The organism is Methylobacter sp., from assembly GCF_030680395.1.
In the GTDB taxonomy this organism is placed as follows: Bacteria; Pseudomonadota; Gammaproteobacteria; order Methylococcales; family Methylomonadaceae; genus Methylobacter_A.
The window spans coordinates 1-57671 of record NZ_JAUXVR010000034.1; the positions used below are offsets into that span (position 1 = coordinate 1).

General features: G+C 48.2%; 43 protein-coding genes (1 of these 43 running past the window's edge). 15 read left to right on the forward strand and 28 right to left on the reverse strand.

Features of this window, described 5'->3' with window-relative positions; genetic code table 11:
* Together Q8L79_RS14065 and Q8L79_RS14070 are read right to left on the reverse strand one after the other, a co-directional pair.
* Positions 1 to 2950: PAS domain S-box protein (locus tag Q8L79_RS14065; protein WP_305272320.1), on the reverse strand; the 2950-nt coding region annotated here is incomplete at its 3' end.
* A 240-nt stretch (positions 2951 to 3190) separates the two neighbouring features.
* Entirely contained in the window at positions 3191 to 3466 is a 276-nt protein-coding gene (locus Q8L79_RS14070) for a hypothetical protein (RefSeq protein ID WP_305272321.1), read from the reverse strand.
* A 241-nt stretch (positions 3467 to 3707) separates the two neighbouring features.
* Between Q8L79_RS14070 and Q8L79_RS14075 the strand changes: the two genes are divergently transcribed.
* Complete coding sequence (locus tag Q8L79_RS14075; RefSeq protein ID WP_305272323.1) at positions 3708 to 5330, forward strand: MFS transporter; 1623 nt, start codon at positions 3708 to 3710, stop codon at positions 5328 to 5330.
* 101 nt (positions 5331 to 5431) lie between these two features.
* Here the strand turns inward: Q8L79_RS14075 and lplT are convergent, their stop codons facing one another.
* Positions 5432 to 6601 carry a lysophospholipid transporter LplT gene (lplT, locus tag Q8L79_RS14080; protein ID WP_305272325.1) on the reverse strand — a complete coding sequence of 390 codons (1170 nt, stop codon included), beginning with the start codon at positions 6599 to 6601 and terminating at the stop codon, positions 5432 to 5434.
* Positions 6602 to 6690: 89 nt separating this feature from the next.
* Complete coding sequence (locus Q8L79_RS14085; RefSeq protein ID WP_305272327.1) at positions 6691 to 8832, reverse strand: AMP-binding protein; 2142 nt, start codon at positions 8830 to 8832, stop codon at positions 6691 to 6693.
* A gap of 317 nt (positions 8833 to 9149) precedes the next feature.
* Between Q8L79_RS14085 and Q8L79_RS14090 the strand changes: the two genes are divergently transcribed.
* Positions 9150 to 12593: an SbcC/MukB-like Walker B domain-containing protein gene (locus Q8L79_RS14090; RefSeq protein ID WP_305272329.1), complete on the forward strand. Its 3444-nt coding sequence runs from the start codon at positions 9150 to 9152 to the stop codon at positions 12591 to 12593.
* Between the two features lie 106 nt (positions 12594 to 12699).
* Here Q8L79_RS14090 and Q8L79_RS14095 read toward each other — a convergent pair whose 3' ends face one another.
* The 7 genes from Q8L79_RS14095 to rluC all read right to left on the reverse strand — a co-directional run bounded on the left by Q8L79_RS14095 (position 12700) and on the right by rluC (position 18680).
* Positions 12700 to 13347, reverse strand: coding sequence for a hypothetical protein (locus tag Q8L79_RS14095; RefSeq protein WP_305272331.1), 648 nt, complete (start codon positions 13345 to 13347; stop codon positions 12700 to 12702).
* Positions 13348 to 13518: 171 nt separating this feature from the next.
* Positions 13519 to 14862, reverse strand: coding sequence for an ATP-binding protein (locus tag Q8L79_RS14100; protein ID WP_305272333.1), 1344 nt, complete (start codon positions 14860 to 14862; stop codon positions 13519 to 13521).
* Between the two features lie 101 nt (positions 14863 to 14963).
* Positions 14964 to 15641: a response regulator transcription factor gene (locus Q8L79_RS14105; RefSeq protein WP_305272335.1), complete on the reverse strand. Its 678-nt coding sequence runs from the start codon at positions 15639 to 15641 to the stop codon at positions 14964 to 14966.
* A gap of 25 nt (positions 15642 to 15666) precedes the next feature.
* Positions 15667 to 15921, reverse strand: a complete 255-nt coding sequence (locus Q8L79_RS14110; protein ID WP_305272337.1) for a PepSY domain-containing protein — start codon at positions 15919 to 15921, stop codon at positions 15667 to 15669.
* 190 nt (positions 15922 to 16111) lie between these two features.
* On the reverse strand, positions 16112 to 17077 hold the full coding sequence (locus tag Q8L79_RS14115; RefSeq protein WP_305272339.1) for a S49 family peptidase: 966 nt from the start codon (positions 17075 to 17077) through the stop codon (positions 16112 to 16114).
* 6 nt (positions 17078 to 17083) lie between these two features.
* Entirely contained in the window at positions 17084 to 17737 is a 654-nt protein-coding gene (locus Q8L79_RS14120) for an HAD family hydrolase (RefSeq protein ID WP_305272342.1), read from the reverse strand.
* Positions 17721 to 18680 carry a 23S rRNA pseudouridine(955/2504/2580) synthase RluC gene (rluC, locus tag Q8L79_RS14125; protein WP_305272344.1) on the reverse strand — a complete coding sequence of 320 codons (960 nt, stop codon included), beginning with the start codon at positions 18678 to 18680 and terminating at the stop codon, positions 17721 to 17723. Before rluC ends, Q8L79_RS14120 begins: the two co-directional genes overlap by 17 nt.
* Positions 18681 to 19183: 503 nt before the next feature.
* On the opposite strand from rluC, the gene Q8L79_RS14130 reads away from it, so the two are divergent.
* A complete protein-coding gene (locus Q8L79_RS14130) occupies positions 19184 to 21640 on the forward strand; it encodes an Rne/Rng family ribonuclease (RefSeq protein ID WP_305272346.1) in 2457 nt (818 codons plus the stop codon).
* 46 nt (positions 21641 to 21686) lie between these two features.
* Here the strand turns inward: Q8L79_RS14130 and dnaE are convergent, their stop codons facing one another.
* Positions 21687 to 25169, reverse strand: coding sequence for a DNA polymerase III subunit alpha (dnaE, locus tag Q8L79_RS14135; RefSeq protein WP_305272480.1), 3483 nt, complete (start codon positions 25167 to 25169; stop codon positions 21687 to 21689).
* 265 nt (positions 25170 to 25434) lie between these two features.
* Here dnaE and Q8L79_RS14140 point away from each other — a divergent pair, with 265 nt between their 5' ends.
* Together Q8L79_RS14140 and Q8L79_RS14145 are read left to right on the forward strand one after the other, a co-directional pair.
* Entirely contained in the window at positions 25435 to 25878 is a 444-nt protein-coding gene (locus Q8L79_RS14140; RefSeq protein WP_305272348.1) for a host attachment protein, read from the forward strand.
* A gap of 116 nt (positions 25879 to 25994) precedes the next feature.
* Positions 25995 to 28604 (forward strand): PAS domain S-box protein, encoded by a 2610-nt coding sequence (locus Q8L79_RS14145; protein WP_305272350.1) that lies wholly within the window; start codon positions 25995 to 25997, stop codon positions 28602 to 28604.
* Between the two features lie 395 nt (positions 28605 to 28999).
* On the opposite strand, the gene Q8L79_RS14150 is transcribed toward Q8L79_RS14145, so the two are convergent.
* Positions 29000 to 29818 (reverse strand): Crp/Fnr family transcriptional regulator, encoded by an 819-nt coding sequence (locus Q8L79_RS14150; protein ID WP_305272352.1) that lies wholly within the window; start codon positions 29816 to 29818, stop codon positions 29000 to 29002.
* A gap of 916 nt (positions 29819 to 30734) precedes the next feature.
* Here Q8L79_RS14150 and shc point away from each other — a divergent pair.
* The 4 genes from shc (at position 30735) to Q8L79_RS14170 (ending at position 33946) form a co-directional block, all read left to right on the forward strand.
* A complete protein-coding gene (gene shc / locus Q8L79_RS14155) occupies positions 30735 to 32699 on the forward strand; it encodes a squalene--hopene cyclase (protein WP_305272354.1) in 1965 nt (654 codons plus the stop codon).
* A 426-nt stretch (positions 32700 to 33125) separates the two neighbouring features.
* Positions 33126 to 33302: a CsbD family protein gene (locus Q8L79_RS14160; protein ID WP_305272356.1), complete on the forward strand. Its 177-nt coding sequence runs from the start codon at positions 33126 to 33128 to the stop codon at positions 33300 to 33302.
* A 207-nt stretch (positions 33303 to 33509) separates the two neighbouring features.
* Positions 33510 to 33656, forward strand: a complete 147-nt coding sequence (locus Q8L79_RS14165) for a lmo0937 family membrane protein (RefSeq protein WP_305272358.1) — start codon at positions 33510 to 33512, stop codon at positions 33654 to 33656.
* Positions 33657 to 33724: 68 nt separating this feature from the next.
* On the forward strand, positions 33725 to 33946 hold the full coding sequence (locus Q8L79_RS14170) for a hypothetical protein (protein ID WP_305272360.1): 222 nt from the start codon (positions 33725 to 33727) through the stop codon (positions 33944 to 33946).
* A 379-nt stretch (positions 33947 to 34325) separates the two neighbouring features.
* Here Q8L79_RS14170 and Q8L79_RS14175 read toward each other — a convergent pair whose 3' ends face one another.
* Positions 34326 to 34481: a thiamine pyrophosphate-dependent enzyme gene (locus Q8L79_RS14175; RefSeq protein ID WP_305272362.1), complete on the reverse strand. Its 156-nt coding sequence runs from the start codon at positions 34479 to 34481 to the stop codon at positions 34326 to 34328.
* The gene (locus Q8L79_RS14180; protein ID WP_305272364.1) at positions 34482 to 34667 is read right to left on the reverse strand and encodes a hypothetical protein; all 186 of its coding nucleotides are present in this window, start codon (positions 34665 to 34667) and stop codon (positions 34482 to 34484) included.
* Between the two features lie 793 nt (positions 34668 to 35460).
* Here Q8L79_RS14180 and Q8L79_RS14185 point away from each other — a divergent pair.
* Both Q8L79_RS14185 and Q8L79_RS14190 read left to right on the forward strand, forming a co-directional pair.
* Positions 35461 to 36126, forward strand: a complete 666-nt coding sequence (locus Q8L79_RS14185) for a J domain-containing protein (protein WP_305272365.1) — start codon at positions 35461 to 35463, stop codon at positions 36124 to 36126.
* 434 nt (positions 36127 to 36560) lie between these two features.
* Entirely contained in the window at positions 36561 to 37865 is a 1305-nt protein-coding gene (locus tag Q8L79_RS14190) for a DUF3422 family protein (RefSeq protein ID WP_305272366.1), read from the forward strand.
* Positions 37866 to 37909: 44 nt separating this feature from the next.
* Here the strand turns inward: Q8L79_RS14190 and Q8L79_RS14195 are convergent, their stop codons facing one another.
* Positions 37910 to 38635, reverse strand: a complete 726-nt coding sequence (locus tag Q8L79_RS14195) for a transposase (RefSeq protein ID WP_305272368.1) — start codon at positions 38633 to 38635, stop codon at positions 37910 to 37912.
* Positions 38636 to 39153: 518 nt separating this feature from the next.
* Between Q8L79_RS14195 and Q8L79_RS14200 the strand changes: the two genes are divergently transcribed.
* Together Q8L79_RS14200 and Q8L79_RS14205 are read left to right on the forward strand one after the other, a co-directional pair.
* The gene (locus Q8L79_RS14200; RefSeq protein ID WP_305272370.1) at positions 39154 to 40482 is read left to right on the forward strand and encodes a hypothetical protein; all 1329 of its coding nucleotides are present in this window, start codon (positions 39154 to 39156) and stop codon (positions 40480 to 40482) included.
* Entirely contained in the window at positions 40367 to 41899 is a 1533-nt protein-coding gene (locus Q8L79_RS14205; protein WP_305272372.1) for a tol-pal system YbgF family protein, read from the forward strand. The genes Q8L79_RS14200 and Q8L79_RS14205 overlap by 116 nt, the downstream gene beginning before the upstream one ends.
* A gap of 2 nt (positions 41900 to 41901) precedes the next feature.
* Here the strand turns inward: Q8L79_RS14205 and Q8L79_RS14210 are convergent, their stop codons facing one another.
* The 11 genes from Q8L79_RS14210 to Q8L79_RS14260 all read right to left on the reverse strand — a co-directional run bounded on the left by Q8L79_RS14210 (position 41902) and on the right by Q8L79_RS14260 (position 53682).
* Positions 41902 to 42369: a hypothetical protein gene (locus tag Q8L79_RS14210; RefSeq protein WP_305272374.1), complete on the reverse strand. Its 468-nt coding sequence runs from the start codon at positions 42367 to 42369 to the stop codon at positions 41902 to 41904.
* Positions 42370 to 42675, reverse strand: coding sequence for a hypothetical protein (locus Q8L79_RS14215; RefSeq protein WP_305272376.1), 306 nt, complete (start codon positions 42673 to 42675; stop codon positions 42370 to 42372).
* 798 nt (positions 42676 to 43473) lie between these two features.
* Positions 43474 to 43932, reverse strand: coding sequence for a DUF3368 domain-containing protein (locus tag Q8L79_RS14220; RefSeq protein ID WP_305272378.1), 459 nt, complete (start codon positions 43930 to 43932; stop codon positions 43474 to 43476).
* Entirely contained in the window at positions 43925 to 44152 is a 228-nt protein-coding gene (locus tag Q8L79_RS14225) for a UPF0175 family protein (protein WP_305272380.1), read from the reverse strand. The genes Q8L79_RS14220 and Q8L79_RS14225 overlap by 8 nt, the downstream gene beginning before the upstream one ends.
* A 468-nt stretch (positions 44153 to 44620) precedes the next feature.
* Entirely contained in the window at positions 44621 to 44809 is a 189-nt protein-coding gene (locus Q8L79_RS14230; protein WP_305272382.1) for a hypothetical protein, read from the reverse strand.
* A 180-nt stretch (positions 44810 to 44989) separates the two neighbouring features.
* A complete protein-coding gene (locus Q8L79_RS14235) occupies positions 44990 to 46111 on the reverse strand; it encodes a restriction endonuclease subunit S (RefSeq protein WP_305272384.1) in 1122 nt (373 codons plus the stop codon).
* The gene (locus tag Q8L79_RS14240) at positions 46108 to 47718 is read right to left on the reverse strand and encodes a type I restriction-modification system subunit M (protein WP_305272387.1); all 1611 of its coding nucleotides are present in this window, start codon (positions 47716 to 47718) and stop codon (positions 46108 to 46110) included. Before Q8L79_RS14240 ends, Q8L79_RS14235 begins: the two co-directional genes overlap by 4 nt.
* Before the next feature lie 28 nt (positions 47719 to 47746).
* Entirely contained in the window at positions 47747 to 51115 is a 3369-nt protein-coding gene (locus tag Q8L79_RS14245) for a DEAD/DEAH box helicase family protein (protein ID WP_305272389.1), read from the reverse strand.
* Positions 51116 to 51164: 49 nt separating this feature from the next.
* The gene (locus tag Q8L79_RS14250; RefSeq protein WP_305272391.1) at positions 51165 to 52679 is read right to left on the reverse strand and encodes a sigma-54-dependent Fis family transcriptional regulator; all 1515 of its coding nucleotides are present in this window, start codon (positions 52677 to 52679) and stop codon (positions 51165 to 51167) included.
* A gap of 167 nt (positions 52680 to 52846) precedes the next feature.
* The gene (locus Q8L79_RS14255) at positions 52847 to 53083 is read right to left on the reverse strand and encodes a TIGR02450 family Trp-rich protein (protein ID WP_305272393.1); all 237 of its coding nucleotides are present in this window, start codon (positions 53081 to 53083) and stop codon (positions 52847 to 52849) included.
* Between the two features lie 92 nt (positions 53084 to 53175).
* The gene (locus Q8L79_RS14260) at positions 53176 to 53682 is read right to left on the reverse strand and encodes a DUF1993 family protein (protein WP_305272395.1); all 507 of its coding nucleotides are present in this window, start codon (positions 53680 to 53682) and stop codon (positions 53176 to 53178) included.
* 578 nt (positions 53683 to 54260) lie between these two features.
* Here Q8L79_RS14260 and Q8L79_RS14265 point away from each other — a divergent pair.
* Both Q8L79_RS14265 and Q8L79_RS14270 read left to right on the forward strand, forming a co-directional pair.
* Positions 54261 to 55385 (forward strand): fatty acid desaturase, encoded by a 1125-nt coding sequence (locus tag Q8L79_RS14265; protein WP_305272396.1) that lies wholly within the window; start codon positions 54261 to 54263, stop codon positions 55383 to 55385.
* A 409-nt stretch (positions 55386 to 55794) separates the two neighbouring features.
* Positions 55795 to 56187, forward strand: a complete 393-nt coding sequence (locus Q8L79_RS14270; RefSeq protein WP_305272398.1) for a hypothetical protein — start codon at positions 55795 to 55797, stop codon at positions 56185 to 56187.
* A 285-nt stretch (positions 56188 to 56472) separates the two neighbouring features.
* On the opposite strand, the gene Q8L79_RS14275 is transcribed toward Q8L79_RS14270, so the two are convergent.
* Positions 56473 to 57671 carry the 3' portion of a hypothetical protein gene (locus Q8L79_RS14275; protein WP_305272399.1) on the reverse strand. The gene runs 334 nt beyond the window's last position, so 1199 of the gene's 1533 nt are visible here — the last part of the coding sequence; its start codon lies off the right edge, out of view; the stop codon is at positions 56473 to 56475.

Sequence of the window (57671 nt, forward strand, 5' to 3'; positions counted from 1 at the left end):
GCAGCACCCATTCGCCGATCTCCACAATCAGTCCGGTTTCTTCGGCAATCGGGAGAAAGCGGATCGGCGGAATCAGCCCCTCAACCGGGTCTTGCCAGCGCACCAATGCCTCGGCGCCGACGATCCGGCCGCTGGCAATATCCACCTGCGGCTGGTAAAAAACACGCAGATCCTGTTGCTCAATCGCCCGCCGCAGACGCGATTCCAAGGCAATGCGCTCACGCGCCGCAATCGTCAAATCTTCCGAAAAATAGGCAAAGCAGCCGCGCCCCGCATCTTTAGCCTGATACAGCGCGGCATCGGCGTGATCCATCAGTAGTTCGGGAGTGTCGCCGTGTTGCGGATACAGGCTAATGCCAATGCTAACGCCAATCTGGACATTGTCGCTCTGAGTCAAGCAAAAGGGTTTAGTTAAATCGACGATGATTTCTTTAGCCACCCGTGCCGCATCTTCCGGCTGTGCAATATCTTCCAGCAGCACGATGAACTCATCGCCCCCTAAACGGGCTACCATGTCGACATCGCGTAATCTTGCTGTGATGCGTTCAGCGACTTGTTGCAACAAGTCGTCGCCCGCCAAATGCCCCAGGCTGTCGTTAATCGCTTTAAAGCGATCCAGATCAAGCATCAACAGCCCCAGTTGCTTACCGTCACGTCGCTCCATATTAATGCCGTGTTTCAGTCGCTCCTGCAACAGCCGTCGATTAGGCAGCTGGGTGAGCGGATCAAAAAAAGCCAGTTGCTTGATTTGCTCCTCGGCAGCCTTGCGTTCGGTGATGTCGGTATGGGTGCCGACATAATGACTGACGACGCCGTCACTCCCTTTTACCGCAGTAATGGACAGCCACTTGGGATAAATTTCGCCATTCTTGCGTCGATCCCAAATTTCTCCCTGCCAGGCGCCGACGCTTGAAATACTCTTCCACATCGCCGCATAAAAAGCCGCGCCATGTCGCCCAGATTTAAGTATGCTTATTTTCCGACCTACGGCCTCCTTCTCGGTGTAACCGGTGGATTCGGTAAAGGCTTTATTGATCCGCAGAATGACGTTTGCCATATCAGTGATGACCATTGCTTCCTGAGATTCGAACGCAGCGGCGGCAATGCGTAGATCTAACTCTATGCGTTTGCGCTCGGTGATGTCGCGCGAAAAAGCACAAAACTGCTGAAATTCAGGGAGAAAAGCGACAGAGACTTCAATATCGATAGTATGCCCGTCTTTATGGCGGTGACGGGTTTCAAACAAGTCATAACCCTGCGCAACAATTTTTACAATATGTGCCTTTACTTGCTCCGGTCCTTCTATGGCTTCCAATTGGCTGACATGCATCTTTACTAGCTCATCACTCGAATAACCCACTATTTTTGCGTAAGCCTCATTAACTTGCAGCAAATTCCCCATCAAATCAACTACCCAAAATCCGTCCAATGATATATCAATCATCGCTTTGATTTGATTTAACACCAACTCCGCCTGCTTACGCTCGGTGATGTTCTGCGCACTGCCTACCATGCGTAGCGGTCTTTTCATTTCATCGTATTGTAACCCGCCGCTGCCACGGATGAACCGAGTTGTACCGTCCGATAGCACAATACGAAAATCCAGTTCCGGCATTCCTTTTCCAGCCCGACAATCACTGAGCCACATTTTCATCGTGGCGCGATCATCAGGATGGATCAGATCGAGGTACCTTCTTGTTGAGGGATCAAAGGTCTTTTGTGTAACCCCATAAATTTGATACATTTCGTCCGACCAGCTAACGCAGCTGGTCGCCAGTTCCACAGACCAACTGCCGACATGAGCGATGCGTTGCGATTCGGACAACATCTGCTCTTTGTCCTGTAATAATTCCTGTACTTGTTTACGTTCGGTAATATCGATCGCCGAACCGATGTAGCCGGTAAATGTACCCCTTTCATCATAAAGCGGCATACCTTTATCTAAAACCCAGCGCCAGTCGCCCTTCGCGCTACGTAAGCGATATTCCGTGGTAATAGCTTCGTGAACCTCGGTATTTTGATAATACGCCAGGAAAGCGGTTTCTCTGTCATCGGGATGAATAGTACTGATCCAGCCCCCATGGGTCATAGTCTGTACAGATTGAAGACCGGCGAAATCAAGCCAGGATTGATTGACAAACGTGGGTTCGCCCTCGGCATCAGTAATCCAAATCATAATGGGCGAGCTGTTGGCCATCAGGCGAAAACGCTCCTCACTTGCCCGCAGCGTAGCCTCGGCTATTTTCCGTTCGGTGATGTCCCGTAAGGCGCTGGCGAAAAACAAGCCTTGCTCTGTTTGAATCGGGCTTAAGCTGATTTCCACATCCAATTCACTGCCGTCTTTTCGTAGCGCCTTTACCGCCCGCCCCGCTCCCATCGGACGAGCCGCTGCCACGGCAGCAAATTGTGTCCGCAATCCCGGATGCGCCGCACGAAAACGTTCCGGCACCAGGATTTCAATCGATAGCCCGATCAATTCGTTAATCGGATAACCCAGCAAACGTTCGGCCTGTTGATTGACCATGGTAATAGTACCGTGCTCATCGCTGATTAGCATGGCGTCCGGCGTGGCATCGAAGATAGCGCGCAGATAGGTTTCGCTTGTTTGCAGCGCTTGAGGGCTAGGCAGTTGTAACAGTTTTGGAATTAACGGCCAAATCAGCAAGGCAGTGACTATCGAAACAAGCGCTGTGGCCAATTTTATCAAGCCGTCCAACCAATAATCGGGATGCCAGATTGTCCAGATACTGATTAAGTGGGTGGTACCGCATAAGCAAATAAAAATACCGAACAGCACAAACACCCAGCGATAAGCCAAATCGGTGCGTTTTTTGACAAAATACAATAATGCAAACGGAATGGAGAAATAGGCAAGTGCGATAATGCTATCGCTAATAATATGTAGCCATAAGATTGACGGTAGCCATAAATAACAAGCACCGTGAGGCATAAAGTTGCTAGTGCCCACTAGTAAATCATTAAACCAAGCAAACATTCAGTCCTGTACTCCATTGATACGCTTTCTTGCCAAACCAAAACACAGATTAAACGGTGCTACCCATCAAAATGGATAATACTTTCACAGCCTCTGAGGACAGGGACTCTGGTGATGGAAAATAAACAAAGCTTCCGCTCCTTGGCAATAGCTCCTGCATTACCCTAACCTTTCTGCGTCCATGCCGATAACCCGTTAAAAATCTTCCTCTGTTAATAACGTTGTTACCTTTCTGTCAGGGTCTGTGATAACCCACAGTTTTTCGGTTTCAATGGTATAGACTGACATTATTCTTTCCACCGATTCAGGTAGCAACGCAAGCGTATTTTCGCGCCAATCCACCTCTGACACGTCCCCGTAATCACCTTTTTCATGCCTGTCCAGCAGGTCTCCAATGGGTATCTTAAAGCTGGCTATAATCGAAATGGCCGATGGAGTCATGGTGATTTTTCCAAGTTCAAACAGCTTCATTTTATACATCCTTCATTATTATTGTAGTCTAAAGCTTACTTATAGTCGTTAACCGATTTTTATTTTTGGTGCTTATCCTGCAGATACAAAAATACGGGGAAAACGACTCCCGGTACCGGCAAGCTCAGCTTAAGTATCGCAAGAACAAGGTCTACTTTTTCACGATAGTCAAAGTGTACAAAGTATAGCTGCCAACGGCCAATAACATAACAAGATTTTGAAAAAACCTTACAGAGAGTCGATGCCTTTTTGTCCAGGTTCCTGCAAGCCGCCATTGACGGAAAACGATAGACGTAGCGTTCATCACCGCGATAAAAACAGAGTATTTATACGGAATCCAGAAACTGAGGATGCCTCCTGTAGGTCGAGCTTTAGCCTGTTCGACGCTCCAGTCAATGTCGAGGTAAAGCTCGACTTACCCATCAGCGGCGCTAAACTGATACACTTTAAATTAAAAATAATATTCATCCTCACTATTGAGGTGATGGCAACTATAGCGATTGTGGCGGACCTCCCGGATATGAATAGCGATCAGAATAAATCGTCTACTGACAAAGATAGCCGACTCATTGGTAATGCAAGCCGTAAGGAATTACTGGCATGGGCTTTATATGACTTTGCCAACTCCGGCTATACCACAGTGGTGCAGACCACCATATTCAGCGCCTATTTTGTTGGTGTGGTTGCCGGTACAGCACAAGGCGTTGCACCCGGTTTATCGACTCTGCTTTGGTCTCTGGCTATCGGCATCGCTAATTTTGTAGTCATGATCAGCGGACCGCTCCTGGGTGCAATTGCCGATCATCGGGCTTGCAAGAAACTTTTTCTACTGATTTCCTCAGTGGGTTGCATAGTATCGACAGCCTCGCTGGCAATGGTCGGCCCCGGCGATATAGGGCTGGGAATGGTGCTGGTTACCCTTTCAGCCATCATGTTTGCCGGCGGCGAAAACCTGATTGCCGCATTTCTGCCGGAGATTGTACTTAAGGAAAATATGGGCAAAATGTCCGGTTATGGCTGGAGTCTGGGCTATTTTGGCGGCCTTCTGACACTGGCGATTTGTCTGGCCTACATTACCTGGGCCAAGCAGCACGGATTGCCAGAAACTCATTTTGTTCCTGTTACGTTACTGATCACCGCCGCAATCTTTGCATTAACGGCCACCCCTACCTTTCTTTGGCTACAGGAGCGGGCAATACCCGCTACGCTAGACCGGGGCCGGTCGAATCTCCAGATAAGTTATGCCCGGTTGGCACATACATTTAAAGAAGCGGCCCGTTTTCGCGACCTGCTCTGGTTTTTGATAACATTGGGCGTATACCAGTCAGGTGTCAGCACCGTAGTGGTTCTGGCCGCTGTTTATGCGCAGGAAGTCATGGGCTTTGATACCCAGTCATTGATTATGCTCATTATGGTCGTTAATGTGACTGCCGCTGTCGGTGCTTTTATTTGCGGACACTTACAAGACCGGATAGGGTCGATTCCCACGCTGGCAATTACATTGCTCGTCTGGATTGTTGCGGTGACGGTCGCTTTGTTGGCCGACAAACCCGCACTTATGTGGGTAGCCGGAAATATTATTGGTTTGGCTATGGGCGCAAGCCAGTCTGTCGGGCGCGCTTTAGTCAGTAAATTTTCACCCGCCGAGCGGGCGGGCGAATTTTTAGGTTTATGGGGATTGGTCAATCGCTTATCGGCCATAGTAGGGCCATTGAGTTACGGACTGATCAATTACTGGAGCAATGGAAACCACCGGATGTCATTGCTGTCGACTTTATCGTTTTTTATCGTCGGCTTGATTTTATTGTTAAAAGTCAATGAGAGCAGAGGTAAGGCCGCTGCAATAATAGATAATGCGGGTTAATGACTTGCTGTTCAAACACAACTTACCGATGTTAGCGAACGGAATCTGCATGAGATTCACGTCGCTCCTCATATATCCGGGTGAACGATATTGCTGGTTACTTAACTGAGCTTTTCAGGATGGTTGTCCGGCAGGTGCAGCGATACCAGAAAAGTAGCCATAAAAACCAGCATACCCAAACTCAGCATGGCTATACCGGGATCAGCATGTTGTGAAGCCGCATAGGTATAGCTGCCCACTGCTGCCAGCATAGTGAGATTCTGAAAAAAGCCCTGTAAAGCGACTGCACTGCCGCTGCCGATACTCTGCTGCCCCAGTTCCTGCAATGCGGCGTTGACGGGAACGATAAACATCCCGCCCATTACGCCGATGAAAAACAGCATAAACCGGGCCGGCCAGATGCTATCGGTCAGACTCAGCCCAAAAATAAACAACGCCATTAAATAAGCGGGTAATCTGGCGCGGCGTAAATGTTCAAGCGGAATGAGTCCCGGCACCAGAGCTGATCCGGCGATGATGCCGATAGCGATGAATAAGGTAAGTTCCGCAATTTCGGACGCATTTTTTGACAATAAAATCAGCGGCGCCCAGGCCACAATAATCACTCTTAACGTTGCCGCCGCGGCCCAGAATAAAGAGCCGCCAAGAATGGCAAAGCGTGATCGCGGCGTAGTAAAGAACAGGCTTATTTCCCGCCAAAACATCGGCAAAGCCGAACCGGGAGCGGTTTTTTTGGCAATGCTCGCCGGTAAAAACAGCGTAGTCAATGCGGAGATTATAAAAATGACGATGGTTCCGATTAACGCCCACGTTATCGAATAATCCGCGACCTTGGCGCCTATCATCATGCCCAGTAAAATAGCCAGGATGGTGGAACCTTCAATCCAGCTGTTCGCTTTAACCAGAAATTCATGCCCTGCCAGCTCAGGCAGGATGCCGTATTTAGCCGGACTGTAAATGGCCGCGCCGACACCGACCACGCAATAAGCAATCAACGGTTCCACGTTGCACAGCAATAATCCTGCTCCCGCCGCTTTAATCAAATTACCGATAATCAACACCCGGGATTTGGGATGATTATCGGCAAATCCGCCCACCCACGGCGCGAGTAATACGAAAGCGATCAAAAACGCACTCTGTAAAGCAGGAACGTACCAGCTTGCCAGCTGTGTAGACTGCATCACCATGGCAATCACTGTGAACAAAATGGCATTATCGGCAAATGCGGATAAGAACTGGGCGATCAGCAAGGGATAGATTTGTTTGTTCATAATTATTTAAGGCAAAAGGCGAAAGACGAAGGACAAAAAACATGCATTGCGGTTTAAGAACTTTTTCAATTTTTAGCCTTTAGCCTCTTTTATGCCTTGCCGGCCGCCAGCTCCGTCACCGCTATGTAATTGGTTTTACCGGTCGCCATCACCGGAATCGCATCAACGATCAAAATCTTCTTGGGTAGAAGGACATGAGCCACGCCTTTAGAGGCCGCCGCCAAGCCATTAACAGTCGCCTGCTTTTGGGTAGTAACCAAAATAACCTGCTCGCCTTTTTTTGCATCGGGCAAGCTGATTGCGGCGTGATGCGCATCCGGCCATGCATTAGTGGCCATCTGTTCAACGGCGGTTAATGAGACCATTTCACCGCTGACTTTGGCAAAACGTTTGCTGCGACCGCGTATGCTGATGAAACCCTCAGTATCGACATTTACAATATCACCGGTGTCATACCAGCCTTCGCCGTAGATTGATTTAGGCGGAACCAGTTTGCCCGGGTTGTCGGCCAGCAGATAACCCAGCATGATATTGGGCCCTCTGACATGAAGTCTCCCGGCATCTTCAATCCCTTCGACCGGCTCCAGCTTATAGTCCATAGACGGCATAAACCGCCCCACAGTACCGGATTTAAAGTCTATCGGCGTATTGACAGAGGCAATAGGCGTCGTTTCGGTTGCGCCATAACCTTCCAGTATGCGTATGCCGAATTTATCCGCCCACAGCTGGCGAGTGGTTTCCTGCAACTTTTCAGCACCGGCAACCACATAACGCATATTGAAAAAATCATAGGCGTGGGCTTTTTTGGCATAACCGGCCAAAAAGGTATTGGTGCCGAACATGATGGTGGCGCTGATTTCATAAGCGATTTCAGGAATCACCGCGTAATGCAAAGGAGTCGGATAAAAGAAAGTAGTCATGCCATGCAGTATCGGCAGCATAGTACCGACGGTAAATCCAAAGGAATGAAACATCGGCAGAAAGTTGAGCACCACATCCCGCGCATTAAAATTGATCCGGGCTTCCAATTGTTTAAGGTTGGACAGGACATTGGCGTGAGACAACACCACGCCTTTTGGCGTACCCTCAGAACCGGAGGTAAATAAAACCACCGCCGGACTGTCAGGGCTGTATTGGGTGTGCTTGTACCAGATATTAGCGGTTTTGCATTGTACCAAGGCCTGAAACTTGTCTAATGCCGACAGGCGTCCGGCCAAGTCTTCCAGATAAACAAGTTTAACCTGTTCGGCCAAGTGCTCGGCTTCCCCGGTTAACTTGCCCAGCTCTATAAAGCGACGGGACGTCAAAACCGTTTTGACCTGCGCCGTGTTACAAGCAGAAACCATACCGGTGGAACCTGTTGAATAATTCAACATGGCCGGTACCCGCCCATAAAGTTGCAAGCCCAGAATAACCGACAGGGTTTTGGTCGAATTGGGTAAAAAAACCCCGACATTTTCCCCCTCGACCGTCATTTGTTTTAAGGCATTGCCGATAACGATAGTCCGGGTAATTAAATTGTCATAGGATAACGGAATGCGCTCCAGATCGTTGGCAACCGTATGTTTGCCGCCGTGTATTTTGCGCGCTTCAAGCAGACTGGCGAAAATGGTTTGCCGGTAATGACTGGTCGCGAACATCATTTCAGTCATAATATCGGTCAAGATATGTCCGCTGTATTTACGCCGGTTTTTGCCTCTTAGCTCAGCAGGGGGCGAAACGAAAGTATGGGGCAATATCTGAATAGTAATTTTGGGAAATAAACGCAAACGGACGATATTGCGCAATCTGGAAAAATGCGTGTATTCGGCACCCTCAATCCGTACAGGCAATATGGCCGCTTCGGACCTATCGGCGACCATACCGGTGCCGTCGTAGATTTTCATCAATGAGCCGGTTACGGTAATGCGGCCTTCAGGGAAAATAACGGTGCGGGTGTCAGTCTGCAAATGATGAATCAAATCCTTCAGCGATAAAGGATGGGTCGGATCCATTGGAAATACGCGGGACAATCTCAGAAAAGGCTTCAACCACCAACGCTCGGAAATCTGGGTATTGATTGCAAAAGTGATGTCATCGGGTAAAAATACACCCAGTAGTAACGGATCCAGAAAGGACGTGTGATTGGATATAATCAGTACACGTTTCCCGGCCTTTTTATAGTTGTCCAGCCCTTTGACTTCAACCTTATAAATTAAGGTCAACAGCCAGCGTAAAGTTTTTTTCAGCATTAAATTTCCTCCTTGCATCATTTTAGCAGATGTTTTATTTAATTCAGGATAATCATAATTGCACACACTGAAGCCCCAAGCCGTGTTTTTTGACTCGTGTGCTTGCCCCCGGCTAACAATAAATATTTCAATTTCCGGACTTCAACAAACTTGGCTTTCATCCATTTCTTCAAAAATTTCAGGTTATACCTCTTCGTTTCAGTCATTGTATTTCCCGGTTATTACAGCATGTCGCATAGGTTGGGAAAAAATCGCCAGACAGCGTTATAATGTTTTATTTGAAAACCCCAGCTGTTGCAAAACAAAGTCGTCAGCCAATGAAAATACTTAATATTCAGTTTAAAAATATCAACTCATTGGAAGGCGAGAACCGGATTGATTTTGAACAATCGCCTTTTTCAGATACCGGGGTTTTTGCCATTACCGGCCCTAACGGCTCGGGAAAATCCAGTATTTTAGATGCCATTACGCTGGGCTTGTATGGGGAGACTTTTCGTTTTGATCGGCCAGCCGGACATGTGATGACCAAACACACGGCTGAGTCCTTTTCGGAAATTGAATTTGTTCTGGATAAAGTAAAATACCGGTCCAGCTGGCATGCGCAACGGCGTGATGCGGATCCGGAGGGTGAATTAACCCCGCCTGAAATGAAATTGACCCGCTTGAGTGACGACGAAGTGCTGGCGACCACGTCCCAGCAGGTCTGCGCGCGAATTACTGAAATCACCGGGATGAATTTCCGTAATTTCACCCGTTCGATATTGTTGGCGCAGGGCGATTTTGCGGCATTCCTAAACGCGCTGGACAATGAGCGCATGGATATTCTGGAAAAGATCATCAGTGCCGATATTTATGCGGACTACAGAAATGAAATCAATGAAAAAGCCGCTGACGCGCAACAACGCCTGGATTATTTAAAACAGGATTTGTCGATTATACCGTTCATGGACCCCGAAAAGCTGGAAGCCTGCGAACATGATTTGATCGATTTTATTGACCAGACGGCCGAGTTGCAAGAGGAGCAAAGCAACCTGAAGCAGCAGCAAGCCTCGCTGCATAATGTGTTGACCCTGCAAAACCGGATTGCCGACCAGGAAAAAAATCTGCAACAGACCAAAGCGCTGTCAGAAAGCGAGCAGCAAAAACTGAATCAGCTGACGATGGCCCGGGACGCCTTGCTGTTTAAGGATGATGTGCAGGTGATTAAGGAAAAGAATCACGAAATTCATCAGAGCAAAGCAATACTGGCGGATTTTCGGGGCGAACTTAAACAGATACAAGACCATGTCGGCGCCGATAAAACGGCTCCTGATAGATTGTCCCATAAATCGGTTACCGAACAAGGGCAAATCTTATCCGAAATTAAGGCACAGATAGGTCAGCTGAGTGCTCAGCGACAATCGGAATCAGACTTATGGCAATCTTTAGTCATACAGATTGATGATAAAACATCCAATCTTGCCAATGTGTCGAAATGGCTGGAAGAGCATGTCGCGGATGAATCTTTGCTGGCAAGTTTTCCCGAAACAGGTCGATTAAAAAACCTCCGGACTGAACTGATCGAACTGAAAGAAAAACAAAAAACATTCACCAAGTGGTCCAAAAATACGACGGCATCGCTGAAAAACAACAATTCTGCCATTGCGCAGGAAAATAAAAGAATTGCCGAATTAAAACACAAGTTACCGCTGGCAAAAAAGGCCCTGGAAGAACTGGCGCAGGGCAAAAATCTGGCTGAACTTGAGGACTTTAGGCAAGAGCAACAAGAGCGGGTTAAGGATTTCAGGGAACTCTATACTCTGGCTGTAACTTACCAAAAACTGACCAAAAGCGGTTTTAGTTTTTTCGGTTTCTTTGACCGTAAAGAGCAGCCGAATCATGATATTGAGGAACTGGAGTCTGAACTCGCCTCTTTAAAACAGGAAATAAGCCGGGAAGAGAATATTAAGCTCACGCTGGAAATGGCTGTTTTCCGTGAATCATTGCTAAGAAAAATGGCCCCGGACCGGCAGCATCTTGTCGATGGCGAGCCTTGCTTTTTATGTGGTGCGGCGAAGCATCCCTATGTCGAGCATCCACCGAAAGCTGCCAATTCTCAACAGGCCTTAACGGATCAAAAGGCGAGAATAAAAGCCTTAATGACAGCTGTCGGCAAGCTGGAACAACAGCTTAAAACCACTCGAAAACAGGCAGAAAAAAATCAGGCCAATCAGACAGAACAGATCAAGATCAACTCCCAATGGCAAACCTTGTCTAACCGGCTCAACACGGCGAGCGAAGACCTGAAAATCAATAAACCAGGCCTGATGCAACACCGGTTAAAGACCGAAATAAGCGCATTAAAAACCATTACCGCCGTAATTGCCGACTATCGAAACAAACAGACCGGTATCGACCAACTGGAAGCCTTGATTGCCAAGGGCGAAGCTGCTGTTGAACGCTTACAGTTAACCTCCCGGCAACTGGAAGCCGAATGGCAGGAGCGTCCAAAGGAAGGGATCGATTACGATGCCGCATTGGCTACCTGTCAGCAAGAAGAACAACAACTCACCGACAAGGTAGTTGCACAACTAGCCTTGCTCGGCGAAAAAATGCCCGCTAAAGGCAAAGAAGATGCATTGTTTGACCGGCTGAATGCGCGTCGCCAGGATTATCAAAGCTATGCTTTTCGTCAAAAAAGCTTAACCGAGGAACTGGAAGTATTGAAGGCAAAAGCGGACCATTGCCAAGTTGAAATAACCGCATGTAATGAAAAACTTGAGCGTTACAACCAGCAATTACAAAGCGAAGAAATCGTCGGCCTGCATTTGGCATTGATTGAAAAGCAAAAACTGATCGCCGACAAGGAACAGCTTATTACCCGGCAGGAAGCCGAGCTCGACGTGTTGAAACGGGCCTTGCAAGACAACATAAAGGGAACCCAATTTACCAGCCTGCATGAGCTGACTGAAGTACTGGAGCTACTGCAACATCAGCCGGAACTGGAGCGGCATCTGGCAGAACTGGAACAGGAGATTGACGCTAAAACCATAGAGCTGGAAAAAAGCCGATTTGAGCTGGAGGCTGAAAATACGCTGGTTGCAACGCAACTGAGTTCTGAGCAACTGAATGCCCAACTGAAAAGTGTGACCGAGAAACTGGCGATAGCCGATCTGGAAGCGCAACGTCTGAAACGGTTGTTGAACGAGCAAAAACAGCTTAAACAGAAGGCCGATGCAGTCTTGGTTCAATTACAGGATCAACAAGAAGTTGCCCGTCTATGCAAGGCCGAAGCCGCTCAGATAGCAGAGGAAAGCGGCATGGCTTTCCGTCGTCGGGTCCAACAGCGGATAGCCGATCAGCTATTGTCCCAAACCAATGCCGTGTTGGAAAAAGTCAGCGGCCGTTACTATCTGCGGAAAATACCCACTGAGCAGGGCTTGGCCTTGGAAATTGAAGATACTTATCAAAATAATGCGCGCCGACTGCCCAAGACCTTGTCCGGCGGCGAGAGCTTTGTGGTGAGCCTGGCGCTGGCGCTGGGACTGTCGGAATTGGCCAATAGCGGCAAGTCCGTGGATTCGTTATTTCTCGATGAAGGCTTTGGCAACCTGGACGCGGAAACGCTTTACACGGTCATCAGCACTCTGGAAGGCCTGCATACCCACGGAAAAACCGTCGGCGTTATTTCTCATGTTGAAGGTGTGCAAAAACGCTTTAAAGCCCAGCTGCAAGTGGTCAAAAAACCTAACGGCATGGGGATGTTGAAGCAGGTGTCATAGCCTCTCCTCTGCAGGACGGAGTAATTTAGCCCCGCCCTGTCCTTGAATGAGGCACACATGCAACACTTTTTAACGGCGCTTGTCGCCTGAGTCTGCCATAAGGCGATTAATCGCCGAATTTGATCGAAGTCACAATTTGCTGCAAAGCCGGACGGCATTCTTCAAAGTGCTCGGTTTCCGCAGCGGCCATCATGTTGATGTAATAGTTCTGCCGATCGTAAGCTTGATAAATAATGCGTTGGTGGCCTCCGGCCTGACCTTTTTCGGTTAGCTCCCAACCCCGTGTAAAACGCACTTTTTTGCCTTTTTCCATGCCTGATTCATCGCGGCGCTTGGCGGAAAGGTTTTTATCGATCTTGATGTCTTTCTTGGCGCTGTCTAAAGAAGCTTTAACCGAGGCTTCCGCAGGAAAATCCGTTTGCATTCGCGTCATATTAAACTGAAAACTACATGTTTTGGTCAGCGGCTCCTGCATGAACAAAACCGTATCGGAATTAACATCCCCGCTTTGCTTCGACCAACCAGCCGGTATAACAAAAGAGAAATTGCGGTCTTTATTTTTGTAAGTTACCGCTTCAGTGGACCCCGTCGAACCGCCCGCCGCAGCCTGCGGCGGCACTGCGGATGAAGCAGGGTTAAGCGCTTGATTAAGAAGACCCTGCCCTACATTAGCGGAGTTACACCCCACCAAAAGGAAAGAGCATGCTAAGGTTGTTACTCCGGCCGAAAATAATACTTTCTTATTATTATTCATTATTAATTTCCTTAAAATTATCGTTTTTTGAAGATTTTACAGCAAACGGAATTTAAACCTTTTTTGAGCCACTGACTAGTTTTTATCTTGCCAATACGGTTGCATTCGCAGCCGAAAAGGCGGACCGCCACCCAAAGCAAAAGTCGGGGCAAAGCTTAGTCTCGCCAGCCATCACGACAAATAAACACTCCATTTCATCCCGCCCAGCACTTCACTCTTTTTGCCTTCCAACAGCCCGCCTAACAAGGCGACTAATTCGTAAACAACGGCCATGCCGATACCATGTCCATGAATATTTTCGTCGGCGCGGACGCCTCTTTTTAAAATTTCAGCCAGTTTTCCGGCAGGAATTCCAGGTCCGTCGTCTTCAATCTCCAACAAGACCGAAAAATTCCGCCTGCCCTTGCGTTCATTCAGAGAAACGTTGACTTTCACGGTGTTACGACACCACTTGCAGGCGTTATCCATCAGGTTCCCGGCTATTTCGTACAGGTCGCCTTCGTCATAATAAATCAGGCTTTGTTCCGGCACAGTTATATCGAAAACTATGTTTTTATCGATATAAACTTTGCCCAGCGATGCGCTTATTTTATTTATAATCATCGATAAATCGACTGTGCCGGTGGTTTTATGCTCCCCTTTTGCCGCTGCCCGCTGTAATTGATACTCAACGATTTCATCCATACGGAGAATCTGTTCTTTTACCGTCTCCTTATTAACGCTGAAAGACTCGGCGCAGCCGCGTAATATCGACAACGGCGTTTTCAGACTGTGCGCCAGATCCGCCAGAGCATTGCGATAACGCTCCAGATGCGCCCGCTCACTGTTGATGAAGGCGTTAAGATTACCGGCCAAACTTTCCAGTTCCGTTGCATAGTCGCCGTCTAAATGGGTTTTACGTCCTTTTTCTATCGCCTCAAGATCTTTTACGATCATCCGCAAAGGCTTTATGCTCCAGCGCAATAAGGCCAGCTGAATAAATATCAACACCAGGCCTAGAGCCAGTAGCCAGACTCTTAAGGTTTCTCTAAACCGCTCCACCTGATTGCCGACAAACTGGGCATCTTCAGTCACGGTAAAGATATATTCGCGCTCTATGCCGACTACATTTTTCCAGATGACCGCATAATGCAGCGCGTAACGTCCGTGCTCAGACAACAAAAAGGCAGAATTGCCTGCGCTTAATTCCGGTGGGAGCGCTACATTGAGTCCGATGGCCGATGGCGAACGCCATACCAGGTTTTTTTTCGCCAAGTGTATAAAACCGTAAAGACCTGAACCCGGGGTGGCAAACTGCGGCTCGGGCAAATTGGCCGGCATGCTTAACTCACCGGAGTTTTTAAGCTCTGCAGCCGATAACAGCGAATACACATAAACCTGCAACTTTTCTTTCAATGCCTCTTCGGCGCTCTCACGAAAGCCCTGTTCAAGCACCACCGAAGCCAGCGCAAAAAATGCAGCGAGCACCAGTCCGGCAGAAACCAGCAATCGAAAGCTTAATGATTTAACCTGCATTAAAAGCCTTTAGGGATAATCGGGGGGCCATGAGTGCCTTAACAAATACTCATCAAAAGAACTTACTTTTCATCAGGAAGAAACATTACTTGAGAATCGAATCACTCATGTTTGGCAGAAATCAAATAGCCTCGACCACGCAAGGTTTCAATGGGTTTTCGCGTGCCGTCGGGATCAAGTTTTTTTCTCAATCGACCGATAAAAACTTCAAGAACATTGCTGTCCCGGTCAAAGTCTTCATCATAGATATGCGCGGTCAAAACGGATTTTGAAATCACTTCGCCCTTACGAAACATCAGGTATTCCAGCACCTTGTATTCGTAAGCGGTTAGTTCCTGTTTGACGCCGGACACTGTGACTTCCTGAGCCACGGTATCCAGTTCAATATTGTCATGGGTTAATACCGGATGGGCCGCTCCGGCTGATCGCCTTATCAAGGCATTAATCCTGGCCTGCAACTCTTCATAATGAAAAGGCTTAACCAGATAATCATCCGCGCCCGCTTCCAGCCCTTCTACTTTTTCCTGCCAGCGGCTACGGGCGGTTAAAATCAGAATGGGGACAGTCACTTTGTCTTTACGCAAGCGCCTGATCAGTTCGATGCCTGAAAAATCGGGCAAACCGATATCGATCACGGCCGCATCAATCGGATATTCCTTGCCCATGTAATAGCCGTCTCGGCCGGTATTTGCGGTATCAACGGCAAAACCTTTATCGGCAAAGAACTGCTGAATTTGTTCGCAAAGTTTTACTTCATCTTCAACAACTAGAATGCGCATGTTTTTCGTCTGTTTATGCGTGAGGTTAACTGATTAACTGACCGGTTTCCGCATCAATTTTATAATACCGGATACGTCCATCGGGGGTCAGCACTTTAATGATGTGTACGGCTTTGCCATCAATTATTTCTGTTTGCGCGCCCAGCACCTTATTGTAGGTGCCTTCGATTATTTGCTTGGTAGCATCATCCAAACTGATGGTTGCCAGCTGGTTATTATCTGCAAAACAGCTATTGGAAAATAACCAGGCAACTATAACCACTTTAATCAAATTTCGCATGGACAATCCAAAGCCAGGGTAATTAACTAAAAATCTTTTAACTTTTCCACTTACCGCGAAGTTTATGCTTTTCCCGGCAATTGCTCCTGTAGTCGTTCGAGCTGTTCGTGGTAATTAATAGAAATTCATCTTTTTTAATGTGTCGAGCGACAAAGATTTTAACCCATCACCCTGAATCGACACTGAACCTTTAGCGCAACGACACGCCCTGAACCAGGCTGCCGATGACTTGCCCGAAGGATGCACCCAACTTGCCTGCAATTTTATCGATCAAATGTTCCTGCCGACTGAAATCAACCTGTGTTTCCGCGCCGATGAGCTCCTTGGCGACGTAATCCTGATTGCCGACGCCGTCAACGATACCCAGTTTCACGCCTTCTTCACCGGTCCAGACCAGTCCTGAGAACATGTCGGGATTTTCTTTAAGCCGGTCGCCGCGACCGGCTTTCACCGCGCCGATAAATTGCTGATGCACTTGATTTAGCAGGCCCTGTATATACTGCGTTTCGTCTTCTTTGGATGGCGAAAAAGGATCGAGCATGGCTTTATGTGCGCCTGCGGTGAACAACCGGCGTTCCACGCCCAGCTTTTGCATGCCATCGACAAACCCGAAGCCATCCATAAGCACGCCTATAGAACCAACCAGACTGGAGGGATTAACAAAAATCTTGTCACTGGCCGATACGATAAAATAACAGCCGGATGCACAAATATCGCTGACCACTGCATAAATCGGCAAATCAGGGTGCTCTTTTTTAGTTTTCCTGATTTCCTCATACACATAAGACGACTGCACGGGGCTGCCGCCGGGCGAGTTGGCATGCAGAATAATGCCTTTGGTGTGCTTGTCTTTGACCGCATTTCTCAAGCTTTCGATAATGCTGTCTGCATTGGCGTCTTTGCCTTCGGCAATCATGCCGACCACATCGATAACGGCAGTATGATCTTTACTGTCACCGCCAATGTCCTGACTAAATTTTGGATACATAGCCACGCCGAACACCGCGATCAAATACACAAACATCAAGCTCTTAAAAAAAACGCTCCAACGCCTTGCTCTTGTTTGCTCGGTGACTGCCGCCAGCGCCAGTTTTTCAATAACTTCTCGTTCCCAGCCGGATTCCCGTGTAATTTCTGGTTTGTTCTGATTGTCCATGCCTTGTTAACCTCTAATAATATTCAGTAATTCCGCAGGCTGTTGTAAGCACATTAACGGACTGTATCGTTGCAATATGTCTTCCGGATGCGCTCCGCATGACACCGCTATGGATGATATTTGGGCATTGATCGCCATTTGCAAGTCATGGGTGGAATCACCCACCATTAAACTCCGGTCATTCGCCGACTGAGTATGCTGCATAATCTGATGCAGCATCAGCGGGTCGGGTTTGGAGGCGGTTTCATCGGAGCAGCGGGTGATGCAAAACAAATCTTCCGTACCTGTGGCCTGCAATGCTTCCTGTAAGCCCGCTCTGGTTTTACCGGTAGCAACGGCCAGTTGATAACCGGCCTGCTTCAGTTCCACCAACATTTCGTAAACGCCGAGAAATAAATCACTCCTGCCCAGTTGCCGGGACAAATAAGTTTGCTGGTAACCAGCAGTCAATCGCGCCAGCGTTTCCTGATCGACGCCGGGAAATAGCGTACTACAGGCGTTGCTAATGCTCAGCCCAATCACATCTCTTGCCGCCTGAGGCTCGGGAACGTCGCAATCACATTGCACCGCCGCCGTTTGCAGGCAATGTACGATCCAATCTATCGAATCGATCAGGGTGCCGTCCCAGTCAAATATGATTAAATCAAACCTGTTCTTCATGTTTTAACAAATCTTCCAATTGCTGTGGCAAAGGCGCCAAAATGGTGAGCGGCGCCCCGGTAACAGGGTGCTGAAATTTTAGCTTTTCCGCATGCAGGAACATGCGCTTATAGCCTCGGCCTTTAAATCCGCGATTAATTTCATCTCGCCCATAACGTTCGTCACCGACGATCGGATGCCCAAGACTCGCGGCGTGAACGCGTATTTGATGGGTGCGTCCGGTTTTTGGCGAGGCCTCAACCAGCGTTGAATCGCTAAATATTTTCAGGCGCCGAAACAGCGTCTCCGCCTCTTTACCGGATTGACTGATCACAACCATACGTTCGCCGCCTTTGCTGACATTTTTCAGCAAGGGCGCGGTCACAATCAGTTTCTTCCTTGCCCACTGCCCTGCCAGCAAGGCCAGATAGGTTTTGTGGATGTGATTGTCGCGAAACAGTTCGTGCAAAAGTTTCAGGGCACTGCGCTTTTTGGCAATGATCAGACAGCCGGAGGTATCTTTATCAAGCCGATGCACCAGCTCTAAAAAATGCGCTTCCGGTCTTATCAGACGCAGTCCTTCGATAATGCCGGAACTGACGCCGCTACCGCCATGCACAGCAAAACCGGCCGGTTTGTTGACGATCAGAAAACCTTCATCTTCAAACAAAATGCCATGTTGCAATGCCGCTTGCAAACCCTGAGGTACATACGATTCTTCGCTACGTTCGGCCACTCTGACCGGAGGAATTCTGACTATATCGCCTGTAACCAGACGGTACTTAACATCGACGCGACCCTTATTAACCCTCACTTCACCTTTACGAACGATCCGGTAAATTCGGCTTTTAGGGACGCCCTTCAAGCGGGCAATTAAAAAATTATCCAATCGTTGATCGCAATTCTCTTCGGTAATTTCGACCAGTTGAACTTTGGGTGTTACGCTTTTTTCTTCACTATTCATAGTGTAAATAATACCAGCATCTGATTATGATTGATTCTTTAAATTGATGTATAGCAATAAGATTGCTATATTAAGCAAGTTTTTAATATAAAAAAACATGCTTTTGCTCTGCGGTTTTTGCTAACAAAACTGCCTTGGAGCATTACTCGATGATGATTGACGTAGCGATTAATTACCACGCTGACTCATCATTGTAAGATTTTCGGGTTCATCGTTCGACCCTAGACGAACGATTTATAACTCCTGTTTAAGACGGAATTTACAACCAAGACTGAAAAAAGAATATTTATTTGCTTAGACTCTGTCCGTGCAACTATCCACGGTCTTCACCTAAGTGAAGAGCGGGATACCGACTACAACACACAGAAACGGAACATTAAAACCGTAAAAACTAAGTTATGTAGGAGCGGCTTTAGCAGTCTCCTCTACAACAAACACGATGACCCAAACCAGTCTGTTCAGTAAAGTCTGACCGTGGAGCAGGAAACAACAAGGAATATTGAATGAAAAGAATGCTTATCAATGCTACGCAGGCAGAAGAACTGCGAGTCGCTTTGGTAGACGGTCAAAAACTGTATGATTTTGACATAGAAGTACCTTCGAAAGAACAAAAAAAGTCCAACATTTACAAAGGGATAGTAACCCACGTAGAGCCCAGTTTAGAGGCCGCCTTTATAAACTACGGTGCTGAAAAGCACGGCTTTTTACCTTTCAAAGAAATCTCTCCGCTCTACCGTCACCTACAAGATGGCGTCGAAAACGACGGCCGCCGTCCAGCCATAAAAGACCTGATTAAAGAAGGTCAGGAAATCGTTGTTCAGATTGAAAAAGAAGAACGCGGCAATAAAGGCGCAGCTTTAACCACCTATATCAGCCTGGCCGGCACCTATCTGGTGTTGATGCCCAACAACCCTAAAGCCGGCGGTATTTCGCGGCGCATAGAAGGCGAAACCCGCAGTGACCTGCGTGAAGTCATGGCGGCGCTTGAGATCCCTGAAAGCATGGGACTCATTGTTAGAACGGCAGGATGCGGCAAAAACGTCGAAGAACTGCAATGGGACTTAAATTATTTGCTGCAACTCTGGGAAGCCATAGAGCGCTCTGCCAGCGAACATTCAGCACCGTTTCTGGTTTTTCAGGAAAGCAACGTTATCATCCGAGCTTTACGCGACCATTTACGCGGCAATATCGACGAGATTTTGATCGACAATGAAGACGCCTTTAAGCTGGTACAAAACTTCTTAAAGCAAGTCATGCCGCACTTTTTGCCCAAGGCAAAACTGTATCAGGATGCCGTCCCCCTGTTTAACCGTTACCAGATTGAATCGCAAATTGAAGTGGCTTACGGGCGGGAAGTATCCTTGCCGTCCGGCGGATCGCTGGTTATCGATCACACCGAAGCGTTGACCTCCATCGACATCAATTCGGCACGCGCCACCAAAGGCAGCGACATCGAAGAAACCGCGTTAAATACCAACCTGGAGGCGGCCGATGAAATTGCCCGTCAACTGAGACTGCGCGACTTGGGCGGCCTGTTTGTTATCGACTTCATCGACATGATGTCCAATAAGAACCAGAAAACCGTTGAGAATCACCTGCGCGACGCCCTTAAAATCGACCGCGCCCGCATTCAAACCAGCCGCATCTCGCGTTTCGGCCTGTTGGAAATGTCCAGACAAAGAATGCGTCCGTCGCTGGGCGACTCGACTCAGTTGCCGTGCCCGCGCTGCAAAGGTCAGGGTACGATTCGTAATGTAGAATCGGTCGCACTTTCCGTACTGCGGATTCTTGAAGAAGAAGCGATGAAGAAAGGCACAGAAAAAGTGATTGCCCATTTGCCTATTGAATGCGCGACTTTTCTGTTAAACGAAAAACGTAGCGCCATCGAACAAATTGAAAACAGGCTGAAAGTCGGCATTGTCATCCTGCCCAGCAAGCATTTGGAAACACCGGCCTATGACATTGAGCGCATCAAGGAAAAAGAGTCCGTCGAGAATGGTAAAGCCAGCTACTTACAGATCAAAGCGGAAGACATTACTATCCCTGAATTTGCCCAGCAAGTAAAACCAAGCACAGCAAAAGCGGCGGTCAAGGAATTCCTGCATGATTCCCCTGCACCGGTGCAAAGCAAAAATGAATCAGCCAGCCTGATCCAACGCTTCTGGCATAAACTGGTAGGCGCCAGTGCCGGCAGCGCAGAGCCTAAAGCAAAGGTAACGGCCGCAGTTCAAACCCCTGAAAGAGCCAGACCGGTTGACGAAGGTCAGCCCAACAAAAACAGGGGTAACAGACAAGGCCAGGGTCAAAATCAGGAAAGAGGACGCGGCCGTGGACGCGGCCAAGGTCAAGGACGCGGTCAAAATCCAAATCAGGAACAAGTTCAAGCGTCTGAACAAGTACAAGCGCCAAAACCAAAACCGGAACAAAATCCGGACTCGCCTCGTCCAAACCGTCCACCGCGCGGTCAAGGCAGAAACGTAAAGCGCAATCTTGATCCGGCTAATATGCCTGTAACAAAAATCGAAGCCGTTAAAAGTGAAGCTGTTGAGGTTAACGAGGTTATTTCAAGCGCGCCGGAACTTGCTCCTGCTACTGCCGGAGAACATCCCAAAAGAAATAATGCCAGAAGAGGACCGAATCGTAGAAGGCCGCGTAATCCCAACTACAAAAAACCTGAAACGGATGGCGATTCAAATACCATGTATGAAGCGTCCAGCGACAGCAACGACGAGTCGCGTCCGGCTCCCCGTTCTTATGACAATGACTTTGCAAAAAGAGCGGAAAGAACCGAACGCCCGGAGTCCCCGGCTAATGTATCCAGTCAGGCTAACACCGGCAATCAGGATTCAGAAGCCGCAAAACCGGCAGTTGTCGCTACGCCAGCACCGGCACCGGCACCAAAACCGGTTGTTGAAGCAGCGCCAAAGCCAGTTGAAGCGGTAAGGCAAGAAACCGAATAAAACAGCAGTTTGGGGGTGGGCAACGCTGTTTTGCCCACCCTGCTTCCTACCTGTACTTAACCTCAACCGCTTCGCTTCCCAATAACACTCTCAATCGCGCCACCAATTCATCGGTGGGATGGACGCGCCACTCATCACCCAACTGCAAATCTGCTTTTGCAACCTTTGATGTATAACTGATCCCCACTGGGCAGCCGCCGCCTTTAAAAGGTTCCAGAACCGCCATCAGTCTCATCGCAAAACCATCATCGTCTGCCGCATTCCACACCAGCTGAATACTTCTGGCAAAAACCTCCCTGGCCTGCTCCATGCTATAAAGCTTTTCAACCGTTAAGCGTAACGTCCCCAAATAATCGTCAACACCCAACGCCCCTTCGGCAATCAGCAAGCTGTCGCGGGAGAAGATGCCCCGGTATTTTTCGTAAACTTCGCCAAAGGCTGCAATTTCAAGCCTGCCGGTTCGGTCATCAATCGTTGCAAAGCCCATAATCTTACCATTCTTGGTCTGACGGGTACGCACTTCGACGACCAAACCGGCCGTTCGGGCTTCCATTTTTCTGCTTTTGGACCGCTCCACATTGGCCAGCAGCGACTCTATGGTTCCGTGGGTAAACTGCCTTAATTCAGCCTCGTATTGGTTGATCGGGTGTCCGGTTAAAAACAAACCCAGAACCAGCTTTTCAGCGGCCAACCGTTCATTTTCCGACCACGCCTCAACCACGGTGGAATAAGCATGGGCGTCATCGACATTGTCGGCATTAACGGCCAAACCGAACAAATCGTTCTGACCGGTTTGCGCATTTTTTCCGTGCTGCTCGGCGACTTTTAATGCCGTGGGCAGTTCCGCCAAATGCCCTGCCCGGTTGTCATCGAATTCGTCGAAAGCCCCGGCGCGTATCAATGCCTCCAGCACCCGGCGATTGAATTTACGTAAATCCACCCGCTTGCATAAATCGTACAGACCTGAAAACGGCCCGTTTGCTTCCCGCTCGATCAGCATTTCTTCAATGGCCGCCTCGCCCACGCCCTTTAGCGCGCCCAAGCCGTACACGATATGGCCCGCGTCGTTAACGGTGAATTTGTATTTGGAAACATTGATGGTGGGCGGACAGACTTCCAGCTTCATCTGCTTGCATTCTTCAATCAAAATCACCACTTTATCGGTATTGTCCATATCGGCGGACATCACCGCCGCCATGAACTCAGGCTGATAATGGGCTTTCAACCAAGCGGTTTGATAAGCAACCAACGCGTAAGCGGCCGAATGCGATTTATTGAAACCGTAACCGGCAAATTTCTCCATCAAATCGAACACATAAGTGGCGATTTTTTCATCGACCTGGTTTTCTATCGCACCGGCGGTAAATTTATCCCGCTCCTTTGCCATTTCCTCCGGCTTTTTCTTACCCATCGCCCGGCGCAGCATGTCCGCGCCGCCCAGCGTGTACAGCGCCATTTCACGGGCGATTTGCATCACCTGTTCCTGATACAAAATAACGCCGTTGGTGGGTTTTAAAATCGGCACCAGCAACGGATGCGCATACTCTGCCTTGGCGCCATGCTTGACGTTGATGTAATCGTCGACCATGCCGGATTCCAGCGGTCCCGGACGAAACAGCGCCACCAGCGCGATAATGTCATCGAAGCAATCCGGCTTGAGCTTTTTAATCAGCTCCTTCATACCCCGCGATTCCAGCTGGAACACGGCGGTGGTCTGGGCGTTGGTCAACAGCTTATAGGAAGCCGGATCATCGCGGGGGATGGTGGTTATATCGACCAGCGCTTTGCCCTGTTGCTTGTGCTTGGCGTTAATATCCTGCAATGCCCAGTCGATAATAGTCAGCGTACGCAGCCCCAAAAAGTCGAACTTGACCAGACCGACCGCTTCCACGTCATCCTTATCGAACTGGGTGACCAGGTTATTGCCGTCCTGATCGCAATACAGCGGCGTAAAATCGGTCAGCTTGGTCGGCGAAATCACCACGCCGCCGGCATGTTTTCCGGCGTTCCTGGATGTGCCTTCGAGCGACAGCGCCATATCGATCAGCGCCTTGACTTCTTCCTCGGTGTCGTAAAGTTGCTTCAGTTCGGGGCTGTCTTTTAGCGCTTTCGTCAGTGTCATGCCGATTTCAAACGGCACCAGCTTGGACAATCGATCGACAAACCCGTAGCCGAAACCCAGTACCCGGCCGACATCGCGGATAACCGCTTTCGCCGCCATCGAACCGTAGGTGATAATCTGGGCGACATGATCCCGGCCGTAATGACGGGCGACATAATCGATCACCTCGTCCCGGCGATCCATGCAAAAATCCACGTCAAAGTCAGGCATCGAAACCCGCTCGGGATTCAAAAACCGTTCAAACAGCAGGTCGAATTCGATAGGATCAAGGTCGGTAATCTTAAGCGCATAAGCCACCAACGACCCCGCACCCGAACCCCGCCCCGGCCCGACCGGAATCAAATTGTTTTTTGCCCACTGAATAAAATCGGCAACAATCATAAAATAACCGGGAAAACCCATCTGGGTAATCATTTTCAGCTCGAAATCCAGTCGTTCATAGTAAACGCGCCGGTTTTCCTCGTCCGTCCCCTTGCCCACCGCCGGATAGTGCTGCAAGCGTTCTTCCAGGCCTTTCATGGACTCATCGGCCATAAACTCGCCCAGATTCATGCCCTCGGGTACAGGAAAGTCAGGCAGGAAGTTTTGGCCCAGCGTCAGCTTTAAATTGCAGCGTTTGGCAATCTCTACGGTGTTTTCCAACGCCTCCGGTATATCGGCAAACAGCGCCTGCATCTCCTCAACGCTGCGTAAATATTGCTGATCGGTATAATCTTTGGGCCGACGGGTATCATCCAGCACCCGGCTCTGGTTGATGCAAACCCGCACTTCATGGGCGGCAAAGTCCTGCTGATAGACAAAGCGTACATCGTTGGTCGCAACCACCGGCAAACCGGTTGCCACCGCCAGCTCAACGGCGGCGGCGATATAGCGCTCCTCTTCGGGCTTCCCGACCCGTTGCAATTCCAGATAAAAGCTTTGCTCGAACAAGCCGCCCCAAAACTCCGCCAGCCGTTTCGCCGCATCATGGTTTTCGGCTAACAGCGCCTTGCCTATACACCCGCTCATCGCGCCGGACAACGCAATCAGGCCGTTATGGTTGGCTTCTATCCACTCCTGCCGGAGCATCGGCACACCCTGGTGCTGACCTTCCTGATAAGCTTTTGAAATCAATTCGGTCAGCGCAATGTAACCGGCGTGATTGTTGACCAGTAAAGTCAAACGATACGGCGTGGCCGGGTCTTCGGGATTAAAAACCAGCACATCGGAACCGGCTATCGCCTTGATGCCCTGCCCTAATGCCGCTTTATAAAATTTGACCAGCGAGAACAGATTAGCGTGTTCGGTGACCGCAACCGCAGGCATATTTAACTCGGCCAGACGCTTGACCAAGGGCTTGATTTTGACAATCCCGTCTACCAGGGAGAATTCAGTATGGAGTCTTAAATGGACGAATGCCGGCTGCATGGGATTAGGAAGTTGATTCACGTTGCTATTATACGGATGGGCTATTTTAACCTGTCCGCAAGATTTGCGTGTGACCAAGATAACGACTATTAACAAAGCCCTTTATATGTTGCATCCCCTTAGTATTACTACTTATTGATTAAAGGCCGCAATCTCTCTATTCTAAAAATCCATTGCAATACAAGGCTTACTGTCAGCAATACAAAACCAAATGCTTTTGTAAACAGGGTGTTATTTAAACAAAACCGCCACAGAGGGAAGAATCATGAAATTAACCTGGATACTTGTTGCCGATACTACTCGCGCACGTGTTTTTACTGCTGACACCCCTTCTTCTCCTTTAGAGGAAATTGAAGATTTGTCCCATACAGAAGGTCGTTTACACGACAGGGAAATAACTTCCGACCTGCCGGGAAGGGTTAAAAGCGTCGCTGGAGGCGGCCACGCTCTTGAGCAACCTACCGATCCGAAAAAACACGAAATCGACAATTTTGCACACCGAATTGCCCAGTATCTGGAAAACGCACATAACCAGAACCGGTTTGAACAACTGCTGATCGTTGCGGCTCCTTCTTTTCTCGGTTTGCTGCGCAACCATTTGCCGGAACAGATTAAAAAACTGGTTCGCTTCGAACTCGGCAAAGAAATCACCGCGTTGAGTGCCGACGATATTCGTCAACATCTTCCCCAATACTTACCTAATCTTTGATAAAAAACCTCTCAATTCAATTTTGTAAAAATGTCAGATATAACTTACATTAGCCCATAGATGGGAAGAGCTATCAGTTAGAGGTTCACATTAAATATTTTTTCAGCAACGCCTATATGGCCTCAATACTGGGGGCTGCGGCTATCTTGTTTCTTCTAATACATTTCCAATTTATTTTCGGAGATTCTTCGCCGCTATTGCTCTTTTTAGTCGTGATCGCTTTAGCTTCGTGGTCCGGGGGATTAAGGGCGGGGCTTTTCATTACCGTGTTAAGTACGGCGGCAAGCGATTATTTTCTAGTCGAGCCTTACGGTTCGTTTTACATCGCTCAAACCAGCGAAGCGCTACGCCTGGTGTTTTTGATCGGCACAGGCGCAATATTAAGCCTGATCATTGCACTGTTACACAAGCAGGAAAAACAGGCTTTATATAAGGTCCTGGAACGAGAGGAACAACTTAAGCAAGAAATCGCCGAGCGTAGTCGAGCGCAAGCAGACCTGAATTTATATGTCTCACTTGTCAAAAGCAGCACCGAGTTTATCGGCATGTGCGATACAGAGGGCATACCTTTTTTCATCAACGATGCCGGACTGCGTCTGGTAGGTCTGGATAGTCTTGAACAGGGCATTAAAACCTCCGTTAAGGACTTCTTTTTTCCGGAAGATCAGGCATTTATTATGGATCAGTTCTTTCCGACAGTACTCCGGAACGGCAATGGTGATACCGAAATCCGCTTCCGGCATTTCAAAACCGGAGCAGCGTTGTGGATGATCTACAACACCTTCGCCCTGAAAGACTCAAACAACAAAATAGTTGGCTTAGGCACCGTAAGCACCAATATCACCGAGCGCAAGCGAATCGAAAAAGCTTTACGCCAGAGCCAGATGGACCTGAACCGTGCCCAGGCAGTCGCTCATATCGGCAGCTGGCGCATGAATGTCCGCGATAATACACTGGAATGGTCTGATGAAAATTTTCGGATTTTCGGCATCCCAAAAGGTACGCCTTTTATCTATGAATCCTTTCTTGATATTGTCCACCCGGCAGACCGGCAGTTAGTCGATACGGCATGGAAAGAAGCCCTTACCGGCAAGACCTACGATATTGAACACCGACTCATGGTAGACCGGCAAGTCAAATGGGTTCGCCAACTGGCTGAGCTCGAATTTGACGAGCATGGATCATTATTCGGCGCTTTCGGAACAACTGAAGACATTACCGACATCAAAAACGCTCAAGAAACATTGCAACATGAACGCGCCTTCCTCAGACAAGTCATCGATGCGGTACCCAGCATCATTTTTGTCAAAGATCGGGAGGGACGATTTCTGTTAGGCAATAGAGCCTTAGCCCTAAACTATGGCACTAGCCTTGAAAACCTGATCGGGGCAAGCAGCGAAAACTTCAATCCTGACAAAGTGGCTCACTTTTATCAAAACGATCTCGATGTTATAAGCAGTCGCAAACCCAAATGCATCCAGGAGGAAAAAGTCACGCTTGCCGATGGCTCTATACGCTGGTACAGCACAGTCAAGATTCCGCTGTTCGACAATGACGATTGTAACAAACTGCTGGGTATTGCCACCGACATTACCGAGCGCAAGTATGCCGAGGAAGCGCTACGCCTGGCGGATCGCCGTAAAGACGAATTCCTGGCGATGCTGGCCCACGAGCTCCGCAATCCGCTGGCCCCCATCCGCAATGCCGTGCAGTTGCTGAAAATGCTGGAAGTGAGCGATCCCAAGCTGACATGGAGCTACGCTGTTATCGACCGCCAAGTGACTCATATGGCGCAGCTGCTTGATGAGCTGCTGGATATGTCCCGCATTATGCAGGGCAAAATCAGGTTGAAGGTCGAGCATCTTGAGCTGACCGACGTTATAAACAATGCGGTAGAAACCAGTCGCCCTCTGATCGATGCACGTAAACAGGAGCTGATCATTTCCCAAACTACGCCGCCGCAACGGCTCGCAGGCGATCGTGTCAGGTTGGCGCAAGTACTGTCTAACCTGCTAAACAATGCCGCCAAGTATACCCATGAGGGCGGCAAAATCATGCTGAACGTGATGCGGGAAGGTTCCGATACCGTCATTGAGGTCAAGGATACCGGCATCGGTATCGCCCCTGACATTCTGCCGCATATCTTCGAGCTCTTTTCTCAGGCCGATCATACTTTGGCCCATTCTCAGGGCGGACTGGGTATTGGCTTGACGCTGGTGCGTCAGTTGGTAGAAATACATGGCGGCACGGTTACGGCAGCGAGCGGAGGCATTGGTCAGGGCAGCTCGTTTACGGTACGGCTGCCCGCATTGCCGATAGGTTCACCTGCTGCCGAATCCGCGCTAACCAAATCCGTATTACCGATGCCTAAATTCCGTATTCTGGTTGTGGATGACTATGCCGATGCGGCCGAAAGCCTGATGATGCTGTTGCAGGCAAAAGGGCATGAAGTCGAAATAGCCGATTGCGGCATGAAAGCAATCGAACGGGCTCAAGCCTTCCGTCCGCAGATTGTGCTGCTCGACATCGGCCTCCCCGATCTGGATGGCTATGAGACTGCCAAACGGCTGCGTGCATTGCCGGAGACTCAGAATGCGACCCTGATCGCCTTAACCGGTTACGGTCAGCCTGACGACCGTAAATGTTCACAATCGGCGGGATTTAACCATCACTTGCTCAAACCGTTGAACTTTGATGAGTTATCAGCCTTACTGGCATCGTTATAAAGCCATTTTCCATCAATCTAAAAATTTCCCTGTTCTTAACCGGTTGTTAATCATGCGCCCAATAGTTATTCACAAAACCTGTGGATAACTCTGTGGATTGATTGTTCTACTTATCTCTTACCTGCGGTTTTTATTGGTGTTTTGTTAAATTGTACAAAAACTTAACAAATCAATAACTTTATAAACTATCAATGACTTACAATCATTTTTCAAACTTTATACCGCTCATTCAAAAGCAACGCTAAGTTACTGATTGTTGCTGTGTGCAAATACTATTGAATCAAAACTATTCCTCCCGCTCCAGCGCCAAAATTGCTTTTTAAAAGCCGTAGGATAGGGTGAATTTGCGAACCGCCATCCGAAACGGCCAGGCAATTTATAAAACAGCATCATCCTTATTTCATCCAGTCATGGCGGTTGCTTAATAATTCACATTTTTTAACCAGTCCGCATTTTTGTAAGGGAATGTGCGTCATCAATGAAGCAGACTGTAGAGAAGGAAGCAGACGATCGGATTCTGTTTTAATCACCTGATAGCATTCGCAGGCTCGCGCTTCCAGTCCCTGTCGATCCAGCACCGTGATATGGCCACGGCGGCAATTAATCAATTTCGCTTGCTGCAATTTTCCGGCGGCCTCTGTAATACCTTCACGGCGCACGCCGAGCATATTGGCAATCAATTCCTGGGTCGTGACCAACTCGTTGGAATGGAGACGATCGAGACTTAGCAGGAGCCAGCGACAGAGTTGCTGATCCACGAAGTGATGCCTATTACAGGCCGCCGTCTGCGCTATTTGAGTAAGCAGCGTCTGGGTATATCGCAGCAATAAATTGTGCAGTGCGCCGTTGCGATATCCGCCAAAGCGGTTGAACTCCTGCATAAGTATCGACGCTCGCAGCCGATAGGCATAGCCTGCGCTGCGCACGACGGCTCGATTAGGCATGGTTCCTCCGCCCATGAACAACGAAACACCGATCATCCCATCGTCGCCGACCACGGCGATTTCGGCCGGTGCGCCACTCTCCATTACGTAAACCAGCGATACGATGCAGTTCGTCGGGAAATAAGCGTAGCGTACCTCGTCCCCGGACTCGTAAAGAACATCGCCCAGCGACATTCGGACCAATTCCAGATGGGGAAAAAAGCGTTCATAGTTGGCTGCTGACAGGGAATTGAGAAGGTGGTTTTGCCAGAGGCTATTTTGATCAGTCATAAGCAACATCATATTTGTAAGTTAAGATCGAATATCTCTATTAGCATAAATAATCGGTTGGTATTGTATGAGGAGTTTTAGGATAGATAATTCAACTTATTCAATCAATAAGTACCATTACCTATCAACTGAAATTGCTTATGTGTTAAAAAGTCTTGCAGAGCTCAAGACTGTTGCAGACTTCAATCATGTCACCACCAATTACTCTTAATTTATATATCAAACATTGAGCGTCCACATACGCATCAGCAGCAGTCTAATTACCGGCGGCGGCTTTATGTGCGCTACCGCACTGACGACATTAAATGTTGCGGTTATACTGTTTTTTTGTGGGTAAAATGATGAGTATATGATTTGCCGTAAAGCCGATTTAACGGGATAACATTGACATAATCGTCGTACCAGGCAATGTAAACCAACGTGAAAACGCAAATTAACAACAAGAATAAACCTTGCTCCTCCAAAGACAAATACGTTGAAAGACCGCTATCAGAACTGAAAGAGTGTCGCCCGCAAATCAACCTCTGGACTACCGATACGGAAAACATAGCCGGGATAGGCGATCGTTATGCCTCATACTCTTTCAGGTAATGCGCAGTAATACACAGCACTGATTTTCTGCATGAGATCTGTTTGCGCAAACTATGCTTGTAGCCTTGGACACAATCATGCTGCCCTGCGCAGATTCAACCGGAACCAGACCATTAGCGGTTCATCTCGGGTTAAGTCGGCTGCCATAGCGTTAAAGATGTTATCATGGCATCGATTCTTACTTACGACAGCAATTTCCTTGTATGACTCGTTTATTATCCGGCAAGCCTGGATCTGCCCACCGTCGACGAACAGATTGTAGCTATCAATCCCATGCGCCGGCCAAAAGCCCTAACAGTAAAGTGAAATAAGAGAAAACCATACGATGCGAACAGACATATCTTCACTTACGAGTTTTGATTCCGCCTACACCAGCCCTTTCTATTCTCCGACAACTTTGGACAGCGCGATTGACCGGGCTAAAACACAACTTATAAAGCTGCAAAACCAAGAAGGCTATTGGGTATTCGAACTCGAAGCGGATTGCACCATTCCCTCCGAGTACATCCTGATGATGCACTACATGGACGAAATCGACGACGCTCTTCAGGCCAAGATTGCCAATTTTCTCCGCGCACAACACAATGAGGACGGCAGTTATCCGCTTTATAGAGGCGGCGCGGGCGACATCAGCTGTACGATCAAAGCCTATTACGCGATGAAAATGGCTGGCGACTCTATCCAGGCAGCGCATATGGTCAAGGCTCGCGAATGGATACTGGCACAAGGTGGCGGTGCCCGAGCCAATGTCTTCACTCGCATCATGTTGGCCATGTTCGAACAGATTCCCTGGCGCGGGGTTCCCTTCATGCCCGTGGAAATCATGTTGTTACCGAAGTGGTTCCCGTTTCATCTGGACAAAGTATCCTACTGGTCGCGTACCGTAATGGTTCCGCTGTTCATCCTCTGCACCTACAAGGTCAAGGCCCGTAATCCTCGCAAGATCGATGTCGCAGAACTGTTCGTTACCCCGCCGGATAAGGAAAGGAATTATTTTTCCCACGTCAAAACGCCGCTGGGAAAGACCATACTGGCCGTCGAGCGCATGGGTCGCCTGATGGAGCCGCTGATTCCGGGCGTCATTCGCCGCAAGGCTACCGCCAAGGCGCATGAATGGTTCATGGAACGATTGAATGGTTACGATGGTCTGGGAGCAATTTTTACGGCCATGGTCAACGCCTATGAAGCCATGGATTATCTGGGCATTCCTCCCGACAATGAACAACGGCGGATTGCCCGGGAAGCTATCGACCGCTTGCTGGTCATCAATGACGATACGGCCTACTGCCAGCCCTGCGTATCGCCGATCTGGGATACCGGATTGGCTGCTCTGGTCTTGCAGGAAGTCGATTGCCACGAACGCGATCCGCATACCCGGCAAGCGCTTAAATCCGCCTTACGCTGGTTGGCCGGCAAGCAATTAAAGGACGAACCGGGCGACTGGCGGATTCAGCGCCCCAATTTGCCGGGCGGCGGTTGGGCTTTCCAGTTCGGCAACAGCTATTATCCCGATGTTGACGATACGGCAGTGGTAGCTCTAGCCCTGCTTCAGTCCGAGAATCAAGAGTTTGCAGAAAATATCGAGCGGGCAAGCATCTGGATCGCAGGCATGCAATCCAGCAATGGCGGCTATGGCGCTTTTGACGCCGACAATACCCATTACTATCTCAACCACATCCCATTTGCCGACCACGGCGCCTTGCTGGACCCTCCAACCGTCGATGTCAGCGGGCGCTGCATCATGTTGCTGGGCAAGCTTGTTAGTCAGCACCCGGAATACAAAGCGGTCATCGACAACTGCATCGGTTACTTGCGTAAGGAGCAGGAACCGGATGGCTGCTGGTTCGGCCGCTGGGGCACCAATTACATTTACGGCACCTGGTCGGTGCTGATCGGTTTTGAAAGCGCAGGCGTTGCCAAGTGCGACCCCAGTATTCGCAAAGCCGTAGCTTGGTTAAAGTCCAAACAACGGGCCGACGGCGGATGGGGCGAGAGCAATTACAGCTACCACGATACGAATAGTCGCGGCGAATTCGATACCGGCACGGCATTTCAGACCGCGCTTGCGCTGCTGGCATTGCTGTCGGCCGGCGAAATCGAGTGTCCTGAAGTTGAAGACGGGGTAAGCTATTTACTGAAAAATCAGCAGACCGACGGGTTCTGGAAAGACGAAAGCTTCAATGCTCCCGGATTCCCGAAGGTTTTTTACCTGAAATACCACGGTTACGATAAGTTCTTCCCGCTCTGGGCGCTGGGCCGCTATCGCAACGAGCGCCTTGCCGCCGCCTGAAGAAAATCGGCTACATCTTGACGCTAGTCATCATGATTATTTTGTGCAGTCGTACTGTTGTTTTTGGCGGTCCGGAAGCCGCTGTATAAGCAGCATACCGAACTTGCCCGATCATCTTGACGTAGTTTTACCCTCGTAACCTTATCAAAAAAGTCATTGATCAGCCGCTCCCAAATGAGCGGCAGATTTTGACAACCTATTCCCGATACCTTTGTTTTTTCAGTTACCCGCTACTTATTTCAGGCGATGTCGGCATGGCTGCATTTTATCAATGTAAGCAATCGCTTCGGCTTGATTTTATATGTTCGTTACCGCACCGACTAAGCTCAGCCTTATGTGTATTATTGTTAGCAAGCGATGGGAGATATTATTCTACGCTTTGGACATGACTATCTGGTCATGGCTAATAATTATCAGGAGATATTCATGAACAAAGATCAAATAAAAGGCCGCGTCGAAGAAGCCAAAGGTAAAGTCAAGGAAGCCGCCGGAGTGATACTGGACGACAAAGGTATGGAACTGGAAGGAAATGTCCAAAAGAACGTCGGCAAGGTTCAAAAGGGCCTTGGTGATTTAAAGGAAGACATTAAGGATGCCGACTAAAACGAGGGCTACTGAATTGTGCAGCCGAGTCAGGACAGATCGACCCGCTGCACGATAGCAACAAGATGCTCTCAATTATATTTATTCACAAGAGATAAACATCAAACTTGCCGGTTTATGGACAAGCATCGCTTTGACCTTCGGCGATTTTATATGTTTGTCCAATTTTATTGCCGTTGATTAACGGCCCTTTACGGAGAAGCACACATGCTTGAAACTTTAGCGATCGTCCTGATTATTCTTTGGGTAATGGGTTTAGTCTCCTCGTACACACTGGGTGGTTTTATCCACGTCCTCCTGGTTGTCGCAGTCATCGTCATTTTGCTGCGAGTCATCCAAGGCAGACGTATTTAGTAGCACCGAAATGTGCTTATACAACAAAGTATGGGGTGGCCAATGATGTCATTTTTAGGAGAGACAAGATGAGCGCAGTCAAGATTATGGCGATTGTACTGATCGTAGCAGGCCTATTGGGCCTGGTATATGGAAGTTTCAGCTATACCAAGGACACCCAGCAAGCCAAGATAGGCCCGCTGGAACTGTCTGTTAAAGATACACAAACGGTTTATGTCCCAGTCTGGGCCGGTGTCGGAGCGATAATGGCCGGCGGCTTGCTTTTGGCTTTGTCGGGCAGGAAGAGCTAGCGGCTGCGCCAATCGACAAGTAGACCAAGAGCGCGACCCCGGTTACAACCGCGCGGCAGTCGAGATACAAGGCTGAGCATTGTATCTCGACTGCCGCGCGGGCCATTGAAGTTAAGGCCGGATTGTTGGGTTCATGGTCTTCTGTATCGCCGGGCAAAAAGCTGTTTAAAGGACGCCTTGCTAATAGCAGCCGAATCCGGATCACCCTGCAAAATCGCCGATCTATAGGCGCTTGCCTGATCGAAGGTGATGTGCTGCGGCGCATTAGGGTCGGTAAGACTTCCAGCACCACCGGCCGATCGGCAAACCGCGCATAAGGAAAATCCGGCAAATCTTGCGAAGCCTCAAATTTCGGATCACCTTCCATCGCGCGCCGCTCTCAGGTTACCTGATTCAAATCCCGATTATTCAGAACCATGATGACCAGACGCGAATCGCTCCAGCGCTGCCAGTATTTGCCGATACTGATCAGTTCACTGATACCGTTCATTTGCATGGCGCCATCGCCGACCAAAGCAATCGCTAACGCTTCCACTCACGACAACTCTTTTTGCTCAAATTGACAGTTGGAATGTCCGCAGGTGCATGGGCCGCCGTTCAGCTGTTTCTCGCAGCTGACGCTACAATATTTCTCACCCGCTTGTACTGTGCAGTGACAGCCCGGATGAGCGCAATAGTCTGGGTTGACTTGATCCGTCAGGTTGCTTGCTACTGTTGCCATAATCTTCTCCCGGGAAAATTTCTAGTGACTAAAAACAGATACCGTATCCATCGCCTAACCTGCAAATTGGCGGAGGCATACCCTGTGTAGACGCTTAACCTGACAAGCAATCCAAAGTAAACCCCAACCCCTCAACCACGCCTCATTACGCTCAGGTTAAGTTTGTTAGCGCGAACCGGCTATTATTTATACCTGAAAACGCTTTAATCTTATGTACGGTAGACATCTTTTAAAATAATTTTTCTATACGCTGAATGCCGTTGTTGATAAAGATCATCTGATGACCGCTGCTTAACCCGTTCTGTTAAGTTTCCGGGTAACCGGCTTTTGGATATGCTTTGATCGATCACGCCGCAGGCATGAGCCGGATGCTATTTTCTGAACAATTTTATGTGCCTAAAGAATAACTCGGCCCCTGAGGTATCCCCATAAAATAAGTTTATAAAACAACAGGTTTTTGATATTTTGCGCATTCAATATATACAACATAGCCGAAAAGTCGTCATGCCGGCAGGGATGCCGGAATCCAGTCACAAGGATGTGAAACTTTAAAATACCATTCGCTTTTATTAAGCACCTGAAAAGTCACCAAAGTTACCATCCATGGCACTGGATTCCGGCATCCCTGCCGGAACGGCGAGCTTGGGAAATTCGTGGGGATACCTCAGCCTCAGCCCGGTTTGAAGTCGTCATATTTGTACATCCTGAGTATGCGTTTTTGCGGTTAATTCGACAGAACCGGTTATAATTGTCCCGATTTTCGTTCACGGTAAAATAATAAAAAATAAGTTCTATGGCTAACATACGTACCCATTACGACAACCTAAAAGTGACAAGAGACGCCCCCGCCAGTGTCATCAAAGCGGCCTATAAAGCCCTTTGTCAAACTTTTCACCCCGATAAATTCCAAGGCAGCAGCGAAGAGGCGGAAAGAGTCATAAAGCTGGTGAACAGGTCCTATGCCGTATTAATAGACCCGGTTAAACGCGAAGGACATAATGCCTGGATTCGAGAGCAGGAAGCTCAAGCCAAACGCAAAAGCGAAACCACGCAGTTCCACGAAGCGGGCAGAACAGCTGGGCAACGGCCTCACCAAAAGCCGGACACGCAGCAGCCGCCGCCATCAAGCACCGATCATGAAGCTATGTTTCAGCATGCCTACGACCTGAATGACCGAGGCCGGTATGCAGAAGCCTTTTCGCTTTATCAACAATTGGCAGATCAAGGCCACGCAAAAGCCCAGTTCAATTTAGGCGTTATGTATGACCGGGGCCAATATATAACGCAGGACTATGCTCAAGCGGTTTCCTGGTATCTCAAAGCCGCGGAACAAGGCAATGCCAATGCGCAATATAATTTGGCCCTTAAATACCAAATGGGTCAAGGCGTAATACAGGATGATACCAAAGCGGCTTATTGGTACCGGAAAGCAGCAGAAGAAGGTACTACAAAAAAATAATAGCGGTCTTAAACAAGGCAAGCAAGCTGATTGATAAACCACGAAAATCACAAAGTTTATATTTTTCTTCGCGGCGTTCGTGTCTTCGTGGTGAACATTTCTTAACTATTGCGTAACACATCGGGCATTAAGCCGGAGCTGATCCGGCGAAGCCTCGCTCAATGCAGAAACGGATGCTCATTAAACGCACCCTACCCTACCCTACCTAAAAAACCGAAAATATAACCCCGCATGTTTTGATCTTATGCGGCTTCTATTATGCTTATAGCGCTTGGCACCTTATGACTGGAACAGGCAAATCAAGATAATGTCTTATAAACGCCTTGAATACTGAAAACCGATTTATTCAGCAACGCCATAATAGCCAAGCGCAACCGCGTTTTTTAGGTTAAATTGACCCCATTCATTATTAGCTAGAGATTCTAAAAACACCTGTGGCAACTTTATTTCCCATTCCTGAAAACCATCCGCAACGCTTTGTACTTCACAACGAAGTTCACGCCCGCGCTCCTTTTGTTCTGAATTTACCTGTTAGAGCAAGTCATCTTGCGTTATTGCTGACTACTGACGAAAAAATGCAGGAACGTAAGCACCTGGCAATGCTTTGTGAAAGATTCGGCGTCGCCCCGCCCGAGAAAGAAGTGGATCACTTTAGCGCTACCTTTAATTCCTTTCAAATACGGTGGGAACAACACGGCGAGTTCAGTACCTACAGCTTTTATGTACACGATACCCCGAAAGATCCTTTTGCAGATCCTGCCCTAAAAAAGATTCCGGTGGATTGGATGTCGCAGCTAACCGGACAAGTCATTGTTGCCGCTCACGCAACAATCGTCTCCGCTGCCGACATTAATTATGATGAGAATACTGATTTAGCGTCTCTTTCGGTTTACTTTGCAGACAACCCGGTCATCGGTTCTAAAGTAACCGGCGGCGCAGCCTCGGTATTTACCGATTTCCGCATTCACGTCGACGGTTTTAGCCGCTTTTTGATCATTAACCATGGCTTAAGAACGGAACAGGCGGGACGTTTATTACAACGACTATTTGAAATTGAAGTGTATCGGGTTATGGCGTTGCTGGCTTTTCCAATCGCGCGCAAACTGTATCCGGCATTAAACAAGTCCGATCGGCAACTGTATACCATCACCAACGCAATGACGCTGCCTGACAATAATGACGGCGCATTATTGGATGAGTTAACCACACTGGCCGCTGAAGTTGAAAATTACATATCCAGCAATCACTTTCGCTTTGCCGCCGCCAGTGCCTACTATCAACTGGTGGAACAACGCGTAAACGACCTGCGCGAAGTTCGAATTCAAGGCATTCAAACCTTGGGCGAATTTATCAAACGGCGACTGGAACCGGCGATTAATACCTGCGAATCAATCTCGCACCGCTTTACCTCACTGTCTGAACGAGTCAGCAATGCCAGCCAGTTGCTACGCACACGGGTCGACATCATTATTGAACGACAAAATCAGGGCTTACTCACGTCAATGGCCTTACGCGCAAAAATGCAACTGCGGATGCAACAAATGGTTGAAGGCATCTCGATGGTTGCCATTACTTATTACGCCGCCAGTCTTATCGGCAAAATAGCCGAAGCGCTTCATACTATTGGCTGGAAAGTTAATCCGGAAATCGTTGAAGGCATTTCCATTCCTTTTATTTTGATAATAATCACGATTAGTATTAAACGGATTCATAAAATCATTGCCAACACGACTGAATAGCAAGACGGTATAAAATGGCTACGATTAACTTGTAAAACAGCACCTTATCTTTCTCCGATTGCACAGACACACAGTTCTTGCCGCTGTCCGGCGTATGCGCTCGACCAGGGCCAATCGTGCGCCTCCGGGCAGAGTCCGGCTTTTACCGGGTTGTTGTGAATATAATTGACTGTAGCGTGGAAGTGTTTTTCATCACGAATATAACGATCCCAATATTCGCGCATCCAAAACTGATTTTTAGTCGATCCGGCAGCCCTGGGAACGCCGAGCCCCAGCTCGGCATTATGCGAAATACCCCAACTCCCGGTAAAGGACTTCCACGACTGTAAAATATTGGGCAAACTAATCGCAGGTTCGATCAATACATGAACATGATTCGGCATAATGCACCAAGCGATCAAACGATAGCGCTCACCATCAAATATTTGCAAGGTTTGCTGCATCACTTCCGCCATGCGGGGATGAGCCAAGGCGCAGCAGCCTAAACCTGCATCCAGCCAGTGTTCTATTTTTTTGCGACGCTCACGTTCGCGCATCGAAATGGGTATTTGCAAAAGCTCTTGCTCCAATTGTTTCAGCACTGTTTGCGGCAGGGAGTCGCCAAGACGAAAGGTAATGAATTGCAGAGTACCCGGCGCATCTAAATGCGGCAAATAGCCTCGGCTATACCAACCTTTGGGAGCGCCGCGTCCCAGCCCGGTTTTGCCATTTCCAGGTGTTCGGTTGTCTGTCGCGCCAAGCTGGGGCTTGGCGTTCCCGGGATTCATCATGCTATGCGGAGAAGGGTATCAATAAATTTAAGCATTTTTTACTCCAATGAAATTCACAATGCCTGCATCATACCTTTTTAAACCTTGTTATCAACTGCCTGCCCTTGCCATTCAGTATCCGGCAAAATAAAACTGTACTCGTCAAAAAACTTTTTCATGTTCCCGCAACTGCCTGAGGGCTTGCGCCAAATCTGCCGATAATTCGGCCATTAATGCCTTCACTCAATAGGTATTTCTGCATATTGTGCAAATAATTTGTTTCCTCTAACTTGGATCTGTTTTTCCATTCCAACCGACTGTTTAGATTAATCGACTTAGCGTTTAGCAGGTATAGCTCGTCCCTATTGACGATGCGGCAAATGGGGCATTTTAGCGCCCCGCTTGAATGATCAGTTAGCTGTTAATTCCTTCTTCATCGCTACCCTGTTTTCGACAGGTTTCGTAACCAATGAACAGCAACCAGTAAACGCTAATTCGCCCCGGCAGAAGCAATGAGTTAATAAACCAAGGGAAAAACGATGTCCGAATTTAATGACAATTTAAAGCAGCAACCCGAGGCTGAAGAGGGCGTTCCGGTCCTGAAAGTCATATGCAAGATGAATGGCTACTATCTCTATAACGATGTAAAAAAAGGTACGCCGTTTACTGAAACAATCGTCATTAAGAATGACCATAAAGGCCGATTGCAAGGAAAGATAACTTCGGATGCTGAATGGCTCGTGCCCGAGACCGAGAACCTCACCGGCAAAAGCGAACAAACTCTTTATATACATATTCTTACCTCCAGAATCCCCGCAAATGCGTATGACGCTCAAGGCACAATCACCATCGATACGAATGGAGGCCCTCCCTATTTGATAACTTTTAGGGTTATCCTGGAGGACCTTGAAATTGCGGCTGACAAGTTCAAAAAGACCTATGTTCCTCTTGCGGCCGCTTGTGCAGGTTTTATCGGCTCGCTTAAGGGAGCGCCATTTCCATACGTCCTGATGGGTGCCGTTTTTGCCGGAATAATCTTTTATTCCATTACCAACTTTATAGTTAAAGCCGCGCTGAAAAGCAGCCTGAATATATTTAAGTTCCCCTCGACCTTAATACAAGGTGCGGCGGCGAGCGTCGCCATTTTGGCCATCCTGTTTCATCCCGGCGGTAGTCCGGTTATTAAGCAGAACGTTGAACAGGAAAAACCCGATATAGCGGTCAGCCCGGAAAAACCGCCTGCACCAGCGGTGCCAAAGCCTGAACAGTTGCCAACACTGCCGGAAGCAGAAAAGATCCCGGTTGTTGCCGACCAGGTTGATCGTAATCAGCATCCCGGTCAGGTAGAGGACATCCTCACTAAAGAAACCATCGCATTATCCGGCAGCTTGACAAACGTGGACCCAAAAACAGCGGATGCCGGCGCTTTCTGGGGGTTCGGTTTTGAGGCCGCGGACGACAAGGCTCACTATAATTTCGGGTGCAGTCATTACGATGAGCTGAATTTTCGCATGGGCGGCAAGACGGTCGACTGGACCGCCGGCACCGAGGCAATGAGGACGCATCCGAGCCGCGTCACGTTATATTTTCGTTCGCAGGATTGGGATTTAATGCAAATGTGCGCCAGAGAATCTCCCCGCTGCGAGGTAAGCGCTTGCCCACTTGTTATAGCTGTTGAACCCGATACCAACGCGAAAAACATCCCAGCCCAGCCGCCATTAGCTGACGTTTTAAAGAGCCGGAGCGTAAACGTTGAATCCGGCAAAACTTTACGAAAAAACACACGCATCGCTTCAAAAACAACCAGGAAGAAAAAGTGGAAGCCTAAAGCAAGCAGTTTTGCGCCGCCTTCTCGAGATGATCTATAAACCAGGGGAACTAATGTTATTAAACAGTAAGGCTTTTTATACATTATTAACTATTGCAATAGTTGCATTTGGTTGTGCCTACAATGTTCCTGTTGCGGTTGACCCCATTAAAGACACGTCTCAATCTGAGCTTGTCAGAAAAAAGATAGCCCTTAAGGTTGGCATGTACTTGAGCGATGATCTTAAACACTACATTTACAAACAACAAAAAATGGGAGCAACCTTCCAAATGAGAGTAGGAGACTATTTGCTTCCCATCGCCATGACAATGGGCACAACCCTATTTGATGAGGTTACATTGGTGAATTCCCTGCCTCCATACGATGATAGCTATAGACCTGATATTGACGCTTTAATTCGGCCTGAAATTCTTTTTTATTACGGCGATACTGTCGGCTCTTTTTCAGGGTATATACAAGCAAAAACCAAGTTGCGCGTCACTGTCTATGACTTAGGCGGCAATATCTTATGGCAGGATGAAGCAATAGGGGAAAGTAGAAGTAAGGACATGGATTTCGTCAGCACTTTTCTTGCAGATATGGACGAGGTCGGCAAAACAGGGTATGAGGCTGTTTTTTCCGCGGCCAGTCGTATTATAAATAATTTTAATGCCAAACCTCCCCAAGAGCTTGTTGCTCTTATTGACATTAAAAAGGCAGAAAATTTAAGAAATGGAGGGGCTTTGCCTGATCTTGAACTTTTTAAAAAACTTTATGAAAAGGGGCGTTTTCAATATTCTAAAAAAGATTATCACCAGTCCTTATATTTTTTCGAAAAGGCATCCACCCTAGTCCCTGATCAACCGGCGGCATTATTTTATACCGGCGCGAGTTACACTTACATCGGCGAGAAATCCAGCGCTTTAAAAAAATTCGCAGACGTTATTAATAAAAAACCCGCCGGACAAGAAGCCCGCGATTCAAAGAAATGGCTTAAAAGGCTGGACGACCCTTTAAAAATTGGAATTATTGGCGGCAATAAATCCAATGATGCTGCATTAAATGATGGGGTCATTGAAGATGCCTTAATAAAGAGCGGAATGTATGAAACGATAGATACCGCTGATCTATCGCCTCCAACCAACCCGGCTGCATCAGCGGATTTTTCTAAATTCCTTGAGCGATGCTATAAAAAAGGCGCCAAAGTCATTATCTTGTACGATGTGGATAGTTCTTCCGGAAAAGCCCAATCAGACTTCTATAGCGGTGAAGATGTGGCAACAGAACATAGTGTTAAAATCTCGGCAAAAGTGTATTCAACAAAGAAAAAACAGTTAACAACTGAAATTCAGATAAACGAAAAATCAAGCGTTATAAAAGCACAAACAATGGGTGAGGAAATGACAACAAAACAACAGCTATTGCAAACAGGCGCTAAAAAACTGGTCTTGCAGCTATTAAAGAATGATATTTTTTAGATTCAAGCGATTGCAAGCGCAAGCTCTTCTTGCACCTGTAATTCCAGATTTACCCAAACATCACCTTCATTACCGTGCTGGTACTTGATCGGAGTAATCAGTCGTCGAGCATTTTCAAGAATCCAGGCCACATCCCAATTATCAATGTCGCCTGACCGTAGGCATTCCTCGGAAATCCGCTGCTGATTGGCATTATTCAGCCTATCCTGGTAGCTGACTGAGCCTTTGAGCGCAACCAGATTGGCTACCGCAACAATTTGACCGCTGTCTTGTTTAATCAAGGCAATTAACCCGGGTTGATTGGCACTGCCTGAGCGCATTTCCCAAGTCCCGGTACCGCCCAGTATTTTATCGACATGAAGATCACCAATAATTAATCCTTTGATGGGGCTGTCATCAATGGTTTTTGAAGCCAAATGACTATCAGTTGCTAATTCGGCCTTGGGTTCATCCGGATAATCGGCCACCATTTAATTAAACAACTCAATGCCGGTTTCACTGGCGCATACCTTAACGGATGCCGTTATAGGCTGAAATAGCTTTGCCCGTGCATTAAAAGCAGGATTCACAGCAATTTTAAAATAACCGGGAATGCCACCCGCACCTACCGGCCTGTGTTTCCTGATATAAACAGCTCGATTCAGTGGCTTGGAATACAGCACCGCATCTTTCAGGTACCGATCTTCGCCCTTGCCTTTCAATCGGACAGCAAAGCCTTGTTGCGAGACAGGCTCAATGACGCGTTGACGAACAGCTTCAGAAATGGATTTTGGCATGATACTTTTCCTTATGCATTGAATGATAGTTACCTAACATCAATACAGAAATCGTGCCAAAGAGCGTAACCCCTTACCTACCAGGCCATCTCAAGGTTTTTGGCCGGATAAAAAGGCCGGTCTTGCCATCAGAAAAACAATAAAAATTGTTACCGGGTAAAAGTTTTTATGGATACCGCCAAGTGACGGCCGAATAAATTAGAACGATTAATTCTGTAACAACTGTCTCGATCAATGACTTTGACCTACGCGACTTCAGAAGCTTGTTTTTTGACAATGTTCATAATTCGGCCTCTTTTAAAAGGTGTTGGTAAGAATCATCGTTGATTATATTACTTCTCGTCCCCACACGCCCGTCACGGCTATTAAGTTAAGTACAACGGCACCGTAGGAGCGGGCCGCGCCCGCGATATTTTGGTAGAGCGATTACAGAGTTGTAGTGCCTTCATCGCGGGCATGGCCCGCTCCTACAACGCGTAACTTAATGGCCGTGACGCGGCGCGCGGGAACGAGAGCAATCCCAGTCTTGGCGTTCTTGCTTTAGGAACTCGTTAATGGCTTCACGACTCATACCGGATTATTCCTCCGTTTCATCGGGTAACCCATTTAAAAACGCGGCCATTTTTACGGCTTTATTTTCTGTTGCTTCCGGCAATTCATAAATGACTGCGATTTTTGTATGACCCGCGGGAATGGTCTCAGGCAATTGCAACTTTAACCGATGGTTCTGGGGATTTGGGTTTCTATTTCATAGTAGGCTTGCATCGGCTTTTCTGTTTTAAATCTTATTCGATCCAGCTAAACTTCACCGGCCAGTCTTAAAACTTCCTTTTCCAATTTTTCATAAACTCTGAAGTTTGCTTTTTTAAGCTGGGTAAAAATATCCGCGACTGAGCTAATGATCTGCTGTTGTTTGGCTTTCAGTAAAATACCCAATAAACCTGTAAACTTAAGTTGTAACTGTTTAGCCAATTTTCTGGCTTTCAGATCATCCAGGATCATCACGTTATCTTCTTGCATTTGCAGAGCAAGCGCGATGGTGCTGGCTTCCCCCAAATCAACGCTGGCATTCAATATGCGCAGATAATTTTTATCTGTAACAGTGACAACAGTCATCCAGCTTTCTAATGGTTTACCGAATTCCTGAGCGACCTCTTCGGTTAGATAGATGTTTTGGTAGAGTTCTTGCAGAATAGTTAGTGCATTAATATTGTCCAACACAATCAGGCAACTGGTATTAGAAACAATTTTAGGCATTTTCAAAATCCTGCATGATGTCTTCGGCGGAATAATTTAAAACCGATACCTGATAGTGCCCCAACAGCTCCATAAAAGTTCTTTTAGACAGACCTGTCATTTGTGCGGCTTGCCCTACCGATAACACGCCTTTCTCATAAAGTTTACTGGCAAGTAGCATTTGAATTTCCTGCATGTCTATATTGATAGTGTCAGGAAGTTGTATTTGTAGGGTTTGCATATTCGTTCCTTTAGTGATTTGGCATTAAAGTTCACCAGCGAAGGCTTTTTGGCTGAGTTTTGTAGGTCGGGTTAGGCGCTGGCCGTAACCCGACGCATGGGCTTCGAAATGTCGGGTTACGCTGTCGCTAACCCGACCTACGCGACTTCAGAAGCTTGTTTTTTGACAATGTTCATAATTCGGCCTCTTTTAAAAGGTGTTGGTAAGAATCATCGTTGATTATATTACTTCTCGTCCCCACGCGCCCGTCACGGCTATTAAGTTAAGTACAACGGCACCGTAGGAGCGGGCCGCGCCCGCGATATTTTGGTAGAGCGATTACAGAGTTGTAGTGTCTTCATCGCGGGCATGGCCCGCTCCTACAATGCGTAACTTAATGGCCGTGACGGGCGCGCGGGAACGAGAGCAATCCCAGTCTTGGCGTTCTTGCTTTAGGAACTCGTTAATTGCTTCACGACTCATACCGGATTATTCCTCCGTTTCATCGGGTAACCCATTTAAAAACGCGGCCATTTTTGCGGCTTTATTTTCTGTTGCTTCCGGCAATTCATAAATGACTGCGATTTTTGCATGACCCGCAGGAATGGTCTCAGGCAATTGCAACTGTAACTGATGGTTCTGTGGGATTTGGGTTTCTATTTCATAGTAGGCTTGCATCGGCTTTTCCTGATTTTAAGTTTCATTAGGTTGGTATTACAGCTCACAGGCGAAGGCTTTTTGGCTAAGTGCTCTGATTTGTAGGTCGGGTTAGGCGCTAGCCGTAACCCGACGCATCGGCTTCGAAATGTCGGGTTACGCTATCGCTAACCCGACCTACGTGACTTTAGTAGGTTGGCATTAAAGTTCACCGGCGAAGGCTTTTTGACTGAGTGACTCAAACAAAGGTATTTCTGTCATGTTCGTTTTTGTTTGGATAGCATGCAAAGTTTTATTTCTAATTGCTATAAATTTTTCTTGAATATGTAAGGGAGGAACTAACACAGGAGCTACTCTAAGCCTTTCCAATGTAATTTCCTTAAAAGTTGCCCCTTTTGAATAACGATCAATCCAATCTCTAAATCCTTTAGTTCTTAAAAATTCAACTAGAAACTCTGCTTTTATATTATTTCCTGGAGAAATTTTTGCAGTCCCTTGCGTAAGGTTTGCACCATCAAGAAATTTTGGAACTATATCAACTGAGCCAATACTTGCACGAATGCAATATACTAAATCCCCTGTGCTGACTTTAGATCGTTCAAATTTGGCAGCTATATCAGAGTGTGTTCTGGCATAACCAGACTTGACCAGACACCCATTTTTAAAATCACCTGTTCTTATATAAGGAACACCATTTTCAACTTCAGCACCAGCTTGAACAATTCCATAGGTAATTATTGTCCCATCCTTTACAACATCAGAAAGAGTCATTTCTTTCCACCCCTTCGGATTAGTCACCGGATCGCCAAACATGTCCAGAAACATGGCGCGGAGAAATTGGTCGGCGAGCTGAATGGCTTGCTGGTTTTTGCGGCGCAGGCTGTCGGCTTTGTCGAGAATGGCGGCGATGCGTTTTTGTTCGGCTAAAGGTGGGAGAGGGATTTTTTCACCATGAACCAAGTTCCGATTCAACGTTGGAACTCCCGCTCCTTCTACAAATCTATCCAGCTTAAAAGCTTGTAACATGTAAAACACCCACTTAGGGTGATTACCATGGAAATTAGTTACATACAGCGAAGTGTTTAGAGGCCAATAGTCAGTTTCAACGTAATGAACTTTCCCAATTGTGCCACTTCGACCAGTAACCACGCCAGGTCCAAAGGCTTTTGCTTCGCTATGTGAACCATTTTGACCATTGGCAGCAAAGATAGGTATATTTCCATCAGCTCTATTCTGAGTAGGAAGATCATAGCCTCTCTTTAATGTTGCTATTTCAATCAGAGGAACTTCGGGATATCCTTTGTGATTTTTCAAGAAAGTCACAACATTGACTCCAATTCCTTCAACTCTCCCTGAATCTCATCCACCAACCCCATCCACTGCTCTAAAATCTCTTTCGGCGAGTCGTACTGTTCCTCTATATGAACGGTTTCCTTATAACGGTTAATCGACAAATCATATTTATTCGCGGCAAGGTCGGCTTTGCTGACCCAAAAACAGGCTTGGGCGCGGTCACTGAAAAGTGCGTCGGAAATTTCAGCGCTTACGCCATTCTGAATAGCCGCATTTTTATGTTCTTGCCAACGCCGGTAATCGGCCAGCACCTTCGGCAAATCACCGGCAAAGCTGAGCGGATTGCCCTGCTCATCCTGATACAGCGTGTCGCGTTTGTCGTCCAGCGAGAATCCGTCATCCTGCACGTCGTAGAACCAGACCTGATCGGTCGCGCCGCCTTTGGCGAACAATAAAATCGCGGTAGCGACACCGGCATAAGGTTTGAACACGCCGCTGGGCAGGTTGATGACGGCTTCGAGCTGGTTTTGCTCGATCAACAACTCACGCACGGCTTGATGCGCCTTGGAGGAACCGAACAGTACGCCCTGAGGCACCACCGTGGCGCTACGGCCGCCGGTTTTGAGCATTCTTAAAATCTGGGCAATAAACAGCAGTTCGGTCTTTTTGGTTTTGACCATCCGCAAGATCGGCGGGTTGACGGTGTCTTCGTCCAGGCTGCCTTTGAACGGCGGATTAGCCAGAATCACGTTAAAGGCGTTTTGCTCAAGGTGTGGAAAGTGATCGGCAAAACTGTGCGCCAGGGTATCCTGATAATGTATATCCGGGTCTTCAACGCCGTGCATATACAGGTTCATCGCGGCGATGCGCAGCATGGTGCTGTCGAAATCGAAGCCGTGGAACATTTTGGTTTTGATGATTTGCCATTGCTCCTGAGTTAACAAGTCGCCGGTGTAGATCTTTTGGATGACGGTTTTGCCTTTGTCATCGACGACTTCTTCTTGCAGGATGCCGTGTTCGCTGCTGTAGGTTTCCAGCAGGTATTCCATGACGGTGACCAAAAAGCCCGCCGTGCCGCAGGTTGGATCGGCCACCACTTCATCCGGTTGCGGATCGAGCAGGCGCACCATCAGTTTGATGATATGGCGCGGGGTGCGGAACTGGCCGTTGATGCCCGCGGTGGATAGTTTGCTGAGCAGGTATTCGTACAAATCGCCTTTGGTGTCTCCGGCTTCCAGCGGCAGCGCGTCAATCATTTCGATGGCTTTGACCAGCAGACTGGGCTTGTCGATAGCCAGACGCGCATCTTTCATATAATCGCCAAAGCGGCTGTCGCTGGTGTGCAGTCTAAAATGCTTGAACACTTCATCGCGCACTACGTTCATCAGTCGCTCGGCGTCTTCGATATGGCTGAACTGGCTCCAGCGCAGATGTTGTTCGTTGTCTTTAAAGCGCGGGGTAAAGCTCAATCCGGTGCGCGAGGCGCGTTTTTCATCGCGGCTTTCGTTGATATCCAGCAGACGGGCAAACATCAGGAAGGTGATTTGTTCAATTACTGTTAAGGGATTGGCAATGCCGCCCTGCCAGAATTCCAGCCAGAGTTTATCGATTTTGTTTTTTAAGTCGCCGGTGATCATAGTTAAGCAGTCATTTCCTTAGGTAAGATTATTGGGTTGTCATTATAGGGTGTTTGCCAAAGCTTTCGACAATGGCTTGCAAACCATCGATTTGTTCGTTGGCGAATAAGCTGTCCAGTTCGCCAAGAGCCGCAAAGGGCATTTCGTAAAGGCTGTCGATTTCAATGGCCCCGCTTTGGGCGATCTGCCGTTTTAACAGGCTTAAAAACTGCACCTGCCTTGCATTAAGGCTTGGGTAGTGTTGAATAAAGTCGGCAAAATGCTGATTGACCCTGTCGGCGTCCATGCCGACGATGGAACGCAGAATATGTTCCATCGGGGCGGCGGTGTCGTAAAAGCTTTTCAGGGTATTCAGGTCGATGTCGGGATGTTGGGTGTGGATCAGCGCATTGAGGTTATCCAGTTCCAGTTCGCTTACCGTTGTGCCGTTGCGGATTTTTTGCAGGACCGGATTTTGCTCGAACAATTCTTTTAAGACCTGTTCGACTTTAATCCGGTAACTCGCCATGTCGACGGCTTTTAAATAGGTGCCTTGGTGTTCGTGTATTTCATCGCCGTCGGTGATGTCGATAACCGGCGGCTCAATGATTGGGCCTATGCCTTTGTCGCGGTGTTGCATGATGCTGCGCAGCTCGATACGCAATTGCTCCAGCTCGTCCAACGAGGCCGCCTGCCACCAGGCCGGTTCACGGCATTGTTTGATGGCGCCGGCTTTGGCTTTTACCTGGTTCAGGTTCATTTGCAGTTGCCAGAGCTGGTTAATCGCCTCGCCGGCCAGATCGTCGGAGGCGCCGGACTTAAGCAGTTTCTGCTGCTGAATTTGGCTGATCAGTAAATCCCACTGGTAGGCGTCGCTGTGACCGCGCACATCCAGCCATTGCATCAGCGGGGCAATCTCGGTTTCCTGCAAGATGACGGTGTTGGCGTTGAATTGGCGTATGGTTTCCAGGTCGCTCATCTGCCGTTTAACCTTCCACTTGTCGCGCACCGCCAGGGTTTTATCGTCAAGGCTATTGATGGTTTTATGCAGCCATTGCGCCAGACAATCGAAGAAATCCGGTTCGGCATGGTGTAGTGCGGTTTTGGCCAACGTCAGACGCGTTTCAAACAGGCGTTGCATTAACGATTTGGGCTGACTGATGGTGACTTCGCGCTGTTTCATGCCGTGGTATTCGACTACGCCCCAGTGATCGAAAATCTGGAAATGTTTTTTGTCTTTACCGGGGCCAAACAGGTCTTTGCACAGACGGGTGCCGCGGCCGACCATTTGCCAGAACTTGACCGGCGATTTGACCGGACGGGCAAACACCAGATTGACGATTTCCGGCACATCGATGCCGGTGTCGAGCATGTCCACCGAGATCGCGATAGTGAGCTGGTCGTTACTACCCTGCCCTTTAAAGTCGTCGATTAAGGCTTCGGCACGCGGATCGTAGTTGTCGATCACGTGGCAGAATTTACCGCCGTATTGCGGATACAGTTCATCGAAAAGTTGCTCAAGCAGCTTGGCGTGCTTGTGGTTGCGGGCAAAAACGATGGTTTTACCCAGCGTTTGTCCATCGGCCTGACGAATGCCGTTTTCCATCAGGTTGTGCAGGATTTTGCGGTTGGTATCTTTGTTGTAGATGGCGCGGTCGATGTCTTCGCCGTCAAAGTCGAGGCTGTTAGGGTCAATGCCTTTATCTTCCAGTTCGGCAATTTCTTCCGCTGTTAAGGCATGACCCTTAATACCGTCGCGCAGAAATTTGGTGGTGTGTTTAACCACCTGATACGGCACCAGATAGCCTTCATCCACGGCGGTTTCCAGCGAGTAATTACAGGTGGGTTGTTTGAAATCGCAACTGAACAATTGACAGGTGGAACGGCTGACCATTTCCACCGGCGTGGCGGTCAGGCCGACTTGCAGGGCATCGAAATAGCGAAACAGATCACCGTAAATATTGTAGATGCTACGGTGGGATTCGTCGGCGATGATCAGGTCAAAGAAGCCGGTATCGAATTTTTCAAACAACCGGATCATCGCCGGATAGGTCGCGATAAAGATGCGGTTATGGGAGTCTTGCACGCTTTTACTGGTCAGCACGGTAATGGGCGCTGACAGATATTCGCTATAGGCGTTTTTGGCTTGTTTGCGCAGCTCGCGGCGGTCGCAGACAAACAGCACACGCTTGACCCAACCGGCTTTCATACAGACATCGGTCAGGGCAATCGACAAACGGGTTTTGCCGGTGCCGGTCGCTTGCACCGCCAGGGCTTTGCGTTGTTTGGTTTCAAAGCGCTCGCTGATACGTTTCAGGGCTTCATGCTGGTACAGGCGATCGCCCAAAATATCGGCTTTGGCGGAAACGCTGTTCAGCGGTTTGCGCTCTGTCCGCTGACGCACTTGATACTGCAAGCTGGATTTGGAATAAAAGCCGTAGAGTTTGCGCGGGGGATAATTTTGCCCGGGGTGGTCATCCCAAATCCAGATGTCCGGCCCATTGGTATAGAAAATCACCGGACGCTGTCCATGCATTTTTTCCAGGCCGTCGGCATAATGCCTGGCTTGATGGCGGCCTTTTTCGGCATCGACAGCGGTTTTTTTGGCTTCGACAACAGCCAGCGGTTTGCCGTTATCATCCCACAGCACATAGTCGGCAAAGCCTTCCCCGGTTTGGGTGGGCTGGTGTTGCACTTTTTCTTCGAGCGTCACCTGATCGGTATTGGACACCTCCCATCCGGCCTCGGCCAATTGCAGGTCGATCAAGTATTTACGGGTAGTCGCCTCATCAAAATGCAGCTCGTTGGCAACCTGCTGACCTTTACTGGCCGCCTGCTGCTTAACTTCGTTGAATTCTGCCTCGGTACGCTCCTGTTGAACGGCTTTTTTACGTTCGGCTTCCAGTTCGGCCAACACTGCCTGCATTTGCGCTTCCTGCTTGGCGTATTGTTGCAACAGGGCTTTGCGTTCCTTTTTGTAGTCCGCTTTGGCTGACTGAGGTGGCTTGGGCGGCTCGAAATCCTGGATCGTTGAGGCGTCGCCTTGGGCATAGGTGACCAATAACCAGCGGCCCAGATCAAAGGCTTCTTTCACTAGCCACTGTGCGCACTGTTCGGTGACCGTGTCGCCATGAGCGGCTTTGTTGCCGTAAATACGAATGGAATGGAGTCTATCCAGAACAGCCTTGGGTGTAACCGCAATAAAGGCATCGTTACCGAGCAGTTCCATGAAGGTTGACATCGGCGGCCTGGGCAAACGCAGTTTGCTGTAAACGATGCCAACACTGCATTCGGCAAAGCTACGCAGTTTGGTCAGCGCGCTTTGCGGGTCGGCCTGTGCATACTGTTCGGCAAATCCGGCCAGACTGGCTAGCTCCGGCCAAGCGTCTCTTAGGAATTCAAAGTTTTGTGATTGCATAATATGTGTTCTGTCCATAGCACCCTTCTAAGCGAAGCGTGTGCCAACTTTACTGAATGTCCAGTTTTTCCATCCAGTTCGATAAGGTCTGATAGTTGGGCAAACCTAAAAGCTCTGCCGCTTCTTTTTTGCTTCCAGCCGTTTTTTTAAGTGCCTGAGCAATATATTTTCTTTTTACGGCGTCTAAAACTTGTTGTACGTCAATGCCGCCGCCTATTGCAGGCAGTTCCGCAGTTGTGGCTTGCTGAGGCCGTTCAATCATGGCTTCCTGGATGTCGGTTTCGTCTATTTGCTCGGTGTCCGCCCATATCGACGCTCTTAGCAGCATGCCGTACAACTCTCTGATATTACCCGGCCACGCGTAGTTCAATATAATATTTTTTGCTTTTACAGAAATTGTTTTATTGATATAGCCGGGTTGACTGGAGGCCTCCCGATTGATGTTAGCCATCAGATAATCGGCCAGCATTGCGATATCGCCGGTTCGTTCTCTTAACGGCAGCAAGGTAATAATGCCTACCGCGACGCGATAAAACAGATCTTCCCGAAACCGGCCTTTAACAACTTCAGCAGCCAGGTTGCGGTTGGTCGCCGCAATGACGCGAACGTCCACTTTGGTAGATCTGCTGTCCCCTACTTTGCTGATCTCTCCCGATTGCAGTACGCGAAGCAACCGAACCTGCGCGTCTTCGGGCAGTTCGCCAAACTCATCGAGAAACAGGGTACCACCATCAGCGGCTTCAAAATAGCCGATTTTATGACTGATTGCACCGGTGAACGCGCCTTTGACATGGCCGAACAGCTCTGAATCGATCAGATCCTTGGGAATTGCGCCGCAATTAACGGTGATAAAGGGCTTGCCCTTGCGCAGACTGGTATTGTGTATCGCCTTGGCGAACAGCTCCTTTCCGGTTCCTGACTCTCCCATGATTAATGCGGGGACATCGCGTACTGCAATTTTTTCGGCTTTCTGTATGGTTCTTTTTAGTTCCGGGTTCTGGGTGATGATGTCGGAAAAGGCGGCTGATAACGGTGCTTTCGAATAGGACAGCTCGGTTAGTTTTTTGTCTGCGTTTTTGACTAACTGGGGAATATATTCAGCGCAAATATCAAAAGGAATGGTGACAAATTCGCCGCCTTTTTCTTTGGTGGATTGCACAAACCGGGTGTTGTACCTGGTCTTGCCCAGCAATATCGACACGGCTGTCATTGACGGGGTGCCCGGCGACAGATGGATGCTGATATCCAACCGGGATTCCTTGGCGGTCAGCTTATCAAGATAACCGTCCATGACCCGATGTATGTCGCCAAAGTCGATCGGAGAACGTAGCGAACATTTATTGAGAACCGTTTTTATGGCGGCAAACTCAGCGAGCCAATTTACATAAGCATCTGCTTTGGATTGCTCCTGCTCGTATATCAAGTGCAGCTCATCAAAAGCGAGCGTTTTTAATGCGCCGAGAATCGGGCCTTCGCCAATAACTTCATCAGCTCTTGAGGGAACTTGACCGGCGGCTTTGAGGTCGGTAATTCCGAGCCACGAAATTAATATTTTTTTGCCCATTGTTCTGCAAGATCATCGTTTTTAGCCGTCAAGGGTATACACAAAAACAAGGCATATCAACAAAGCGGGGGAAGGTTTTTTATTTAGATAAATTTATTTACTCTAAACTCGCACAAATCCAGCCAAAAGCGCCGTGCCGCAGCGCTTTTTAAATTTCTTGGCACTTGTCACAGCCAGCCTTGTAACCATTGGTTAACGTCGGTCAGCTCATTCCATGGCAAGATAAAACGGCGTCGGGAGTATACGGCTTCCAGTTCGACGTGCTCTGCCTGATCGGCGGGCGGCTCGGGCTGAATCAATTCGGTAACGATGAAATGTTTTTCCTTGTTGTAAGGCGTAGCCGCTGTCCATTTACTGAGCAGCAATTTTTTTGGATTCAAGTGGCGAACTGTTTGTTGTTGCATGGATTGGACCTCACTGTAATCACGGGGTTTTATCGCACATATTCAAAAGCCGCACTTAACTGACGGCAAATTAAAACACTATAAATCGCTGGTTAATAATCGCCTGTGTAATCCTTTTTTCCAATTTCCACGCCATTATGCCGCAGAATGGCGTAAGTGGTGGTGAGGTGAAAATGGAAATTGGGCAGCACAAAATCAAGCAGGTAAGCCTGGCCTAAAAAACCGAGTTCCCTGCTGCCAAATTTCAGTGTGATTTGGCGATCTTCACTGCCGTCTATTTGCGATGCGCTTACGCTCTGTAAAAATTCTTTAGTCTTGGCAATGCGCGCTTGCAGCTCGGCAAAAGTGGCTTCGTTATCTTCATAACGAGGTACTTCGATACCTGCCAGGCGCGCAGCACACCCTTTAACCATATCAGTCGCAATTTGTACCTGGCGGCTAAGCGGATACATATCAGGCGCTAAACGCGCGTTGACGAAAATGGCGGGATCGATTTTCTTCGCTTCGGCATGGGCGGCAGCTTTATCGAGTATCGCGGATAAATTCCCTAACATACGCACGAAAACAGGGATAGAGGCTTGGTACATGGTCAGTGACATAATGGTTACTCCAGTGAATGGGGAATGTAATAAATACTGCACGAAAGATAACGCAATAAAATTATTAAACGTTTACAAGACTTAAAGTTGGCTTTGCGGGCAACATGATCCTGAGTTTACCACAGCAAGGCTGTATAAGTTCCCGACTCGAATTGATTTCAATCCGGTTCGAATGCTAACGGAATTAGTCCAATTACTGCAATGCCGCATCATTTTTATGTCCTCGACATGGTGAGTAGTCAACCTGTTTAGTGACAAACACACTATCTGGTGTGTTCGGCTTTGTACATAGCGAGCGTTAGCTTATCACTGCGGCCATCGGCAAACATCCCGGAAGAGTCAGTCAAATCAGATTTTCGAACGGCAGCATATTCACGAAAAGCGGACTGTCGGTTTTAGTCATTAAACTGCACTACCGACAGCTAACTGTGAACAGCCCCAGAGCGGCTGAACGATAATATAATTTGGAAAATATCCGGTAAGGCCCTATTCTGTACGGCTTTTTGACAATCACAAACTTCACCGCAGCAGCGAAGTTATTCAACCTCCCACCATTGCACTTACAGGGGCAGCAAGTTTTGAGTTTACACAGTTATCAATCGGTAGATCGCGAGCAATTAGCCAAGGACATCAGCGAAATTCATCAACAAGCTTTAGCCAATATCGGCATTGACGATTTTAAGCATTTAACAAGAATGGAACGCTGGGGAAAAATTTGTTCCATCATCGGCTACGGCACGGCCTGGATTTTCCCCAATCCCATTTCCGCGCTGTTAATCAGTCAAGGCAGTTTCACGCGCTGGACGCAAGTAGGGCATCCGATTGTTCATAGAGCCTATGACAAAGTTAAAGGTGTCGATAAAAATTACACCAGCAAAAAATTCGCACAGGGTTGGCGACGCTTTATGGATTGGCCGGACTGGTTTACTGTCGCGGGCTGGCATCATGAGCATGACGTATTGCATCATTACAGTTTGGGTGAAAAAGCCGATCCCAATAATGCGCAACACAATATGGAATGGCTTAGACAATCAAGCCTGCCGATGTGGCAACGCTATGTGATAGTGGCGTTTTTTTCCGGGATATGGAAATTGGTTTATTACACGCCCAGAACCCACAAAGAATTGCACTTAAATTCCGCCAGACAACAGGGTGAACCTCAACCCGTGATGACCCGCATCGGCGCGTGGAGCCTGTTTACCCAACAGGGTAGAGCATTCTGGCTGCAAAGCATTTTGCCTTATATCGCCTATCGCTTTGTGTTGCTGCCTTTGCTGTTTTTACCGTTGGGAAGTTTTGCTGTTATCAGCGTGCTGATTAATTCAATTCTGGCGGAAATTTTTACCAATATGCACAGTTTTCTGGTGATGATCCCCAATCATGCCGGAGATGATGTGATGATGTTTGACGAAAAAGCCAAAGGCAAAGGCGAATTTTATCTGCGGCAGATTTTAGGATCGGTAAATTATCCAACAGGCTCTAATTTTAATGACTTTTTTTACGGCTGGTTGAATTATCAGGTCGAGCATCATTTGTGGCCGGATATGCCGTTAAGTCAATATCAAAAAGTGCAGCCGCAAGTGATGGCGTTGTGCAAAAAACATAATATTCCTTATCTCCAACAGTCGGTTTTTAAACGATTGTTGAAAGCGGTGGATGTTATGGTGGGGAAAACTTCGATGTTGAAGCCAGTCGTTGCGTAAAAGTGCGGATATATCGTATTAACTGATGTTATGCAGCTGTTGTTCAGAAGAATCAATGGCTGTAGCGAATTCAAAAAATTGTAACCCAATTGATTTTAAAAAACGGGTGCGTAACATCAGTTATTTATCAGGCATCAAACCTTGCATATTCAGTTTCCGGCCGGGTTTTACCGGTCATTTTTTGTAGAGCTCTGCGCCTTCCTCTGATTAGAGTGCTCAGTGACACTTTAAACTTTTTCTTCGCTAAAGCGCCATCACTACCTTGGCTAATCCGGACAGAATCCGGATACCATAAGACTGTGTGTGCGGAATCGTACAGACGACCTGAAGCGGGAGGGCTTATATAGACGGTGCCGGATCGTACCAGGCAATCATTTTCCTTGAAACCCGTTCTTAGAGGAGTTCTAACATGCGTAAATTAGTTGCGGGATTTATTCTAATCATGATTTTACCGGTGGTTGCTAAGGCCCAAGCGCCCACCGATGTTCAACCTCCGGAGTCGTCACCTGAAGCCTTGCCACCCGGCTCCAACCCTCAGGAAACCCCACAGGAGAAGAGCACTGGCTCTGCCGATGCGCAAAGCGATGCTTTCAATATCTGCTTACGTGCCACTCAACGCTTCGAACAACAGGAAAGAGCTAAGGGGAACAAAAAAAGTGCGGAAGCGCCTCTGTCTGCCTCATGCAAAACGGAACTGAAACCGGCCTCGTATTGGCTTTGCATGGATAAAGAAGCCATTCAGAAAGTGGATTTTAATACCGCCCATTGGCGTTGTGCGAAACAAACTAATCTTATTAACTAACCAACTGTTTATATAGGTTATTTATGAGTAGCGGTTCTCTAGAGCCTGCGACCGGAGAACAAAAAGCCTCTGAATTCAGAAAAGAGGACTCGAATCTCTGACCTCAGCCTCTGGAGTGCTAATCTTGCACTACCGGAATGCTGACGGGCTACGCTTTTTTATTAGTCGCTATTGACCGTGGAAGAACCATGGGCTCCGGGCCATAAAACGCATTCATCCGGTTTCAGGAATTTATCATGAAACCGGATAACCACGATCAAAACCACCATATCTCCCATCGAACAGCTAATCATCCGATCTCGCCGTTTTGAAGCGGGCAGACGCCCCCAGCAGACCGACCACGAAGAAAGCCGTGCCGACAAGGGTGAAACGCAGATTCGTCTCCTGGTCGGTCATGTCGCCGGTCGCATAAAGCATGATAATAACCGCAACCGATCCCCACCCAAGAAAACGCAACGCAGCGGCCATAATCAGTTTACCTGGAGTTTCCGATTCGCTCACTGGCGTGTCCATTCGATAGGCCACAAAACCGCACATGAGCGCCGGCAGGATTCCCCAGCGCATATGTTGGATGAAGCTTTCCAGAAAGTTGAAATTCTCCTTGTAGTAAGTTAACTCGAGAATAAGCGCCGATACCGTGGTGCTGACAATGAACCCCGTTACCATCATTGCCATATAGAACCCGTAGTATCGATCGGATTGCTCCCGCTGGTGCCTGAAGGCGAGCGTCCGTAAAACAAAGACGAGCGCTATCGGAAGGACATAGATCAGGATGGCATAGGCGACCCACCGGAGCGTAGCGTAATCAAAGTGCGCTAGCGGTTCATCGGGAAACAGGAAAGCATTATGTAGCGAAACCGAAATCTCTCGACCCAACATGATCCCGATGGCGGTGGCAGCCGTGAATAGCAGGATATATTTATAGGTGTGTTTGAGGCGGGCCTCGTGGACGTTGCCGCCGAGCTGCTTCACGGTTGCCCAGATCTCATTCTCGCTTGCGCTCCCGAACACGACCAAAGAGGCTAGTAAGCGACAGAGTAAACCGGTCAGGTGGTCCAGCTCCTTTAGCAATTTTACGGTCTTGGTATAGTGCGGTTCCGCTTCCTTCCAGACGGCCACTTTTTCCGACATCGCGTTATAGGAGATACAGATTTCCCCCCATTTCAGCGACGGCTCGTTGAACAATCGACGAAAAGACTGTTGATTGGCGTAGTTTTGTATACGGTCGAAAAGAAGGCAATTATGAGCCCATTTATACTCGACCGTAGCGCTGGATTTTTCGAAATCGCCGGGGTCGATGCTCGGTACCAGCAGGCGATTGTTGATTTGTGCTTTTAATGTATCGTCGACCGCCGACAATCTCGATGTGATTAGAGCATTATAGACCTCGACCGCCTTGGTCGGAATTGCGAAAGCGTCATGGATGCTGTCTCTCAATATAAGCAAGGGATTAAACTTGCTTTCCCAGGCGATAAAAAATAGAA

Coding starts and splice junctions, on each gene's coding strand:
- Q8L79_RS14070 (WP_305272321.1), bottom strand. CDS start 3,466: ATGAAGCTGTTTGAACTTGGAAAAATCACCATGACTCCATCGGCCATT.
- Q8L79_RS14075 (WP_305272323.1), top strand. CDS start 3,708: ATGCCTTTTTGTCCAGGTTCCTGCAAGCCGCCATTGACGGAAAACGAT.
- lplT (WP_305272325.1), bottom strand. CDS start 6,601: ATGAACAAACAAATCTATCCCTTGCTGATCGCCCAGTTCTTATCCGCA.
- Q8L79_RS14085 (WP_305272327.1), bottom strand. CDS start 8,832: ATGCTGAAAAAAACTTTACGCTGGCTGTTGACCTTAATTTATAAGGTT.
- Q8L79_RS14090 (WP_305272329.1), top strand. CDS start 9,150: ATGAAAATACTTAATATTCAGTTTAAAAATATCAACTCATTGGAAGGC.
- Q8L79_RS14095 (WP_305272331.1), bottom strand. CDS start 13,347: ATGAATAATAATAAGAAAGTATTATTTTCGGCCGGAGTAACAACCTTA.
- Q8L79_RS14100 (WP_305272333.1), bottom strand. CDS start 14,862: ATGCAGGTTAAATCATTAAGCTTTCGATTGCTGGTTTCTGCCGGACTG.
- Q8L79_RS14105 (WP_305272335.1), bottom strand. CDS start 15,641: ATGCGCATTCTAGTTGTTGAAGATGAAGTAAAACTTTGCGAACAAATT.
- Q8L79_RS14110 (WP_305272337.1), bottom strand. CDS start 15,921: ATGCGAAATTTGATTAAAGTGGTTATAGTTGCCTGGTTATTTTCCAAT.
- Q8L79_RS14115 (WP_305272339.1), bottom strand. CDS start 17,077: ATGGACAATCAGAACAAACCAGAAATTACACGGGAATCCGGCTGGGAA.
- Q8L79_RS14120 (WP_305272342.1), bottom strand. CDS start 17,737: ATGAAGAACAGGTTTGATTTAATCATATTTGACTGGGACGGCACCCTG.
- rluC (WP_305272344.1), bottom strand. CDS start 18,680: ATGAATAGTGAAGAAAAAAGCGTAACACCCAAAGTTCAACTGGTCGAA.
- Q8L79_RS14130 (WP_305272346.1), top strand. CDS start 19,184: ATGAAAAGAATGCTTATCAATGCTACGCAGGCAGAAGAACTGCGAGTC.
- dnaE (WP_305272480.1), bottom strand. CDS start 25,169: ATGCAGCCGGCATTCGTCCATTTAAGACTCCATACTGAATTCTCCCTG.
- Q8L79_RS14140 (WP_305272348.1), top strand. CDS start 25,435: ATGAAATTAACCTGGATACTTGTTGCCGATACTACTCGCGCACGTGTT.
- Q8L79_RS14145 (WP_305272350.1), top strand. CDS start 25,995: ATGGCCTCAATACTGGGGGCTGCGGCTATCTTGTTTCTTCTAATACAT.
- Q8L79_RS14150 (WP_305272352.1), bottom strand. CDS start 29,818: ATGACTGATCAAAATAGCCTCTGGCAAAACCACCTTCTCAATTCCCTG.
- shc (WP_305272354.1), top strand. CDS start 30,735: ATGCGAACAGACATATCTTCACTTACGAGTTTTGATTCCGCCTACACC.
- Q8L79_RS14160 (WP_305272356.1), top strand. CDS start 33,126: ATGAACAAAGATCAAATAAAAGGCCGCGTCGAAGAAGCCAAAGGTAAA.
- Q8L79_RS14165 (WP_305272358.1), top strand. CDS start 33,510: ATGCTTGAAACTTTAGCGATCGTCCTGATTATTCTTTGGGTAATGGGT.
- Q8L79_RS14170 (WP_305272360.1), top strand. CDS start 33,725: ATGAGCGCAGTCAAGATTATGGCGATTGTACTGATCGTAGCAGGCCTA.
- Q8L79_RS14180 (WP_305272364.1), bottom strand. CDS start 34,667: ATGGCAACAGTAGCAAGCAACCTGACGGATCAAGTCAACCCAGACTAT.
- Q8L79_RS14185 (WP_305272365.1), top strand. CDS start 35,461: ATGGCTAACATACGTACCCATTACGACAACCTAAAAGTGACAAGAGAC.
- Q8L79_RS14195 (WP_305272368.1), bottom strand. CDS start 38,635: ATGATGAATCCCGGGAACGCCAAGCCCCAGCTTGGCGCGACAGACAAC.
- Q8L79_RS14200 (WP_305272370.1), top strand. CDS start 39,154: ATGTCCGAATTTAATGACAATTTAAAGCAGCAACCCGAGGCTGAAGAG.
- Q8L79_RS14210 (WP_305272374.1), bottom strand. CDS start 42,369: ATGGTGGCCGATTATCCGGATGAACCCAAGGCCGAATTAGCAACTGAT.
- Q8L79_RS14215 (WP_305272376.1), bottom strand. CDS start 42,675: ATGCCAAAATCCATTTCTGAAGCTGTTCGTCAACGCGTCATTGAGCCT.
- Q8L79_RS14220 (WP_305272378.1), bottom strand. CDS start 43,932: ATGCCTAAAATTGTTTCTAATACCAGTTGCCTGATTGTGTTGGACAAT.
- Q8L79_RS14225 (WP_305272380.1), bottom strand. CDS start 44,152: ATGCAAACCCTACAAATACAACTTCCTGACACTATCAATATAGACATG.
- Q8L79_RS14230 (WP_305272382.1), bottom strand. CDS start 44,809: ATGCAAGCCTACTATGAAATAGAAACCCAAATCCCACAGAACCATCAG.
- Q8L79_RS14240 (WP_305272387.1), bottom strand. CDS start 47,718: ATGATCACCGGCGACTTAAAAAACAAAATCGATAAACTCTGGCTGGAA.
- Q8L79_RS14245 (WP_305272389.1), bottom strand. CDS start 51,115: ATGCAATCACAAAACTTTGAATTCCTAAGAGACGCTTGGCCGGAGCTA.
- Q8L79_RS14250 (WP_305272391.1), bottom strand. CDS start 52,679: ATGGGCAAAAAAATATTAATTTCGTGGCTCGGAATTACCGACCTCAAA.
- Q8L79_RS14255 (WP_305272393.1), bottom strand. CDS start 53,083: ATGCAACAACAAACAGTTCGCCACTTGAATCCAAAAAAATTGCTGCTC.
- Q8L79_RS14260 (WP_305272395.1), bottom strand. CDS start 53,682: ATGTCACTGACCATGTACCAAGCCTCTATCCCTGTTTTCGTGCGTATG.
- Q8L79_RS14270 (WP_305272398.1), top strand. CDS start 55,795: ATGCGTAAATTAGTTGCGGGATTTATTCTAATCATGATTTTACCGGTG.